Origin of the sequence: Bacteroides sp. MSK.20.12, assembly GCF_019052435.1 — a bacterium.
Classification (GTDB): Bacteria; Bacteroidota; Bacteroidia; order Bacteroidales; family Bacteroidaceae; genus Bacteroides; species Bacteroides xylanisolvens.
Window position 1 is genome coordinate 1 of sequence record NZ_JAHQVH010000013.1, and the last position, 57,671, is coordinate 57,671.

General features: G+C 42.6%; 47 protein-coding genes (1 of these 47 running past the window's edge). 31 read left to right on the forward strand and 16 right to left on the reverse strand.

All coding sequences use genetic code 11. The annotated features are described in order from the left end of the window. Window positions 1-636: 636 nt before the first annotated feature. Both KTR06_RS08840 and KTR06_RS08845 read left to right on the forward strand, forming a co-directional pair. On the forward strand, window positions 637-1,953 hold the full coding sequence (locus tag KTR06_RS08840) for an MFS transporter (RefSeq protein WP_004316634.1): 1,317 nt from the start codon (window positions 637-639) through the stop codon (window positions 1,951-1,953). A gap of 3 nt (window positions 1,954-1,956) precedes the next feature. Then, the gene (locus KTR06_RS08845) at window positions 1,957-2,856 is read left to right on the forward strand and encodes a DMT family transporter (RefSeq protein WP_217290230.1); all 900 of its coding nucleotides are present in this window, start codon (window positions 1,957-1,959) and stop codon (window positions 2,854-2,856) included. 136 nt (window positions 2,857-2,992) lie between these two features. Here the strand turns inward: KTR06_RS08845 and KTR06_RS08850 are convergent, their stop codons facing one another. From KTR06_RS08850 to KTR06_RS08860, 3 genes are all read right to left on the reverse strand, one after another. Beyond that, window positions 2,993-3,385: an HIT family protein gene (locus KTR06_RS08850; RefSeq protein ID WP_008026146.1), complete on the reverse strand. Its 393-nt coding sequence runs from the start codon at window positions 3,383-3,385 to the stop codon at window positions 2,993-2,995. Between the two features lie 51 nt (window positions 3,386-3,436). Continuing rightward, window positions 3,437-3,901, reverse strand: coding sequence for a transcription elongation factor GreA (gene greA / locus KTR06_RS08855; protein WP_032811363.1), 465 nt, complete (start codon window positions 3,899-3,901; stop codon window positions 3,437-3,439). A 181-nt stretch (window positions 3,902-4,082) separates the two neighbouring features. Beyond that, the gene (locus tag KTR06_RS08860; RefSeq protein WP_004316642.1) at window positions 4,083-5,234 is read right to left on the reverse strand and encodes a TlpA disulfide reductase family protein; all 1,152 of its coding nucleotides are present in this window, start codon (window positions 5,232-5,234) and stop codon (window positions 4,083-4,085) included. 196 nt (window positions 5,235-5,430) lie between these two features. On the opposite strand from KTR06_RS08860, the gene pnp reads away from it, so the two are divergent. Continuing rightward, a complete protein-coding gene (pnp, locus tag KTR06_RS08865; RefSeq protein ID WP_117685059.1) occupies window positions 5,431-7,557 on the forward strand; it encodes a polyribonucleotide nucleotidyltransferase in 2,127 nt (708 codons plus the stop codon). Between the two features lie 698 nt (window positions 7,558-8,255). Here pnp and KTR06_RS08870 read toward each other — a convergent pair. Beyond that, complete coding sequence (locus KTR06_RS08870; RefSeq protein ID WP_009040167.1) at window positions 8,256-8,519, reverse strand: hypothetical protein; 264 nt, start codon at window positions 8,517-8,519, stop codon at window positions 8,256-8,258. A gap of 219 nt (window positions 8,520-8,738) precedes the next feature. On the opposite strand from KTR06_RS08870, the gene KTR06_RS08875 reads away from it, so the two are divergent. Both KTR06_RS08875 and KTR06_RS08880 read left to right on the forward strand, forming a co-directional pair. Beyond that, the gene (locus KTR06_RS08875) at window positions 8,739-9,212 is read left to right on the forward strand and encodes a helix-turn-helix domain-containing protein (protein WP_004316645.1); all 474 of its coding nucleotides are present in this window, start codon (window positions 8,739-8,741) and stop codon (window positions 9,210-9,212) included. A 29-nt stretch (window positions 9,213-9,241) separates the two neighbouring features. After that, window positions 9,242-10,999 carry an ATP-binding protein gene (locus KTR06_RS08880; RefSeq protein ID WP_120069103.1) on the forward strand — a complete coding sequence of 586 codons (1,758 nt, stop codon included), beginning with the start codon at window positions 9,242-9,244 and terminating at the stop codon, window positions 10,997-10,999. Between the two features lie 147 nt (window positions 11,000-11,146). Here KTR06_RS08880 and buk read toward each other — a convergent pair whose 3' ends face one another. Together buk and KTR06_RS08890 are read right to left on the reverse strand one after the other, a co-directional pair. After that, window positions 11,147-12,208 carry a butyrate kinase gene (gene buk, locus KTR06_RS08885; RefSeq protein ID WP_217290231.1) on the reverse strand — a complete coding sequence of 354 codons (1,062 nt, stop codon included), beginning with the start codon at window positions 12,206-12,208 and terminating at the stop codon, window positions 11,147-11,149. A gap of 25 nt (window positions 12,209-12,233) precedes the next feature. Next, window positions 12,234-13,193, reverse strand: coding sequence for a phosphate acyltransferase (locus KTR06_RS08890; protein ID WP_008026160.1), 960 nt, complete (start codon window positions 13,191-13,193; stop codon window positions 12,234-12,236). A gap of 217 nt (window positions 13,194-13,410) precedes the next feature. Here KTR06_RS08890 and KTR06_RS08895 point away from each other — a divergent pair, with 217 nt between their 5' ends. From KTR06_RS08895 to KTR06_RS08905, 3 genes are all read left to right on the forward strand, one after another. Next, entirely contained in the window at window positions 13,411-14,319 is a 909-nt protein-coding gene (locus KTR06_RS08895; protein WP_217290232.1) for an LD-carboxypeptidase, read from the forward strand. 70 nt (window positions 14,320-14,389) lie between these two features. After that, on the forward strand, window positions 14,390-15,385 hold the full coding sequence (locus KTR06_RS08900) for a M28 family peptidase (protein ID WP_004316652.1): 996 nt from the start codon (window positions 14,390-14,392) through the stop codon (window positions 15,383-15,385). A 22-nt stretch (window positions 15,386-15,407) separates the two neighbouring features. Continuing rightward, window positions 15,408-15,833 carry a SufE family protein gene (locus tag KTR06_RS08905; RefSeq protein WP_004316653.1) on the forward strand — a complete coding sequence of 142 codons (426 nt, stop codon included), beginning with the start codon at window positions 15,408-15,410 and terminating at the stop codon, window positions 15,831-15,833. A 15-nt stretch (window positions 15,834-15,848) separates the two neighbouring features. On the opposite strand, the gene KTR06_RS08910 is transcribed toward KTR06_RS08905, so the two are convergent. The 5 genes from KTR06_RS08910 to KTR06_RS08930 form a co-directional block, all read right to left on the reverse strand. Beyond that, on the reverse strand, window positions 15,849-16,628 hold the full coding sequence (locus tag KTR06_RS08910; RefSeq protein ID WP_074560091.1) for a CPBP family intramembrane glutamic endopeptidase: 780 nt from the start codon (window positions 16,626-16,628) through the stop codon (window positions 15,849-15,851). A 139-nt stretch (window positions 16,629-16,767) separates the two neighbouring features. Next, entirely contained in the window at window positions 16,768-17,748 is a 981-nt protein-coding gene (gene ribF / locus KTR06_RS08915) for a riboflavin biosynthesis protein RibF (protein WP_217290233.1), read from the reverse strand. Window positions 17,749-17,758: 10 nt separating this feature from the next. Further along, window positions 17,759-18,382 carry an HAD family phosphatase gene (locus tag KTR06_RS08920; RefSeq protein ID WP_049701204.1) on the reverse strand — a complete coding sequence of 208 codons (624 nt, stop codon included), beginning with the start codon at window positions 18,380-18,382 and terminating at the stop codon, window positions 17,759-17,761. Continuing rightward, window positions 18,372-21,077, reverse strand: coding sequence for a calcium-translocating P-type ATPase, PMCA-type (locus KTR06_RS08925; RefSeq protein WP_008644963.1), 2,706 nt, complete (start codon window positions 21,075-21,077; stop codon window positions 18,372-18,374). Before KTR06_RS08925 ends, KTR06_RS08920 begins: the two co-directional genes overlap by 11 nt. Before the next feature lie 90 nt (window positions 21,078-21,167). Continuing rightward, entirely contained in the window at window positions 21,168-22,343 is a 1,176-nt protein-coding gene (locus tag KTR06_RS08930; protein ID WP_117684708.1) for a HAMP domain-containing sensor histidine kinase, read from the reverse strand. A gap of 223 nt (window positions 22,344-22,566) precedes the next feature. Here KTR06_RS08930 and rd point away from each other — a divergent pair, with 223 nt between their 5' ends. Further along, entirely contained in the window at window positions 22,567-22,731 is a 165-nt protein-coding gene (gene rd, locus KTR06_RS08935; protein ID WP_004306971.1) for a rubredoxin, read from the forward strand. A 156-nt stretch (window positions 22,732-22,887) separates the two neighbouring features. Here the strand turns inward: rd and KTR06_RS08940 are convergent, their stop codons facing one another. After that, on the reverse strand, window positions 22,888-24,585 hold the full coding sequence (locus tag KTR06_RS08940) for a Na/Pi cotransporter family protein (protein ID WP_008644967.1): 1,698 nt from the start codon (window positions 24,583-24,585) through the stop codon (window positions 22,888-22,890). 82 nt (window positions 24,586-24,667) lie between these two features. Between KTR06_RS08940 and KTR06_RS08945 the strand changes: the two genes are divergently transcribed. Both KTR06_RS08945 and KTR06_RS08950 read left to right on the forward strand, forming a co-directional pair. Continuing rightward, window positions 24,668-26,341: a nucleoside kinase gene (locus KTR06_RS08945; RefSeq protein WP_008016291.1), complete on the forward strand. Its 1,674-nt coding sequence runs from the start codon at window positions 24,668-24,670 to the stop codon at window positions 26,339-26,341. Window positions 26,342-26,561: 220 nt separating this feature from the next. Beyond that, window positions 26,562-26,963 carry a hypothetical protein gene (locus KTR06_RS08950; protein ID WP_008026182.1) on the forward strand — a complete coding sequence of 134 codons (402 nt, stop codon included), beginning with the start codon at window positions 26,562-26,564 and terminating at the stop codon, window positions 26,961-26,963. A gap of 4 nt (window positions 26,964-26,967) precedes the next feature. Here the strand turns inward: KTR06_RS08950 and KTR06_RS08955 are convergent, their stop codons facing one another. After that, a complete protein-coding gene (locus tag KTR06_RS08955) occupies window positions 26,968-28,278 on the reverse strand; it encodes an acetylxylan esterase (RefSeq protein WP_217290234.1) in 1,311 nt (436 codons plus the stop codon). Between the two features lie 17 nt (window positions 28,279-28,295). Beyond that, window positions 28,296-29,669 carry an aminopeptidase P family protein gene (locus tag KTR06_RS08960; RefSeq protein WP_217290235.1) on the reverse strand — a complete coding sequence of 458 codons (1,374 nt, stop codon included), beginning with the start codon at window positions 29,667-29,669 and terminating at the stop codon, window positions 28,296-28,298. Window positions 29,670-29,807: 138 nt separating this feature from the next. Here KTR06_RS08960 and rpoN point away from each other — a divergent pair, with 138 nt between their 5' ends. From rpoN to KTR06_RS09000, 8 genes are all read left to right on the forward strand, one after another. After that, window positions 29,808-31,292: an RNA polymerase factor sigma-54 gene (rpoN, locus tag KTR06_RS08965; protein ID WP_049701192.1), complete on the forward strand. Its 1,485-nt coding sequence runs from the start codon at window positions 29,808-29,810 to the stop codon at window positions 31,290-31,292. A 46-nt stretch (window positions 31,293-31,338) separates the two neighbouring features. Continuing rightward, the gene (locus KTR06_RS08970) at window positions 31,339-32,010 is read left to right on the forward strand and encodes a hypothetical protein (protein ID WP_004316578.1); all 672 of its coding nucleotides are present in this window, start codon (window positions 31,339-31,341) and stop codon (window positions 32,008-32,010) included. Between the two features lie 29 nt (window positions 32,011-32,039). Beyond that, complete coding sequence (gene gcvH / locus KTR06_RS08975) at window positions 32,040-32,420, forward strand: glycine cleavage system protein GcvH (protein ID WP_008026188.1); 381 nt, start codon at window positions 32,040-32,042, stop codon at window positions 32,418-32,420. Window positions 32,421-32,472: 52 nt separating this feature from the next. Beyond that, window positions 32,473-32,982 (forward strand): 5-(carboxyamino)imidazole ribonucleotide mutase, encoded by a 510-nt coding sequence (purE, locus tag KTR06_RS08980; protein ID WP_004296231.1) that lies wholly within the window; start codon window positions 32,473-32,475, stop codon window positions 32,980-32,982. 147 nt (window positions 32,983-33,129) lie between these two features. Further along, on the forward strand, window positions 33,130-34,974 hold the full coding sequence (locus tag KTR06_RS08985) for a 4-hydroxy-3-methylbut-2-en-1-yl diphosphate synthase (RefSeq protein ID WP_008026191.1): 1,845 nt from the start codon (window positions 33,130-33,132) through the stop codon (window positions 34,972-34,974). Between the two features lie 1,737 nt (window positions 34,975-36,711). After that, entirely contained in the window at window positions 36,712-37,347 is a 636-nt protein-coding gene (locus tag KTR06_RS08990; protein ID WP_004314984.1) for a porin family protein, read from the forward strand. 66 nt (window positions 37,348-37,413) lie between these two features. Beyond that, window positions 37,414-39,360, forward strand: coding sequence for a heavy metal translocating P-type ATPase (locus KTR06_RS08995; RefSeq protein WP_217290236.1), 1,947 nt, complete (start codon window positions 37,414-37,416; stop codon window positions 39,358-39,360). A gap of 7 nt (window positions 39,361-39,367) precedes the next feature. Continuing rightward, the gene (locus KTR06_RS09000) at window positions 39,368-39,808 is read left to right on the forward strand and encodes a Fur family transcriptional regulator (RefSeq protein ID WP_004314986.1); all 441 of its coding nucleotides are present in this window, start codon (window positions 39,368-39,370) and stop codon (window positions 39,806-39,808) included. Window positions 39,809-39,879: 71 nt separating this feature from the next. Here KTR06_RS09000 and KTR06_RS09005 read toward each other — a convergent pair whose 3' ends face one another. After that, window positions 39,880-40,881 (reverse strand): malate dehydrogenase, encoded by a 1,002-nt coding sequence (locus KTR06_RS09005; RefSeq protein ID WP_008026201.1) that lies wholly within the window; start codon window positions 40,879-40,881, stop codon window positions 39,880-39,882. Window positions 40,882-41,068: 187 nt separating this feature from the next. Here KTR06_RS09005 and KTR06_RS09010 point away from each other — a divergent pair, with 187 nt between their 5' ends. The 3 genes from KTR06_RS09010 (at window position 41,069) to KTR06_RS09020 (ending at window position 44,176) form a co-directional block, all read left to right on the forward strand. After that, entirely contained in the window at window positions 41,069-41,908 is an 840-nt protein-coding gene (locus KTR06_RS09010; RefSeq protein WP_004314988.1) for a S1 RNA-binding domain-containing protein, read from the forward strand. 115 nt (window positions 41,909-42,023) lie between these two features. Then, window positions 42,024-42,716 carry a DUF4476 domain-containing protein gene (locus KTR06_RS09015; protein ID WP_217290237.1) on the forward strand — a complete coding sequence of 231 codons (693 nt, stop codon included), beginning with the start codon at window positions 42,024-42,026 and terminating at the stop codon, window positions 42,714-42,716. 86 nt (window positions 42,717-42,802) lie between these two features. Further along, window positions 42,803-44,176, forward strand: a complete 1,374-nt coding sequence (locus tag KTR06_RS09020) for a hypothetical protein (protein ID WP_217290238.1) — start codon at window positions 42,803-42,805, stop codon at window positions 44,174-44,176. A gap of 27 nt (window positions 44,177-44,203) precedes the next feature. Here KTR06_RS09020 and KTR06_RS09025 read toward each other — a convergent pair whose 3' ends face one another. After that, window positions 44,204-46,156: a transglycosylase domain-containing protein gene (locus tag KTR06_RS09025; protein ID WP_217290239.1), complete on the reverse strand. Its 1,953-nt coding sequence runs from the start codon at window positions 46,154-46,156 to the stop codon at window positions 44,204-44,206. Between the two features lie 220 nt (window positions 46,157-46,376). Between KTR06_RS09025 and KTR06_RS09030 the strand changes: the two genes are divergently transcribed. The 9 genes from KTR06_RS09030 to KTR06_RS09070 form a co-directional block, all read left to right on the forward strand. Beyond that, the gene (locus KTR06_RS09030; protein WP_120069122.1) at window positions 46,377-47,792 is read left to right on the forward strand and encodes a leucine-rich repeat domain-containing protein; all 1,416 of its coding nucleotides are present in this window, start codon (window positions 46,377-46,379) and stop codon (window positions 47,790-47,792) included. A 20-nt stretch (window positions 47,793-47,812) separates the two neighbouring features. Next, window positions 47,813-49,189 (forward strand): C4-dicarboxylate transporter DcuC, encoded by a 1,377-nt coding sequence (gene dcuC, locus KTR06_RS09035; RefSeq protein ID WP_118219089.1) that lies wholly within the window; start codon window positions 47,813-47,815, stop codon window positions 49,187-49,189. A gap of 18 nt (window positions 49,190-49,207) precedes the next feature. Next, the gene (iadA, locus tag KTR06_RS09040) at window positions 49,208-50,353 is read left to right on the forward strand and encodes a beta-aspartyl-peptidase (protein WP_118219088.1); all 1,146 of its coding nucleotides are present in this window, start codon (window positions 49,208-49,210) and stop codon (window positions 50,351-50,353) included. An 18-nt stretch (window positions 50,354-50,371) separates the two neighbouring features. Further along, window positions 50,372-51,742 (forward strand): porin, encoded by a 1,371-nt coding sequence (locus KTR06_RS09045; RefSeq protein WP_217290240.1) that lies wholly within the window; start codon window positions 50,372-50,374, stop codon window positions 51,740-51,742. Window positions 51,743-51,749: 7 nt separating this feature from the next. Beyond that, a complete protein-coding gene (locus KTR06_RS09050) occupies window positions 51,750-53,273 on the forward strand; it encodes a M14 family metallocarboxypeptidase (protein ID WP_217290241.1) in 1,524 nt (507 codons plus the stop codon). A gap of 32 nt (window positions 53,274-53,305) precedes the next feature. After that, a complete protein-coding gene (locus KTR06_RS09055; RefSeq protein WP_015531668.1) occupies window positions 53,306-54,535 on the forward strand; it encodes a hypothetical protein in 1,230 nt (409 codons plus the stop codon). Between the two features lie 2 nt (window positions 54,536-54,537). Next, complete coding sequence (locus KTR06_RS09060; RefSeq protein WP_004314998.1) at window positions 54,538-55,431, forward strand: hypothetical protein; 894 nt, start codon at window positions 54,538-54,540, stop codon at window positions 55,429-55,431. 75 nt (window positions 55,432-55,506) lie between these two features. Next, window positions 55,507-56,967 carry a hypothetical protein gene (locus KTR06_RS09065; protein ID WP_217290242.1) on the forward strand — a complete coding sequence of 487 codons (1,461 nt, stop codon included), beginning with the start codon at window positions 55,507-55,509 and terminating at the stop codon, window positions 56,965-56,967. A 263-nt stretch (window positions 56,968-57,230) separates the two neighbouring features. Further along, window positions 57,231-57,671, forward strand: partial view of a DUF3836 domain-containing protein gene (locus KTR06_RS09070; RefSeq protein ID WP_009040190.1) — the 5' portion only. It continues 75 nt past the right edge of the window; only the first 441 of its 516 coding nucleotides appear in the window; it begins with the start codon at window positions 57,231-57,233; its stop codon lies off the right edge, out of view.

Sequence of the window (57,671 nt, forward strand, 5' to 3'; positions counted from 1 at the left end):
CTACGCTATATAATTAAGCCCTTTCAGGGCACCAATAAATATATAATTGTAAGGCTTTCAGCCTAACCGATAAATTCTCATTTAACCGATAAATTCCCATTTACCGGCGTAGCGCCGGAGCAAGGTTTCCATTCGGTATTCCCTGAAAGAGATACAGTTCCACCCTTTAGGGTATGTCTAAAACGATAACATGCCGAATGGAAACCTTGTTGGGGCGCTACGCCCCTAAATTCCCATTTAATTAAGAACTGCATAGAAACGAGTTAAACGTTGCGCTAATGAATGGGTCAAGGGTGAGGGGTGGTGAGGGTAGATTTATAACCTTTTATTTTATTATTTTCTATACTATCTCCTTTTTTTATCTATAAAAAAATACGAAAGTTATAAATCTACCCTCACCACCCCTCACCCTTGACCCATATCTTATAATAAAAAGATAACGGAGAATCTTAAAAACTCAATCATCTTTTTCAGATTTACCACAACGTTTCCAGAATACTCCATTATTTTATTCAAAACGGTACCGGCATGAACAAGATTCCCTTCTGTGGCCTCTGCGTCCTCTGTGGTGAATAAATGAACTTTATAAAGCGACTATTGTTTTCTTCAAACCTAAACTTTTAACGAATAAGCATTATGAAGATACAGACGGGACGAGGAACAATTCCTCTTATCACTTTAATTGCCATTTGGTCTATTTCGGCATTGACTTCATTGCCGGGACTCGCTGTTTCACCTATATTGGGTGACCTTACAAAGATATTTCCGAAAGCTACGGATCTGGACATACAGATGTTGACATCACTGCCATCATTGCTCATCATACCTTTTATATTGCTGGGTGGTAAACTGACGGAGAAAGTCGATTATGTCCGTGTATTGAAAGTCGGACTCTGGCTTTTTGCCGCAAGCGGTGTTCTGTATCTGATATCCAATCGAATGTGGCAGTTGATTGTGGTTAGTGCTCTGCTCGGCATCGGGTCCGGACTTATTATCCCTTTGTCTACCGGATTGGTTTCCAGATATTTTGTGGGAACTTATCGGGTGAAACAGTTCGGGTTGAGTTCGGCCATAACTAATTTTACGTTAGTGATAGCAACTGCCGTGACGGGCTATCTGGCAGAAGTCAGTTGGCACCTGCCTTTTCTTGTTTATCTTCTTCCGTTGGTTTCCATTCTGCTGGTGGGACATTTGAAAGAAGACCGGTCCGGAGAAGCCGCTTTAACGGCATCTTCTTCGTCTGATACTGCTACTACTACGGCGGCAAATGTAGCAACTGCGAATGCGGCGACGGTGACTGTGCCGGAGACGAGTTCAGCGGACGACAGCAAAGCTGCCCGACAGTCTGCCATAGACATTGGAGGCAGTAAATATGGTATTCACATCAAGCATCTGATAGAACTGATGCTTTTCTATGGGGTGATTACATATATCGTAATAGTAGTGATCTTCAATCTGCCTTTCTTAATGGAAAAGCATCATTTCTCCAGTGGTAATTCCGGACTGATGATTTCGCTTTTCTTCCTGGCTATCACGGCTCCGGGCTTCTGTCTGGATAAAATTGTAGGCTTGCTTAAAGAACGTACGAAGGCATATAGCCTGTTGTCGATGGCATTGGGACTATTATTAATCTGGATAGCTCCGATAGAGTGGCTGATTATTCCCGGGTGTATTCTGGTCGGTTTAGGGTATGGCATTATCCAGCCTATGCTTTATGACAAGACCACGCAGACCGCATTACCGCAAAAGACCACATTAGCTTTGGCATTTGTGATGATGATGAACTACCTGGCTATTTTGCTCTATCCCTTTATCGTCGATTTTTTCCAGTGGGTATTCCATACCCAATCGCAAGAGTTTCCGTTTATCTTTAATCTGCTGATTACTGTTGTTACTCTTTTCTGGGCATACCGGCGCCGTCATACCTTTTTGTTTAACGACCAATTGAAATAAAAAATGAAGAATAAGAAACTGGAAGCCAATCTTAGCATGGCCGTCTCGAAAGTTTTTAGCGGGTTAAATATGAATGCCCTGAAGTATCTTCTGCCTTTGTGGATGAGTCCGCTGACAGGAGCAACCCTTCGCTGCACGTTTGCGGCAGCAGCCTTTTGGGTAATCGGGTGGTTTATGCCTCCGGAGAAATCATCCGCCAAAGATAAATGGCTCCTTTTCCTGTTGGGGGCCTTGGGACTTTATGGCTTTATGTTTCTTTACCTGGCCGGATTGAGTAAAACAACTCCTGTTTCCAGTTCCATTTTTACCAGCCTCCAGCCTATTTGGGTTTTTCTCATGATGATATTCTTTTATAAGGAGAAGGCGACCACTAAAAAAATAATAGGAATTTCTATCGGCTTGATAGGAGCATTGGTTTGTATTTTAACCCAGCAAAGTGATGATTTGGCGTCCGATGCTTTCACGGGAAATATGCTTTGTCTTCTTAGCTCTGTGGTATATGCTGTCTATCTGATTCTTAGTCAGCGTATCTTGACTGCTATCGGAGCAATAACCATGTTGCGCTATACTTTTTCCGGTGCTGCTGTATCTGCTATAATAGTAATGTTCATTACGGGATTTGATGCTCCGGTATTCTCCATGCCGTTCCATTGGACACCTTTCCTTATCCTGATGTTCGTATTGATTTTCCCGACCACTATCAGTTATATGTTGTTGCCTGTCGGTTTGAAATATCTGAAGACAACGGTGGTTGCTATCTATGGTTATCTGATTCTGATTGTGGCAACTATTGCCTCCCTTGCTTTGGGACAAGACCGTTTTAGCTGGACGCAGACGTTTGCCATTATTTTTATCTGTATCGGAGTTTATTTGGTAGAAGTTGCCGAAAGTAAGGAGCGATAAAAGTTTCTCGGTGTGGAACAGGTTGTTCCTCGGTGAGGAACACTTCGTTTCACACCGGGGAACACTTTGTTTCAAGGCATGGAATAAAAAAAGAGCGTCCTTCACAGAACGCTCTTGCTTATTTCATCATCATGTTTTATAGAGAGGAGTTGATTGCTTGTGCTATGGACTTGAATTCTTCATCCGACAATTTCAGTTTCGGATTCGAGAACAACATATCCGATTCCTTTTGAATAGGAATTAAATGAATATGTGCATGAGGAACTTCCAGTCCGATAACCGCTTCGCCCACCTTTTTACAGGGGAAAGCTTTTTCAATGGCACGGGCCACTTTCTTTGCAAATACATGCATAGCAGCCAGGTCCTCATCGCTCAAATCGAAAATATAGTCTACTTCCTGTTTGGGCACCACCAATGTGTGTCCCTTTACCAACGGATTGATATCGAGAAACGCAAAAAACTTTTCGTTTTCCGCCACCTTGTAGCAGGGGATTTCGCCTGCGATGATTCTACTGAATATTGTTGCCATAACTTTTATTGATAAATGAAGGCAAGCCCCACAAGGAGACCTGCCTTTACGTTAAATTGATATGTTTACTACTTCCAATGCAATTTTACCTTGTGGAACAGTGATTTCGGCTACATCACCCACCTTCTTGCCAAGCAGACCTTGTGCAATCGGGGTGTTAACGGAAATCTTTCCTTCCTTCAGGTTAGCTTCACTTTCGGAAACGATGGTATAAGTCATCTTCATACCGTTCTTTACATTCTTCAGTTCCACTTTATTTAAAATCTGTACAGAATCTGTTTTCAGCTTAGATTCATCAATGATTTTTGCGTCTGCAATGGTAGCTTTCAATTTGTTGATGCGCATTTCAAGCATACCCTGCGCCTCTTTGGCGGCATCGTATTCTGCATTTTCCGACAAGTCTCCTTTATCTCTGGCTTCGGCTATTGCCGCAGAGATCTTCGGGCGTTCCACTGTTTCCAGTTCCTTCAGTTCCGCCATCAGTTTCTTGTAACCTTCTTCTGACATATAAGCCATGATGTTTTCCTCCTTTAATTGTTTTAAATGGTCATATAAACAAAAAAGAATTCCAACATGAGCCATGTTGGAACCCTCTTATCATTATTTCTTTGCAAAGATAGACTTTTAAGTGATACGTGTCAAGTGAAAAAAGATGCTATGTAACATATTTAAATGAAATATGCTAAATTATAACAACTTAGAGCAATGACTTGACAGCTGCTTCCAAATCCTTGATATCTTCGCCGCGAAGCTTTAATTCGTTGTTACGGTTAATCAAAAAGATAGATGGAACTTGACGAACATTATATACAGCCACGTTGGTAGAATACACTCCGTTTCCATCGCGTACACAAACCCAAGGAAGGTTGTCTGCCGCAGTTTTCCAGTAGTGTTCGTCCGCATCGAGAGATACCTGATATATTTCCAGTCCTTGTTTTGCGTATTCATTATATAGTTCGCGAAGCATCAGGTTGTGAGGAGAACCGGCAGGCGACTGGAATACAGAGAAATCGAGCAATACGACTTTTCCTTTCAGGTCGGTCAGTTTGCGCACATTTCCTTTCACGTCACGCAGGGCGATGTCGATAATGCCGGTTTCCACTATTTTCTCTTGAGGAATCTCCAATGCTTTTGCCTGTGGCTGGCGCGTGTTCTTCATCCCCTTAATTACAATATTATAAAGGTTCTTGGAACGTACGGCATGAGGGAACGCATTGTTGAGGCTCGTAGCAACAGCAGCGAAGCATTTCACATCATCTTTATTGTTCAACGGATCGAATATCAGATAATTATTGAGTTTCTGGAACAGGGCAAAGTAAGCGGCTGCCGTGTTGGGAGCAGCGAAAATATAGTTCACTTTGACATCTTCCTTATAATTGTTGAGCAACGTTGCCAGACTGTCTTCAAATACATCATGCCCCATTCTGTTACTGCGTAAAGCTGCCAGCAAGTCGTCCACCTCTTTTTGCAGGCGGATCTGCTTCAGCGTCAGCTCTTTTATCTTGTTGCTGTTTTCCGAACCTTCCACCGTGTAAGTAGTGGAGAAATCCACATACGGAGCTTTGATCTGAATCGTTTCGATAGAATCTACAGAAAAATTGATGATTTTGTCGTCAATCCGCAAACGATAAAATTCGGGTGATTCGGGACGAGGCTGCTTGAAACTGAATGTACCTTCCCCCTTCAGCTTCACTGAATCGAGCGGAACAATACCTTCCAGACCGGAAGCTTCGAGATAAAGCATTTTACCATCGGCTCCTGATACATCCCCGTTCACCTGGAATTTAGGACCGGAACTACAAGCAGTAATAGTAAGTGCGGCGAGCGCTGCAAAAGTAACCTTTTTCATATAGTGTGTGTTATTAACGAGATGCAAATATACTTCTTTTCGAGATTAGTCAAAGCATTTTGCCGGGTTCTTCATCCTAATTTTGAAAAAAAATCAGTTCACCACTAACTTTTTACCTCATTTCCACCTGATTACCACGATAAATGTATATCTTTGCAGGAATTTTGAAAGAAAAAGTATAGATAAAACAATTTTTATGATTAACCCAATTGTTAAGACAATCGAGTTACCTGATGGAAGAACCATCACACTCGAGACGGGAAAGTTGGCAAAACAGGCAGACGGTTCTGTAATGCTTCGCATGGGCAACACCATGTTGTTAGCTACTGTTTGTGCCGCTAAAGATGCAGTTCCCGGAACAGATTTTATGCCTTTACAGGTAGAGTACAAAGAAAAATTTGCGGCATTCGGCCGTTTCCCTGGTGGTTTCACCAAGCGAGAAGGTAGAGCTTCTGATTATGAGATTCTGACTTGCCGTCTTGTAGACCGTGCTCTCCGTCCTTTATTCCCCGATAATTATCACGCAGAGGTATATGTGAACATCATCCTCTTTTCTGCTGATGGTGTGGATATGCCGGATGCATTGGCAGGACTTGCCGCTTCTGCAGCACTTGCCGTTTCAGATATTCCTTTCAACGGACCGATCTCTGAAGTGCGTGTAGCGCGTATCGACGGTCAGTTCGTTATCAATCCTACTTTTGAACAACTGGAAAAAGCTGACATGGACTTGATGGTAGCCGCTACTTATGAGAACATCATGATGGTAGAAGGTGAAATGCATGAAGTATCTGAAGCTGAATTGCTGGAAGCAATGAAAGTGGCTCACGAAGCTATCAAGATTCATTGCAAAGCGCAGATGGAGTTGACTGAAGAGGTTGGAAAAACTGTAAAACGTGAATACAACCACGAAGTAAACGACGAAGACTTGCGCAAGGCTGTTCGCGAAGCATGTTACGACAAGGCTTACGCAGTTGCCGCTTCCGGAAACAATAACAAACACGAACGTTTTGCTGCTTTCGAAGCGATCCGCGAAGAATTCAAAGCTCAATTCTCTGAAGAAGAGTTGGACGAAAAGGCTGCATTGATCGACCGTTACTACCACGATGTAGAAAAAGAAGCCATGCGCCGTTCTATTTTGGACGAAGGTAAGCGTCTGGATGGTCGTAAGACTACCGAAATCCGCCCGATCTGGTGTGAAGTAGGTCCTCTGCCTGGCCCTCACGGATCTGCTATCTTTACTCGTGGTGAAACACAGTCATTGACTTCTGTTACTCTGGGTACAAAACTGGATGAGAAGATTATCGACGATGTTTTGGAACACGGAAAAGAACGTTTCTTGTTACATTATAACTTCCCTCCTTTCTCTACAGGCGAAGCAAAAGCACAACGTGGTGTAGGCCGTCGTGAAATCGGTCACGGTCACTTGGCTTGGCGTGCTTTGAAAGGACAGATTCCTGTTGACTATCCGTATGTAGTACGTGTGGTTTCAGATATCCTCGAATCTAACGGTTCTTCTTCTATGGCTACCGTATGTGCCGGCACATTGGCATTGATGGATGCAGGTGTGAAGATCAAGAAACCGGTATCGGGTATCGCTATGGGATTGATTAAGAATCCGGGCGAAGAAAAATATGCTGTATTGTCTGATATCCTGGGTGACGAAGACCACTTGGGAGATATGGACTTCAAGGTGACCGGAACAAAAGACGGTATCACTGCTACACAGATGGATATCAAGGTAGACGGTCTGTCTTATGACATTCTGGAACGTGCTTTGAACCAGGCTAAAGAAGGACGTATGCATATCCTTAATAAGATTACTGAAACAATTGCTGAACCACGTGCCGACCTGAAAGAACATGCTCCACGTATCGAAACGATGACAATTCCTAAAGAATTCATCGGTGCTGTGATCGGCCCTGGTGGAAAGATCATCCAAGGTATGCAGGAAGAAACTGGTGCTGTGATTACTATCGAAGAAATTGATGGTATGGGACGCATCGAAGTTTCCGGAACAAACAAGAAATGTATTGATGATGCAATGCGCATGATTAAAGCAATCGTTGCTGTTCCTGAAGTAGGCGAAGTTTATAAAGGTAAAGTTCGTTCTATTATGCCTTATGGTGCATTTATCGAATTCTTGCCGGGCAAGGATGGTTTGCTGCACATCTCCGAAATTGACTGGAAACGTCTGGAAACAGTAGAAGAAGCCGGAATCAAAGAAGGTGATGAAATCGAGGTAAAACTGATTGATATCGATCCGAAAACTGGCAAATTCAAACTTTCAAGAAAGGTTTTGTTGCCAAGACCGGAAAAGAAGTAAGAAAGCGATAGCTTCTATATATAATGAAGGCTGTTTCAAATTTAATTTTGAAACAGCCTTCTTTTTTTCTATCAGCATACTTCTTTTAGCCTTTTCACCACAGAGGACGCAGAGGCTATAATTATCTCTAAACTAGAACTCTGAAAACTCTATGTCCTCCGTGTCCTCTGTGGTGAAATAGTTCGTTTATGAAACAAGAATGAGGTTTCCGCCTAAAACTAGGTTTTACAGGAGATGATTTCTGTATATCTTAAAAAATAAGATTTCTTATTAGTATCCTCCGGAGTTGAACTGTTTTATATATAGAGTTAGTATATATTAGATTTATCCAGTTTATTAAAACCTTTAAAAAGATGAAAGACACCTTATTATATCCTCCCCAAAAAAGAATCGGAAAGTACCCCCATACTTCCCGATTCGAAACAGTCAAAAATCGACCTTAATCAATTTATTAACTTAACACGTCGCAAAGATATGAGAAAAATTTCTTTGAAAGAGCTTTTTTATTTAAAAAGTTTATGATACAGGCAAATATACCTGTTAATAAGGTCGTTTTTCTTGCTTTAAAACCAAAGCTTCACTCCTTTTAAAGGAACGCCCCCTTCCTTTAAAAGGAAGAGGCCGTTGGTTCTAAAGAAATCTGGTGGGGTGTTTATATAGAAATTTGGATTAATGATTTTTCAATTATATAAATCCGTTTACAAGTTTGTTTTATACTCCTCTTTTATTCGTATTATGTGTGCTAAGTTCTTTTCCAGTAATTCATTTAGCTCATTATCCGAAAAACATTCTCCTAAATAGATCGTGCTTTCTGTTTCAAAATCAAATGATTCGTCGTCTTCATTCACAACAATCTCAATTTTTCCTTGTGCATCTGTAGAGATCACTGCATTGTATTTAGTCATCAATTCTTTGAGCTCTTTTATGAACCTGTATTCTTTATTTGTCAATATTCTTTTCATGTTCGTAAGCTCTTTTGTTTTGTTGCCCTTTCGTGCGGTAAAGTTCGTGATAATTTAACACATTATACGCTGTTTGAAGTATTCATTTTATTCTATTTGTCAGGTTGTAATATTCATTTTATCCATATTATCACATCTATTCGTTTTTTTCGTATATTTGCTTCGAGCGAAACTTTTCATTTGTATATTTGTTGGATTTTAAAAAGAAAGAAAATAAAAATGGAAACAGAAGAATTGACAATTGGGAGAGTCCATCACGGACGCAATATACGTCGTACCCGTATTGAAAAGAATATGAACCAGGAGGGTTTGAGTGAATTAGTACATCTCTCACAACCTGCTGTTTCTAAATATGAGAAGATGAAGGTGATTGATGATGAGATGTTGCAACGCTTTGCACGTGCATTGAATGTCCCTTTCGATTATCTCAAGACTTTGGAGGAGGATGCACAGACGGTGGTGTTTGAAAATAATACGGTGAATAATTCAGAACAAAGTGCAGGTGGGGCAAACATCAGCATGGGTATAGTTAAGTCTGATACCGAAGATAGTATTAATGATAGTCGAGTTAACAACTTCAATCCTATCGACAAAATCACTGAACTCTACGAGCGTCTTTTAAAAGAAAAGGATGAAAAGTATGCAGCATTAGAACGCCGTTTGCAGAATATTGAAAAAAGTCTGCAGAAATAAGAGACAGATAAATTGAAAGGAATCGCAATATGATGAAACAAATACCTTACGGAATAACTGATTTTAGCCGAATTCAGAAAGAGAATTATTATTATGTAGATAAGACAATGTTCATTGAAAAAATAGAGATGCAACCGCCTTATCTGTTTCTGATACGTCCCCGTAGATTTGGGAAGAGTCTGACTTTGGCTATGTTAGAGGCCTATTATGACGTAAATCATGCTGAACAGTTTGACGAGTTGTTTGGTCAGCTATACATAGGTCGGCATCCGACGAAGCTCCACAATCAGTTTCTCATCATGCGATTTAATTTTTCGGAAGTGAGTTCCAATGTCAATGAAGTAGAGCTATCGTTTAAGCTGCATTGTTGTAGCAAACTTAAAGATTTTGTCTTTAAGTATGAAGATTTGTTAGGAAAAGAAATTTGGGATGTTCTTGATGAGAAAATACAAGAAGAACCCGGTGCTTTTCTGTCTGCGATTAATTCCTATGCTACCCGTAAGAAAAATATTCGTATTTATTTACTTATTGATGAATACGATAATTTCACCAATACCATTCTTTCAACTTACGGTACGGAGTTTTACAGAAAAGCAACGCATGGCGAAGGTTTTATTCGTGGCTTCTTTAACGTGATAAAATCTGCCACTACCGGAACCGGAGCTGCTCTTGAACGGTTGTTTATTACCGGAGTGAGTCCGGTGACGATGGATGATGTAACTAGTGGCTTTAACATCGGAACCAATATCACAAATGATTCATGGTTTAATGATTTGGTTGGATTCAGTGAGAAAGAATTGCGTGAGATGTTGACATATTATAAAGAGCAGGGAGTGCTTCAAGAATCTATAGATGAAATAGTTGCCATGATGAAACCCAATTATGACAATTATTGCTTTAGTGAAGATACATTGGAACAGTGTATGTTTAATTCTGACATGGCACTTTATTTTCTGAAATCTTTTGTACTTCATCATAAAAAGCCTAAAGAAATTGTAGACCCTAACATTCGCACTGACTTTAACAAGTTGGCATACTTGATAAAATTAGATCATGGATTGGGAGAGAATTTTTCTGTTATAAAGGAAATAGCCGAGCAAGGAGAGATTATTACTGACATTGTTACTCATTTTTCTGCATTGGAGATGACGGACCCCAGTAATTTCAAGTCTTTATTATTCTATTTCGGACTTCTTTCCATCAAAGGTGTAGATATGGTGGGAAGACCCATCCTGCATGTACCGAATTTAGTTGTAAGAGAGCAGCTTTTTAACTTCTTGATACAAGGCTACATCAAGCATGATATCTTTAAAATAGACATGAACAAGATGAGTGCTTTATTTGAGAATATGGCTTTCAGAGGAGATTGGAAACCTTTGTTCGATTTTATCGCCAACGCTGTTCGTGAGCAAAGCCGTATCCGTGAATATATTGAAGGTGAAGCGCACATTAAAGGCTTCTTGCTTGCTTATTTAGGAATGTATCGTTATTATCAACTTTATCCGGAATACGAATTGAATAAAGGCTTTGCAGATTTCTTCTTCAAACCTAGTCTGTCGGTTCCCGTACTTCCTCCTTTCACCTATCTGCTTGAGGTGAAATATGCAAAAGCCGGTGCTTCGGAAAAAGAAATACGTGCCCTTGCTGATGAGGCGCGCGAACAGTTACTTCGTTATAGTGAAGATGAGCTGGTGGCAGAAGCCAAGGCGAAAGGTGAACTGAAGTTAATTACTATTGTTTGGCGTAGCTGGGAGCTTGCCTTGTTGGAAGAAGTAACTCTTTCTTAAGAAATAAGTACCATAAATGTTACTACAAGGTTTGCGGTTCATCCATTTTACCTAATTCTTGAAATGCTGAGAAATAAGGAGATAGCAGGTAAAAGTATAGAGTAAAATAAGATGAAACCGATAGAATCGATAAATCAATAGTTTATGTTACTTGTAAACTTGTATCGGCAATTCTCCTTTCAATGCTCCTATGGCGTTAAAAGCTAACGACTTCATTTCATTCTCTCCCGGATAAACATAGATGGGAGCCAGGAAAGAGATTCTTTTTTTCAGCCTTGAAACCACATAGTCCGAATAAGCGATTCCTCCTGTCAGGAGGATAGCATCTACTTTCCCGCAAAGTACAGTAGCACTGGCGCCTATCGCTTTTGCAACATTATAAATCATGGCGTCCAGTATCAGTTCCGCCTTTTTATCTCCTTCTTCTATCGATTGGATGATGGCAGGCACATCGGTCGTACCTAAATGAGCAGTCAATCCGGCACGTCCGGAGATACGTTTCTTCAATTCGTCTTTGGTATGCTGACCGCTAAAACAAAGGTCGATCAGTTGACCGGCAGGAAGTGTGCCGGCGCGTTCCGGTGAGAAAGGGCCTTCACCATCCAACGCATTGTTGGCGTCGATGGCTCTTCCATGGTGATGGACTGCGACAGAAATGCCTCCTCCTAAATGGCAGATGATTAAATCCAACTCTTCGTATTGCGTCCCTTGCTCTTTGGCGAAACGCCGCGCGATTGCTTTTTGGTTCAAGGCGTGCCAGATGGTAATTTTCGGCATTAACGGAGAACCTGTAATGCGGGCTATATCTTCCAGTTCATCCACCACTCCCGGATCAGCGATGAAAGCCGGGCAATCGGGTAGGGTGGCGGCCAGTTCACTGGCAATCAGTCCTCCTAAGTTGCAGGCATGGGTACGCATGGCATGCACTGTATCACGTTTCATGGCATCGTTCACCTCATACACTCCGCCCGGTATCGGTTTCACCAAACCTCCGCGTCCAATGATTGCGTCAAAGGAAAAAGGGATCTTGTTATTCTCCAATTCTTGTAATACCAGATTTTTCCGGAATTCAAACTGATCTATTACCTCGGGAAAAGCGGACAGTTCTTCTACGGAATGTTTTATATTGCTGATAAACAACGGAGTTTCGTTTTCGTAAACCGCAATCTTTGTAGAAGTAGAGCCGGGGTTGATAACCAGTATTTTCATGAATGGTGAGTTTTAAATGGTGAATTTAGAATGATGAGTTGGTGACCTGACTGGCCTGTTTTCTGCACTCGCAATCTCCTGACACTTGTAAGCATGCCATCGCAATGCTATAATATTTGGACAAGCCGGAATCGCTACGCGACGGAAGTACTACAGGACAAATAGGCCCTTGCAGTAATCCTGCCATCTCTGCTTTTGCAAACAGGGAGACAGATTTGTAGAATGCATTGCCCGATTCGATGTTCGGGAATATCAGTACGTCTGCCTGTCCGTTGATAGGAGATACAATCCCTTTAATATCACCACTTGCCTGTTCGCACGCAGTACGTACATCCAGCGGGCCGTCAATAATCACATTTCCGAATTCTCCCGCTTCGGCAAGCTCTACGATATTCACATAATCTAATGAATGAGGGAACTTGGCACTCACTTTTTCCGTACAGTGAATCAATGCGACACGCGGCTGCTCGATGCCAAAGTGGCGGCAGGTACAGATAGCATACCAAATCATCTCTATGCGTTGTTGTAGCGTGGGACGCGGAATGACCGCAGCATCCGAAAAGAAAAGCAGTTTATGATAAGTAGGAATTTCCATCACTGCCAAATGCGTGAGGATTTTTCCTTTCGGCAACAACCCTTTTTCTTTGTCGAGTATGGCGTGCAGTAAGTTGTCTGTATTGATAATCCCTTTCATCAAAATATCGGCTCCCCCTTCGCGAACGATACGGACAGCCTCGCGTGCCGCTTCGTCCGGATTTTCGATATGGATAGTTTTTACATATTCGGGATATTGTTTGAGCGTGGGATATTTCTTCAGAATTGTAGAATCTCCAATCATAAGAAATTCTGCAATTCCCTCTTCCAGCGCACGAGAGATGGCATACTCTGTGTTAGGATCGTTGGCACAGACCACGGCAATTCGTTTTCTATGGTTTAGTTTTTTGAGATGGGCCGTTAGCTGGGCAAAATTTAGAATAGGTTCCATAACGTTAGATTTTTAGCAAATATCAGAAAAATGATTGAAAAAATAACGATTATAACCCGAAAAAATGCATCCGTTATGTAACATTTTGCTATATTTCATTTGTTTTGACTGTTGGATGTGCATGGAACCGTTTTTTCCTGTATTTTTGCAGATGAAAACAAATGCATCCGGGCAGTCTGGTATTTTATCAACGAAAGTCAATTAAATAAGAATATATATGGATATTCAATTTCCTTCCTTTTTGCAGAAAGGTGATAAAGTGGTTATTGTATCACCTTCGAGTAAGATAGACCAACAATTCCTGAAAGGAGCCAAGAAACGGATTGAATCATGGGGCTTGAAAGTGGCTATGGGAAAATATGCCGGAAGTTCATCCGGGAGATATGCCGGAACAATCAGGCAACGGCTGAAAGATTTGCAGGACGCGATGGACGACCCTAAGGTGAAAGCTATTCTGTGTAGTCGCGGAGGGTACGGGGCGGTACATTTGATTGATAAAATTGATTTTACGGCTTTTCATGAACATCCGAAATGGTTACTGGGTTTTAGCGATATAACGGCGTTGCACAATCTGTTTCAGAAGAATGGATATGTTTCCCTACATTCATTGATGGCCCGTCATCTTACGGTAGAACCGGAAGATGATCTTTGTACGAACTATCTGAAGGATATCTTATTTGGAAATATCCCTTCTTATACGTGCGAGAAGCACAAACTAAATAAGCAGGGGACTGCGCAAGGCGTTTTGCATGGTGGTAATATGGCGGTAGCATACGGTTTGCGGGGAACTCCATACGATATTCCGGCAGAAGGGACGATACTGTTTATTGAAGATGTCAGCGAACGTCCGCATGCCATCGAGCGTATGATGTATAATTTGAAATTGGGAGGCGTGCTTGAAAAACTGTCCGGACTGATTATCGGCCAATTTACGGAATATGAAGAAGACTGTTCGTTGGGTAAGGAATTGTATGCAGCTTTGGCGGATTTAGTAAAAGAGTATGATTATCCGGTCTGCTTTAATTTTCCGGTAGGACACGTGACTCATAATCTGCCGCTTATAAATGGCGCAAAAGTGGAACTTGTGGTCGGAAAGAAAAATGTGGAACTGAAGTTTATATGTTAATAAACCATTCCATCTGAACGATGCTGTGATGAAAATAACTAATTTTGAAGCCCTAATAGATGAAAGGACGATGAAAAAGAAAACTATGATAGTATTAATGAGTGCCTTTTTGTTATTATCAGCATTCTCTTGCGGAGGAGGTAATAAGGCAAATAGTACGAGTGAACAAAGCGAAGAGACAGCAGTGAATGTACCTCAATTTGATGCGGATAGTGCTTATTTGTATGTAAAGAATCAGGTGGATTTCGGGCCTCGTGTTCCTAATACAAAAGAACATGTTGCCTGTGGCAATTACCTTGCCGGTCAGTTGGAGGCTTTCGGTGCTCAAGTGACTAATCAATATGCCGATTTGATTGCTTATGACGGAACTCTGTTGAAAGCGAGAAACATTATCGGTTCTTATAAGCCGGAAAGCAAAAAACGAATCGCTCTGTTTGCGCACTGGGATACACGTCCATGGGCTGATAACGATCCTGACGAGAAGAATCATAATACTCCGATTTTGGGTGCCAATGATGGTGCCAGTGGTGTAGGGGCTTTATTGGAAATAGCTCGCTTGGTCAATCAGCAACAACCGGAGTTAGGTATCGATATTATTTTGCTGGATGCAGAGGATTATGGTGCGCCGCAGTTCTATACGGGGCAGCATAAAGAGGAATTCTGGTGTCTCGGATCACAGTATTGGGCACGCAATCCTCATGTGCAGGGATACAATGCACGTTTTGGCATCCTGCTCGATATGGTGGGCGGTGAAGGTAGCGTGTTTATGAAAGAGGGATATTCTGAAGAATTTGCTCCCGATATAAATAAGAAAGTCTGGAAAGCGGCGAAGAAGATTGGCAACGGGAAGACGTTCATGGATGGTAACGGAGGATTTGTTACCGATGACCATCTGTTCATTAATCGCTTGGCACGTATTAAAACAATCGATATTATTCCATATAATCAGGAGGGTGACTTTACTCCGACATGGCATACCGTCAATGACAATATGGAGCATATAGATAAGAATACGTTGAAAGCAGTAGGCCAGACGGTATTGGAAGTGATCTATAATGAGAAATAACAGGATTAAATAATTATTTATAATGTCAATTAATGAATTACAGGACGAAGTGATTGCAGAATTCAGTGACTTCGACGATTGGATGGACCGTTATCAACTACTTATTGACTTAGGAAATGAGCAGGAACCACTTGAAGAAAAATATAAGACGGAACAAAATCTGATTGAAGGATGCCAAAGTAGGGTGTGGCTTCAAGCGGATGATGTAGATGGTAAAATCGTTTTTAAAGCGGAAAGTGATGCTTTGATAGTCAAAGGAATTATTGCCTTATTGATTAAAGTCCTTTCAGGACATACTCCTGATGAAATCTTGAATACAGATCTTTATTTTATAGACAAGATTGGGCTGAAAGAGCATCTGTCGCCAACGCGTAGCAATGGTTTGCTGTCGATGGTGAAACAAATACGAATGTATGCACTAGCATTCAAAGCAAAAGAGGGGAAGTGAAAAACTTCCCTTTTTTTATGGTTGCTTTCTGGAAGTCAGATTGTTCATGGTCAGTATGGTGCAGATAAGTAGCAGGATTGAACCGACCAGAGTGACGAGATACGGGCTACCGTTAATCAGGTCATCCATATTCTCGGCTTCGGGATATTTGATGCTAAGATATACGGATAGCGAGTTGTTGAGCACGTGCATGAGTATACAAGGTATCAGGCTGCCTGTTTTGTAATAAGTCCATGCCAGCAGGATACCGATCAGAAATGCGGGAAGGATCTGGGCTGGATTTATATGAAAGACGCCGAACAGAAGCGCGGAAATCAGAATGGCTTTAGTCGGATTGTATTGTTGAAGTAAAGCGCGGGTGATTGCTCCGCGAAACAAGATTTCTTCAAGTACAGGACCGATGATAGCTATTGCAAGAATACCGCCCCAACCGGATTGGAGAATGTCGAAAGATTGCTCCATGATGTTGGGTATCCAGTCTAGCAGTCCCATAAGTGCAGATACCAGAAAGCCAGCGGTGAGAATAGCCAGCCCGCTACAAATTAGGAATGGCACTGATACAGGCGACCATGTCGCTTTCTTTTTATTGATATAGCCGGCTTTCCATAGATAAATACCCATCATAATCTGACCGGCTAACTGGGCCGGAATCATAATCATTTGCGTCAGGGCAACCTTATCCAAATCTCCTGTGGTGACTAACAAATAGATCGTACAGGGAATCATAATCAGGATAGGGGCGACAATCTGCGCAATGAGAAGGTCTATTAATATCAGTTTGATAGCCGTTTTCATTGGTCTTTAGTTAGTTGTAAAGAAACTATAGATAAACATAGCTAACATCGAAATAGCTATTACCACCAAAGAGATGCTCATAAATGACTTTTGCATAAGAATCTATTTTTAAATTATTATTGTTCGGTTATTGTATTATTTATTTTGTTTCTCTGCTGTTACTGTTTGCCTTGCTGGCAAGAAGAATAGCTTCCGTCTCTTCTGCATCTTTATGGAGTTGCACTATTAACTCGTCGATACTGGAGAATTTCAGTTCGGGACGCGTCCGTTTTACAAAAGTAAGCCGGATGAATTTATCGTATATGTCCGAATGGAAGTGAAGGATATTCACCTCAATGGTCCGGTTGGGCCCATTATCAATCGTCGGGCGGACACCTATGTTCAGCATCCCCATATATGTCTTTTTATCGAATGTCACCCATACGGCATATACACCGTCCGCGGGGATCAGTTTATCAGGATCATCCACGCTTAAATTGGCCGTTGGAAAACCTATTTTGCGGCCTACCTGATAGCCGCCTACTACTATTCCATCCAGGAAATATTCATATTTCAGGCAATCGGCAGCCAAGTCTACTTCTCCTTGATGAAGAAGTTTGCGGATCAGGGAAGAACTTACCGGAACATTGGGTACGTTCTCTATTTCTATATTGCTGGTATATGCTTTGGCGCGGATCACTTCTATGCCAATTTCTTTCCCATAGCGTACATAATCCTCGAAACCTTCGCTGCGGTTGTGCCCAAAACGATGGTCATAGCCGATAGCCAGGTATTTTACCTGGTAACGTTCTTTTAACAGCTGCGTCATGAACTCTCGGGCAGTAAGCCGGGAAATTTCTGGAGTGAAATCAAGCATCAGACAGTAATCTACCCCGATGTTTGCCAGCAGCCTTATTTTTTCTTCCGGGGTAGTCAGAAGTTCCGGACGATAATTCGTGTTCATCACTTTGCGGGGATGAACGGGGAAAGTAACCAATGCAGAGCGTAGACCTTTGGCGGCGGCTATCTCTTTCACTTGCTGAATCAGATAGCGATGTCCTGCATGTACTCCATCAAAAAAACCGATGGTAGCTACACTGGGTTCCGGGTTAATAGCCGATGTGTCACGTATAATCTGCATATCTCTAAAATTATTTGCTGTTGAAAAGATGGCTCCAGTCTTCGCCTGCTTTTGCTGTATAAGTGATAATTCCTAAATTTTGCGCTGCCTTACAGTTCATCTCGGAATCATCGATGAAGAGTGTTTCTTTCGGCTCGATACCGGCATCCTCTATGATTGCCTTGAAGATCTCCGGTTCGGGCTTGGCCATTTTCATTTCAAAAGAGAGATATGTTTTCTCAAAATAGTCTTCCACCCTAAATGTGCGGTAGGGAAACAGATGAATACATGTCCAGTCCCAGTGGATTTGGTTGGTATTGCTCAATAAATAGACGACATATTTCTCACGTAATTTTAATAATAAATCAAGTTTGTGTGTCGGTATGTCTACTAAAAAACTATTCCAGGCTGCATCTATTTGTGTGTCGCTCACTGCTTTGCCTATCATTTTACGAACCCCGTCACGGAATTCGGCGGGGGTAATCAATCCTTTTTCCTGTTGCATCAGGAGTCCGTTCGGATTATGGATATCCAGTAGGTCCTCCACGTTCCGGAGCCCTAATTTCTGAAAGTTCTCAATGCAACGTTGGCGGTCGAGATTGATAAGTACACCACCCAAATCAATAAGAAGGTTTTTTATTCCTTTACTTTTCATTTCTGTTTTTTTTGTGAATAATACGTTGAACAAGGCGAATAAGTTCTCCAACCCATAACACCGTGGACGAAACGCCTATAATAAGAAGCCAGGTTTGCCAGTTGAGCGGCTCCGTACGGAATACAGCTCCACCGAACTGTACGATCAGGAATTGTCCGGCAAGAATAGCCAATACAATAAGTTCCATACCATACGATTTGGAAAGTCCCTTGAATGCCGAATCGGTAGTGCCGAATACACGGGCATTGAACAGATTCCAGAATTGCAGCATGACAAAGAAGGTGAAGAAAATGGTCAGGTTGTGTATATCCATACCTTCCGTGCTGTGGTCGAAATAATAAATCATTCCGAGCAGTACGATGAGGAAGATGGAGCCCACACCTAATATATTAGACCGCATTGCCTTACTGATAATAAAATCAGTGCTTCGACGGGGTTTCTCAAGCATCACGGTTTCGCTGGGCGGAATGGAAGCAAGTGCCAAAGCGGCAAAAGTGTCCATAATCAGGTTCACCCATAACATTTGTGTTACAGTCAGCGGAAGTTCCGTACCGATCACAGAACCTAACAAGACAATGAGCAGTGCTACGAAGTTGATCGTCAGCTGGAAAACAATGAAACGCTGGATATTCTTATACAGGGAGCGTCCCCACATAACGGCAGTTCCGATACTGTTGAAGGAGTCGTCGAGCAGGGTAATATCGCTGGCCTCTTTGGCAACAGAAGTACCTGTACCCATTGACAAACCTACTTGGGCATGATTCAAAGCCGGGGCGTCGTTGGTTCCGTCTCCGGTTACGGCTACGACTGCTCCTTTTTGCTGAAGCAGCTGTACCAGACGTTGCTTGTCAGTCGGGCGGGCGCGGGACATGATTTTTAAATCCATCACTCTATCCAATGCTTCTTCATCGCTCAATTCAGCAAATGCAACACCGGTGATTCGATTTCGTTCAGTATCTGTTTCGGGGTTCCAAAGACCTATCTGACGTGCGATTTCCGTTGCAGTTCCCGGAGTATCACCGGTCACGATCTTGATGCCGATACCTGCGGACTGGCATTTAGCAACCGCAGCAGGTACGTCCGGACGAATCGGGTCGGAGATGGCAACTACTCCCAAGAAATTCAGGTCGTTGGCTGAAACCAGTTCCGTACAATCGTTTGGCTCATTTTCTCCGACAATCTTGAATGCAAATCCAAGTGTGCGCATAGCCATATTCTGATAGCCCAACAGTTGTGCTTCTACTGTGGAACGATATTCTACGGCGTCCACTCGTCGTCCGTCCAAGACAACTTCTTTACACTTGCCCAAAACAATTTCCGGGGCTCCTTTTATATAGAGTATTTTTTTCCCGATCAGTGGCGACTCAACAAGGGTTGCCATGAATTTCCGTTCGGTAGAGAAAGTGAGTTGGTCGAGGATATGTGCTTTCTCGCGAAGTTCCAGATAATTTTTTCCCTGCTTGTTAAGCCAGAGTAATAAAGCTACTTCGGTGGGATTTCCTACTCCTTTCGGCTTCTCACCGGTCGTTGACTCTTCGAGGAAAGCGGTTGAGTTAGCGCTGATTCCTTCCGCAATGAGTGTGCTGATATCATCGTCGGACAAAACACTGCCATTTTTGATGCCGTAAAAATTAGGCTCGTGCACTTGCATCAGGTTTTGAGTCAGTGTACCGGTTTTATCCGTACAAATCACGGTGATGGCTCCCATTGTTTCGCAAGCATGCATTTTCCGCACCAGATTGTTGGTGGAAAGCATACGACGCATATTCAATGCCAGACTAAGCGTAACGCTCATTGGCAATCCTTCGGGCACAGCTACCACAATCAGCGTAACTGCCATCATAAAATATTTCAGTGTCCGTTCGAAAACAGGAAGCCACTCGTGCCATCCGTTCAGTGAACCGAAATCAAAGAATAACAATACGTCTTTGACAAAGAAAATAAGGAAAGCGAGACCGGCAACGGTAAAACCAATCTTTCCGATGAGGTTTGCGAGTTTGGTCAATTGTATGTTCAGCGGAGTAGGTTCGAGATTGTCTTCCGTGCTCTGTCGGGCTACTTTCCCGATTTCAGTAGCATCTCCCACATGCAGCACGCGCATGGTGCCGTGACCGTCTACCACTGTCGTTCCACGCATCACCAGATTGGAAGCATAAGTTGCTTCTTCATCAAAGTCAGCTTCTACAGTTGTTTTATTAATAACGGGTTCGCCTGTCAGATTAGATTCGTTTACTTGCAAAGAGATGGCTTCCAGTAATTCTCCATCGGCAGGAATTTCTTCACCCGTTTCCAGAATTACAATATCACCTACCACTATGTCTTTGCGGGGAATTTCCTGTACACGTCCGTTTCGGATCACTTTTACCAATGTTTCTTCATTGACTGCATTCAGCAGATCAAACTTTTTGCTGGCATCATACTCGAAAAAGAAACCGATTCCGGTGGCCAGTAAGATAGCTGCTATAATTCCGATTGTTTCAGCGTATTCGTTCTCGATGATGGAAATGATTAGCGAGAATACGGCTGCTACTAACAGTACGCGTACAACCGGGTCTTCAAATTTTTCCAGATAAAGTTTCCAGAGGGAAGGACGCTTGGGAGGTGTTAACAGGTTAATACCATTTTTCTCCCTGCTTTGTAGGACTTCGTCATCCGTAAGTCCTAAATGATAATAGTCATTTTTATTTGTACTCATGCAGATACATGCGTTTAGTTTGAACCGCAAAAATACAACATAAAATTGTGATAAATTGTTTAATTAAAACTTTTTATGAAGTCGAATTTGTTATCGTGGTTTACCACATGTGCGATAAGGAATTGTAAACCAGAATGTAGAACCTTCACCTTCTACGGAATCTGCACCGATCTGACCGCCTAGTTTGGCGACAATGGTTTGAGAAATAGAAAGTCCCAGGCCGGCTCCTTTCTTATCTTTGTTCAGTTTCACAAAGCGCTCGAAGACATCCGGTAGTTTTTCTGCCGGAATTCCGGCTCCGGTATCTTTTACATAAAAGTAAAGTTCAGTATCTCTTGCCTCATATCCGATGCGGATACTACCTTCATGGGTGAATTTAATGGCATTACCGGCAAAGTTGGAAAGCACCTGTGCCACCCGGTTGCGATCCGTTTGGATCATGCATGATGAACGAGACGGTTCTGCTATAATTTGTATATTTTCTCCGGCTTCATTGACTCTCATCTGGAAAAGTTGTTGTAAATCTGAAAGCAATAGATTGACGTCCACCGTTGTCTGTACAAATTCCAAGGTTCCGGCTTCGATTTTAGACATATCCAGAATGTCGTTGACCAACTGCATCAGAAGATCAGCATTCATTTTTATGATTTCCTGGTATTGAGCCTTCTCCTCTTCGGTACTTGCGCTGCCTAACACTTCTGCAAATCCGGTAATAGCGTTGAGAGGAGTACGGATCTCATGGCTCATATTAGCTAAAAAGGCAGATTTTGAAATATCCGCTTTTTCAGCTTTTTCTTTGGCTAGTCTCAATTCATTTTCGGCCTGTTTCCGTCGGGTGACGTCATGTACGGTGATAACCATATTCTCTTCTTCATTGAGAAGGAAGTAGGAGCCGGATATTACTGCGTCACATTCCACAGTCGTATTATCCGATGTGACTACGGATAAAGTTGCTTCGAGATCCGTGAAGTTCCGTCTCTGTTCGAAGGCCTGACGTATGGCAGTACGTATCGGACAGGAACCGCAGAAGCTATGTGTGCCGCAGCCTCCTTCGGCAGCCAATGCGTTACGGCATTGCAGCAGGTCGCCCACTCTTTTTTCTTCTGTTCCTTTTCTGGTTCCGGTTTTTTGGTAATAGTTGGTCTTCAGTACTTTAAAATCGTTATCTATTAGCAGAATAAAAGCATGTACATTCTTTAAAACGGCACCGGCGATATGGCTGGTACGTTCCAACTTTCTGGATTCACGGAACAATCGTTGTTGCATCCGTAGGCATTTCCTGCGTTCCCATAAAAAACTGATTAGTAGGACTGCGCATAAAACTATTAAAGTTGACAATAGTGCTATAAGCATAGTATAATATTGTTGTTTTAGCTTGATAATATGACTACAAAGATAGCTTTTTTCTTTAGTTTGGAAAATAGTGTTGAACAAATATCCAGCTATTTGTGTTATATTATTCAGAAAACCATTTAAAAATACGAACGTTATGAAAAAGTACATTTGCACGGTCTGTGAATATATTTACGACCCCGAACAAGGAGATCCGGAAAGCGGAATTGAACCAGGAACAGCCTTTGAAGACATTCCAGATGATTGGACTTGTCCGTTATGCGGAGTCGGCAAAGAAGATTTTGAACCGTACGAAGGATAAAACCAAGAGAGAGAATTATTTAAGAGGAGAATGGCCGGGTGTATAGATATATGCCCGGTCTTTTTTGTTTTTCTGGAGGATGATTTAAATTAAAAAGGAGAATCAGTAATGCTATGATAGACTGATTCTCCTTTTTTATCATTCAATTAAGCTCTATCAAGAAGCTTTTTTCTCTTTTACATCACTACTGGCTTCTACTACATTCACCACATAGTCACCTAGTTTTTCACATTCGGCGATAATATCCATGTAATAAACTCCCATCTGATAATCGTATTCTTTGTTGTTTACGTCCAGAATGTTCTGATTCTTCAGTTGGTTACGGTAGTTATTAATTTCATTCTCGATGTTGAAGGACTTATTGATGTCAATGTTCTGATGTTCCGGTTTTTCTACAACCACAATCATTTGAGCAAGTGCGTCGTTGGTCAGCTTCATCATGAGGTGGATATGTTCATATTGTTTCTCGGTAAAGTCCTGGTTGGTTTGGCGTTTCCGGTTGATGGTACGTGCCAGGTTATAACAGCTGTCACCGATACTTTCAATTTCCGTCACTTCACGCAACATGGCACGTATCTGTAGTTTACTTTCAGAACTTAACCGACCTTCAGATACTTGATTCAGGTAGTTGGCTATTTCAAGTTCCATGTTGTCGCTGATATTCTCATACTTCTCGATCCGGCTGAACAGCTTGTTGAAATCGTCATCCTTTTCTGTGTGTAGCAAATCCTGCACCATGCCGAACATCCGGTGTGTACGTTCTGCAAAAAGATGGATTTCTTTGCGTGCCTGAAGGATAGAAAGTTCAGCGGTAGAAAGCATACCACCGGTGATAAACCGCAAACGGGGCTCTTCGTCTTCTTCTTTGGGGTGGATAAGAGCACATACGGTACGTTCAATCAGTTTAACCGCCCATATCAGAATACATACATTACAGATATTGAAGATTGAGTGGAAAGCAGATAACTTGTAGGAGATGGCAACTTCCGGATTGTTACTTTGGAAAAAGGTATCTACTACCCAGTTTACCAGTTCCATGAAAGGATGGAAGACAATCAAGACCCAGATAACGCCGAACACGTTAAAAACAAAATGGGCCAATGCTGCCCGCTTAGCCTGTGTATTGGCTGTAAGTGCGGCAAGATTGGCCGTGATAGTGGTTCCGATGTTTTCTCCCAAAACAAGTGCTGCTCCCAGTTCCAGACTGATCCATCCGTTGGCGCACATAATCAATGTAATTGCCATGGTGGCGGCGGAGGCCTGTACAATCATCGTCAATATAGTACCGATGAGTAAGAACAGAATGATGGAGAAGAATCCCATGTCCGTGTAGTTCTGTACGAAGGCAAGCATTTCCGGGTTGGCGTTCAGGTCGGGCGCGTTTGCTTTCAGGTAAGAAAGCCCCATGAAAAGGAAAGAAAAACCGAAAATGAATTCACCGATGGACTTGCGGTTGCTTTTGCCGGAGAAGATGAGCGGGAGGGCGATGGCTAAGAGCGGAAGAGCGAAAGCAGCCATATCAACCTTAAATCCGAAAATTGAAATGATCCAGGCAGTCACGGTAGTACCGATATTAGCACCCATAATGACGCTGATGGATTCGGCAAGTGTGAGCAATCCGGCGTTTACGAAACTTACGACCATCACTGTCGTTGCTGAAGAAGACTGGATAAGAGCTGTTATCAACACTCCTGTTAAAACTCCCGTTACCCGATTGGTAGTCATTGCCGTTAGAATACTTCGCAATCTGTCACCCGCGACCTTTTGTAAACCCTCGCTCATAATCTTCATTCCGTAAAGGAAGAGTCCTAATGAGCCTATGAGCTTTAAAAAATCATAAAAAGAATATTCCATCTATAATATTTTTAATGGTTATTTGTTCTCTATCTGATTATAAGTATATTAGTCCCAAATTATTCACCTTTTAACGAACTCGATGAAACAGATGTTACAAATATGTTGCAAAAATAACAATATTTCCAAAGAATTCCCTATCGGAAGCTCACTTTTGGATATTTATTACGGTTTTAATCTTAATTTTCCTTATCAAGTAGTAAGTGCCAAGGTCAATAATCGTTCCGAGGGACTGAATTTCAGAGTTTATAATAATAAAGATGTAGAGTTTCTGGATGTGAGAGATCAGTCCGGTATGCGTACGTATGTCCGTTCGCTTTGTTTTGTCTTGTTTAAGGCTGTCACGGAACTGTTTCCCGACGGAAAATTGTTTGTAGAACATCCTGTTTCAAAAGGCTATTTCTGCAATTTGCGGATTGGCCGTCCCATCGAACTGGAAGATGTGACACGCATCAAGCAACGGATGCAGGAGATTATCGCGGAGAATATTTCCTATCATCGCATCGAATGTCATACGGCTGAAGCTGTGCGTGTTTTCAGCGAACGGGGAATGAATGATAAAGTGAGATTGCTGGAAACTTCCGGCTCGCTCTATACCTATTATTATACATTGGGTGATACCATTGATTATTATTATGGAAACCTGCTGCCCAGTACCGGATATCTTAAATTATTCGATATCGTGAAATATTACGATGGATTGCTTCTCCGGATTCCGAGCCGGGAAAACCCGAATGTGCTTGAAGATGTGGTGAAGCAGGAAAAAATGCTGGATGTCTTTAAAGAATATCTGAACTGGAGTTATATCATGGGGCTTAACAATGCCGGAGATTTTAACCTGGCCTGTGAAGAGGGGCATGCAACCGATCTGATAAATGTTGCAGAAGCACTGCAGGAGAAGAAAATAGCCCAGATAGCCGATACCATATTCCATCGTGGTGAAAACGGTAACCGGGTAAAACTGGTATTGATTGCCGGACCGTCTTCTTCGGGAAAGACAACTTTCAGTAAACGGCTTTCTATCCAGCTAATGACCAATGGACTGAAACCATTCCCGATCTCTTTAGATAATTACTTTGTGGATCGTGAAGAGACTCCTCTGGATGAAAACGGAAATTATGATTATGAATCACTGTATGCACTTGATTTGGAATTGTTCAACCAACAGTTGCAGGCACTCTTGCGCGGTGAAGAGGTCGAACTGCCTCGTTTTAATTTCTCTCTTGGCAAGAAGGAGTATAAAGGCGATAAACTGAAAATAGAAGATAATACAATTCTGATTCTGGAAGGTATTCATGCCCTGAACCCGGAACTGACACCACATATACCGGCTGAACGGAAATTCAAGATTTATGTTTCAGCATTAACCACCATCTCTTTGGATGACCATAACTGGATTCCAACAACTGATAACCGTCTGTTGCGTCGTATTATCCGTGACTTCAATTATCGGGGATATTCGGCACGTGAAACGATATCACGCTGGCCGAGTGTACGTGCTGGTGAAGATAAATGGATTTTTCCCTATCAGGAGAATGCTGACGTAATGTTTAATTCAGCGTTGCTTTTTGAGTTTGCAGTACTCCGTTTGCATGCCGAACCTATTCTGATGGGTGTCCCGCGCAACTGTCCTGAATATTGCGAAGCATACCGATTACTTAAGTTTATCAAATATTTTGTTCCAGTACAGGATAAGGAGATTCCGCCTACGTCCTTACTGCGCGAATTTTTGGGAGGTAGTAGCTTTAAATATTAAGTAGAAAAATTAGGATATATTCGTTATTTGTACTTCCTTTGCAAAAAATATGAATTACCTTTTGTTGTAGTAAAGTAAGAGAACGCAAGATAGACAATATTTGAATAGGATTCTTTAGGGGAGAATACTGTATAATGACTGTTATACTAAACTATAATATTGAACCTTTGGTTACTTTTGCTGTTATAAAAGGACTACATGCAACAAAAAAAATGTGAATATGATTTTTTATAATAGTCTTTTAGCAAAGTGGTTCTTGGGAAAAGGAAAGAAACACTATTTTATGTTAGGCTGGTTTTTCTTTACCCGGTATAAATATCTGGAAGTTTGGGAAGATATGGAGTTACGGATACATGCAAAGCAATATTGGGAATGCTTTTCTCTGACTCTGATACCAGCGTTGATTTTGTCATTACTGTTTTCATGGTGGTGTATGATACTACCATTTATAACTTATGACCTCCTTTATTGGTTTGAAAAGATCATCTACCACCATTCAATATTTAATTGGGAGGCGATAAAGCATAGCGGCGATACGCTTTATCTCCGAAAGAGAAAAGCGTATGCCTGGAAGAAAGGTTACGGGAAAAAAGAGTTGCCCGTATCCAGATGGAATGATTGATTCTTTATTTCAAATGCTTCTTTATCCAAAGCAGATGTCCATATTCTGTATCGTTGGAGGTCCAATGCTCATTAATAGGAGTAATCAGGGCTTCTTTCGGACAGTTTAGTACATTGTATACTATATAGCTGGTAGTCGGAGGACATATATCGTCATTGAATCCCCATGTTATATAGGTGTCTGCTTTTATCAATTTAGCAAAGTTCACTACATCATAATAGGCCATTGTCTTTATTTTTTCGGGGGTATCCATATCTACCGAATTTCTAAAGAAATGAGGATAGCCACCAGCACGTCCGGCTTTATAGCCTGCCATATCGCTTAATGCAGGATGATTGGCGACACAAGCTGTCACCCGTTCATCCAGTCCGGCAGCGATTAATGCCAGGGCGCCTCCCTGACTACCTCCTTGTGCGATTACATTTTTGCCATCCCATTCCGGCAGGGAAGTTAGAAAGTCGATACCGCGTACACAGGCCAGATATACCCGTTTCATATAATAATTATCACGACTGTCGAGCCCGTTGGTCAGATAGCCGTTTTCTCTGCCATTGAAAGCGTTGCTGATTTCTTTAAATTCTTCATCAGTCATTTCCGGATTCAGGCCGTGTATCTCGAATTCAAAACGGATGCATCCTTGCTCCGCATAATATTTATGGCGTAGAGGTTCTTTGATGGTTTTGATACCTGCTCCCGGAGGGCACAGGACAACCGGAAACTTTCCTTCTTTTTTCGGATAGAATAAATATCCGTAGACGCATTGCCCACGTTTGTTCAGTTGCAATTTTACGAGATAACAGTCTATTTTATCAGTGGAATATTTTTCGACATGTTCTTTGGTATACGTTAGGGGAAATTCCTTTTGTTCCGCTTTAGCCTTTTCCCAAAATTCCTTGAAATCGGAAGGCATGGTTGTATACGGACGAAGTTTTTCCGGTGAAAATCCTACTTTGATATGATGTGAATAGGTCTTTCCATCTACGGTTGCTTTCAGGCGGCAGTCGCGGAATCCCGGCTCTTTCATGGTGCCCACAGGAATCACAGCTCTGCCATTCTTTAAAGTTACACTTCCTTTTGTGTCGGCAACAGGCATCATATCACCACCTATTTCATAAGTGACGGTTACGTTATCCTTGGGGATACCGTATTTATAGAATTGTACTTCCACAGTTGCTTTTTCTCCCGTTTTATAAAGCCAGTCGGCGTGGTTGGGCACGGTGACCCAAAGCACATCGCTTTTATAAGGATAGTTTTCAGCTACGGCGGACAGCAAGGTAAGTGACAATAGCCATACAGATAAAAGTAGTCTTTTCATGGTGTTATTCATTGTTTTTATCTTAACGCTTCCACCTCTTCCGGTGTCAAAGGAATCTTTTTACCTAATCGGCGGGCGCCGGTTTCTGTAATCAGATAATCTTCCTCATTGCGGATACCACCGAAGTCCTTATAAGTTTCCACTACATCATAATTGATGAAATCGGTAAATTTCTTTTCTCCTTTCCACATGTCAATCAGTTCCGGAATAAAATAAATACCTGGTTCTACCGTGTGTACAAATCCCGGTTCCAACGGAATGGCGAGACGTTGCGATTTGCGACCGAACTGTGTGCTCTTCGGCTGGCCGTTATATCCTACCCATATCTCTCCTAGATTTTCCATATCGTGTACATCTAATCCCATCATGTGACCTAATCCGTGAGGATAAAATAACGCATGAGCACCTTCGCGGACCGCATCTTCCGTATTTCCTTTCATCAATCCGAGTGCCTTCATACCGTCTACCATGACACGGGCAGACAGTTCGTATACGTCCATATAAGGAATACCCGGACGGAGGGCTTTTACAGATTCCAGATGCATCGCATTCTGAATCTCGTATACTTCGCGCTGGCGGGCTGTAAGCTTTTTGTCGGCAGGAATAGTAGACGACATATCGCCTGCATAACCTGATTCTACTTCTGCGCCTGCATCGATTAGGAATAAATCACCCGGTTTTACTTTATTTCCATGATAGTGGTTGTGTAAAGTCTGTCCGTTGATAGTGGCAATGGTAGCAAACGAAAGCTGGCAGTTGTTAGATTCGGCCACCCGGTTCATTTCCGCTACCACTTCGTATTCATACATGCCCGGACGGAGCACTTTCATGGCGGTGATGTGCATATCGGCAGTTACATCGCAAGCCTTCTCTATTTCTACAATTTCTTCGGCAGATTTGTAATTACGTTGGGCGATAACGGCACGGATGAATGGAACAGAACCTTCCTGACGTGTAGGGGGAATACCCAACCAATCCATCAGTTTCAATTTATGCTCGGGACGGTAAGGCGGCAGATAATGAACCGCTTTCCCTTTCTGGACGCACTTGTGGAGATAGCTTGTAATTTCTGCGGACGGCATCAGATTTTTTACGCCCACACGTTCACATTTTTCGTGTAATGTAGGTTGTGATCCCATCCATACGATTGCGTCGATAGACAGTTCATCTCCAAAAATGATTTCTTTGTCTTCATCAATATCGATAATAGCCGAAAGGCCGGCGCATGAAAGTCCGAAATAATAAAGGAAAGTAGAATCCTGACGATAACGGAAGGTGTTATCCTCGTAGTTCAGTCCGCACTCGTCATTTCCGAGAAATAACAATACCCCGGAGCCTAAATTCTTTTTTAGCAGGGCTCTTCGCTGCATATACGTTTCTTTGGCAAACATATTGTCCTAATTTTTAAGTTCGTGCAACAAAGATAACGAATTTTGTGTTATAGGATTAAAAATTATCTCCCTAATCTGTGTAATCTCTCGTTAAAAAGTTACTTTTGTAGCGAGAAATAGTAGAAAGCAAAAACGAATATGGCACAAGGTTCCCGTCAAATACAATCTCAGGCGCAACAGCAGGTACAAACGCTCTCGCCCCAGCAGATTCTGGTCGTGAAACTGTTGGAGCTTCCCGCAGTAGAGCTGGAAGACCGTATCCATGCTGAACTGCTTGAAAATCCGGCACTTGAAGAAGGTAAAGAAGAAAACACTGCGGATGAGTATGCTGATTCCGACACTACGGAAGATGGCATGGATAGTGATGCCAACGATTATGATTCTTTGAGTGATTATCTGACTGAAGACGATATTCCCGATTATAAATTACAAGAAAACAACCGTTCGAAAGATGAACAGGCGGAGGATATTCCGTTCTCCGATTCCACTTCTTTTTATGAAATCCTGAAAGAACAGCTGCGTGAACGCAACCTGACTGAACATCAGTGTGACCTGGTGGAATATCTGATCGGTTCATTGGACGATGACGGACTGCTCCGTAAGTCATTGGAGAGCATCTGTGATGAACTGGCGATTTATGCCGGCATCGAATCGACAGAAGAAGAATTGGAGGAAGCACTCTGTATCTTGCAGGACTTTGATCCCGCTGGTATCGGTGCCCGTAGCCTTCAAGAATGTCTGTTGATACAGATTTGCCGGAAGAAGGATGAAGAGAAGAAGCCCAACCCGATACTGGAGCTGGAAGAACGTATCATCAGAGAGTGTTATGAAGAATTCACCCGTAAACACTGGGAGAAGATTATAAAGAAACTGGACATTGATGAAGAGACTTTCCAGGAAGCTCTTAATGAGATAACCAAGCTGAATCCCCGTCCGGGTGCTTCTTTGGGAGAAGCGATCGGCAGGAATCTCCAACAGATAGTTCCCGACTTTATCGTGGAAACGTATGATGACGGAACCATCAATATAAGCCTCAATAATCGTAATGTCCCCGAACTCCGTATGAGTCGCGACTTTACGGAAATGGTGGAAGAGCATACCAAAAACAGGGCTAATCAATCAAAAGAATCCAAAGAAGCGATGATGTTCCTGAAGCAGAAAATGGATGCGGCACAAGGATTTATCGATGCTGTGCGGCAGCGTCAGAATACCCTGATGACTACCATGCAGGCTATCATTGACTTACAACGTCCTTTCTTCTTGGAAGGAGACGAATCTCTGTTGAAACCGATGATTTTAAAAGATGTGGCCGAACGTACCGGACTGGACATTTCAACGATCTCCCGCGTGAGCAACAGTAAATATGTGCAGACAAATTACGGCATTTATCCGCTCAAGTTCTTTTTCAGTGATGGGTATACCACGGAGGACGGTGAAGAAATGTCTGTCCGTGAGATACGCAAGATTCTGAAAGAGTGTATTGATGGGGAGGACAAGAAGAAACCGCTGACAGATGATGAATTGGCGGACATCTTGAAAGAGAAAGGTTATCCCATTGCTCGTAGAACGGTAGCCAAATACCGTCAGCAGTTGAATATTCCGGTTGCGCGACTTCGAAAATGAGAACGAATATAAAGTATTAAGTATAAAGTATTAAGTATTAGTGCTGATGGACAGAGAGAGAGAACATATCATAGCGGATAAGACAATGTTGCAGGTGGCGAGAGCTACTTCGATGGTCTTTACTCCATTTTCTATTCCGTTTTTATCGTTTCTGGTGTTATTCCTGTTTTCTTATCTTCGTATCATGCCGATACAATATAAGTTGATCGTGTTGGGAATTGTTTACTGCTTTACCATACTGACACCTACCATTACCATTTTCCTGTTTCGTAAAATCAATGGCTTTGCCCGTCAGGAGTTGAGTGAGCGCAAGAAACGTTATGTACCGATTCTGCTGACTATCATCTCGTATGTGTTCTGCCTGTTGATGATGCGCCGGCTGAATATACCTTGGTATATGACAGGTATCATCCTCGTTTCTTTGGTAGTATCTATTATCTGCATTGCAGTGAATTTGAAATGGAAATTGAGTGAACACATGGCAGGAATAGGCGGAGTGATCGGCGGACTGGTTTCTTTCAGTGCTTTGTTCGGTTACAATCCGGTCGGATGGTTATGCCTGTTTATATTGATTGCCGGTATATTAGGTTCTGCACGAATTGTATTGGGACATCACACGTTGGGTGAGGTGCTTTCCGGTTTTGCGGTTGGTTTGATATGTGCCCTTTTGGTACTTCATCCGGTGAGCAACATCTTATTTCGAGTATTTTTATTTTAAAACAGTATAAATCCTAAAAACTAATTATTATGAACTTTCCACAGAATTTGAAGTACACGAACGAACACGAATGGATTCGCGTTGAAGGAGACATTGCATACGTAGGTATCACTGATTATGCTCAAGAACAATTGGGTGATATCGTGTTCGTAGACATACCGACTGTTGGTGAAACGTTGGAAGCTGGTGAGACATTCGGAACCATCGAAGTAGTGAAAACAATTTCCGATCTTTTCCTGCCTGTAGCAGGTGAAGTGATGGAACAAAATGAAGCATTGGAAGAAAATCCGGAACTGGTTAATAAAGATCCGTATGGCGAAGGTTGGTTGATTAAAGTGAAACCGACAGACCTGAAAGCCGTTGAGGACCTGCTGGATGCCGAAGCATACAAAGCTGTGGTAAACGGATAATTCTTACCTCACTTTAAATTGTAAATAGTAAATCGTAAAATAGTAAATCAAAATGACTCCAATTGTAAGTATTATCATGGGTAGCACGTCCGACCTTCCTGTTATGGAGAAGGCTGCGCAACTGCTGAATGATATGCATGTACCGTTCGAAATGAACGCGCTTTCTGCTCACCGCACGCCTGAAGCTGTGGAAGAGTTTGCAAAGAATGCCCGCAACCGTGGCATTAAAGTTATTATCGCCGCTGCCGGAATGGCTGCCGCCCTTCCCGGTGTAATTGCAGCCAACACTACACTGCCGGTGATCGGGGTACCCGTAAAAGGCTCCGTGCTCGATGGTGTAGACGCGCTTTATTCTATCATCCAGATGCCTCCGGGCATTCCTGTGGCAACGGTTGCTATAAACGGAGCGATGAATGCCGCTATCCTTGCCATTCAGATGTTGGCATTGAGTGACGAGAAATTGGCAGAAGCTTTTGCTGCTTACAAAGAAGGACTGAAAAAGAAAATCGTAAAAGCAAACGAAGAACTGAAAGAAGTTAAGTTTGAATATAAAACAAACTAATGTGATTTACGATTTGACAATTTACGATTGGCGATTGAAATATCTTCGTAAATCGTATGTTGTCTTTGCACGTTGTCTTTGCATATTGCGCAGAAAGTGTTTTCAGTCATCAAATCATATATCGTAAATCATAAATCATAAATCAAAATGGTTGATCTATTCAATTATTTTCGAAGAGAAACCACAGAAGTAAATATTGGGGCTGTGCCGTTGGGCGGCCCCAATTCTATTCGTGTCCAGTCGATGACAAACACGTCTACGCAGGACACACAGGCTTGTGTGGAACAGGCGAAACGTATTGTTGATGCAGGTGGCGAGTATGTCCGCCTCACAACGCAGGGTATCAAGGAAGCGGAGAATCTGATGAATATCAATATCGGACTACGCAGTCAGGGATATATGGTTCCATTGGTTGCCGATGTGCATTTCAATCCGAAAGTGGCGGATGTAGCTGCTCAATATGCGGAAAAGGTGCGCATCAATCCGGGAAACTATGTAGATGCTGCGCGTACTTTTAAGAAACTGGAATATACAGACGAGGAGTATGCGCAGGAAATACAGAAAATCCATGACCGGTTTGTCCCGTTCCTGAATATCTGTAAGGAGAATCACACTGCGATCCGGATCGGTGTGAATCATGGCTCTTTGTCCGATCGCATCATGTCACGCTATGGTGATACTCCCGAAGGAATGGTGGAATCCTGTATGGAATTCCTTCGTATCTGTGTAGCGGAGAACTTCACAGATGTGGTGATTTCTATCAAAGCCTCCAATACCGTGGTAATGGTGAAAACCGTTCGTCTGTTGGTGGACGTCATGGAAAAAGAGGGGATGGCTTTCCCATTACACCTCGGAGTGACAGAAGCCGGAGACGGAGAGGACGGGCGTATCAAGTCGGCTCTCGGCATCGGAGCATTGTTGAGCGACGGGTTGGGCGATACCATCCGCGTATCTTTGAGTGAAGCACCCGAAGCTGAAATTCCGGTGGCCCGTAAATTGGTGGATTATGTTCTATTGAGGCAGGAGCATCCTTATATTCCGGGATTGGAGGCGCCTGAATTTAACTATCTGTCTCCTGAACGCCGGAAGACAAAAGCGGTCCGTAATATCGGAGGCGAACATGTGCCCGTAGTCATTGCCGACCGCATGGACGGAAAGACAGAAGTAAATCCGCAATTCACTCCGGACTATATTTATGCCGGAAGAGCCTTGCCCGAACAACGGGAAGAAGGCGTGGAATATATTCTTGATGCGGACGTATGGCAAGGAGAGGCCGGAACCTGGCCTGCTTTCAATCATGCGCAACTACCATTGATGGGGGAATGTGATGCAGCGCTTAAATTCCTGTTTATACCCTATATGGCCCAAACAGATGAAGTGATAGCCTGTTTGAAGTACCACCCGGAAGTGGTAATCATCTCTCAAAGCAACCATCCGAACCGTTTGGGTGAGCACCGTGCATTGGTGCATCAGCTAATGACGGAAGGTTTGCAGAATCCGGTTGTCTTCTTCCAGCATTATGCGGAAGATGATGCGGAGAATTTGCAGATAAAATCCGCAGCCGATATGGGAGCCTTGATCTTTGACGGTCTTTGCGATGGTATCTTCCTGTTCAATCAGGGCAGTTTGAGCCATGCCGTTGTCGACGCTACTGCTTTCGGAATCTTGCAGGCCGGACGTACCCGTACCTCTAAGACAGAATACATATCCTGTCCCGGTTGCGGCCGTACGCTTTACGACTTGGAGAAAACAATCGCCCGTATCAAGGCAGCCACTTCACATTTGAAAGGCTTGAAGATTGGCATTATGGGCTGTATCGTGAATGGTCCCGGTGAGATGGCGGATGCTGACTACGGTTATGTAGGAGCAGGACGGGGCAAAATCAGTCTTTATAAAGGCAAGGTGTGTGTAGAAAAGAATATTCCTGAAGAAGAGGCGGTAGAACGACTCCTGGAGTTTATCCGGACAGATCGGGAAGAAAACCAACAATGATAATTGGGCACGGAATACAGGTGATGGGGACTGATCTCATAGAAAACCTGTCATCCGTGCCTAACTTTCATGATGAGGATTCTACGGCGACCGGTAACGAGTGCCATTCTTGAACTTTCCTCAAATGCCAATTGCTGAATTCGTTTTAGCTCTTTTAGTTCTTCTTCTCTATTATAGAACCTCATAGTCAGTGAATTATATTAGTAACTGTGGTTACTGTAACCACGGTTACAAAGATGTTTATTCTGAAGGGAACAGCAAACTTTTTCTTTCTTTTATAAATTCTTTACCCTTTCCAATTAAAAATTTTATGATCGTTTCTATTGATTTGTACCAGTCTTATTGTCAAACTGTCAGGATGATATTTAAGTATTTGAATAGCAGTATTATATCACCTGACAATAGATGCTGACAATAGGCTGACAATAAAATATATCTACTTTTACTGTCAGCCTTATTTTTATCTCTTATGATCCTTTTATGACTTGATAAATAATAGTCTTAGAAGCATGTTCTGAAGTAATGTTGCATTTTAATAACAGCCTCCCAAAGTGATATCTACCTATATAGTTCCATTAACGTGCCTATGTAGTTGCCCTAGAGTGTCAGTATAGTTCTACTGAAGTACCGCTATCTTTACTTTGTCACGGCCGTGGTGACTTCTTCCCACAGCCGTGACGAGTTCCTACCACGGCCGTGGAAAGATCTCGTCACGGCCGTGGAGAGTTAACAATACTGATGCTTTAATGTAACAATACCTACTTGTTAAGTGAAAGATACCAGCTATATATCATTCATTTAATAGGGGGATTCATTTTAAAAAGCTGCTTTCTATGTGGATGGTATGGTTACTGCAGGCGATGATGTCCTTCGGGTGCATCCTGCCCCAAAGCAATCAAATAACAGGCTGACAATAAAAGTTCTAATTTTTTATTGTCAGCCTATTGTCATGGCTTATTGTCAGCATGTAAACCGATGATAATCATTATACTATTGGGGAAAAACTTTGGTTGACAATAAGAATCATCAAATTTATATGTAGGCCTAATGTCTGTCTTTCCAATAGTACACATCTTTACAAAAATAGAGGGGAACTCTTGGATGAATCCATTTGTTCCCCTCGAGGGTATTGCTAGCCTTTACCTCTTATATTTTCAAAGGCAAGTAGCAACATCTAAATGTTACGTTTTCGACTTTGCAGTCGTTCGGGTGTCGCTCCATCCGAATTGACTTGCCTTTGTGGTTATTATTAACTTGTTGTTTTACACCTACCGTAAATTTATAGGCACAAAAAAAGCGGAGAGCATTTGCCTATCCGCCAGAGAGGGAGTCCAAGCCCTAAACACACAAACAGGAAACACTCCCCGCATATTGCAAGGAGCATTTATCTGCTTCTCTGTGTGTTTGGAATTTTTGGACTTTTCACTGGCACAGAAATCAGCTAAACGCTTTTTTTTCTTAAAACAAACAATACAGTCGCGCTACGACTGATTGTGCAAAGATAACAATTAATTAAGTTATACAGTCTTTCATCCTATGTTTTTTCTCTGTGCAGAGTGTTTTTGTTCTATGTTCCATAAAATCGTTTGAAATAGTCTGGTTCCCTTGCTATGACTATATCTCATAAGATTCATATCGTTTATTTTTTATATTTTTACTAAACATCTCGGAGTTATACGAATTATTGTTATTTTTGCCTCACATAATTTCTAAACAATAATTAAATTATTTATTCGTATGAAAAAGGCCTTGTTATTGTTCGCTCTAGTAGCGATAAGCGTAGTGAGTATCAATGCTCAAGACAACCTGAAATGGGGTGTGATGGCAGGTATGAATGTTAGTAAATACACCATTACAGGTTTTGACAGCAGGATAGGTTTTCACGCAGGAGTTAAAGCAGAAGTGGGATTGTCGCAGGATGCGAATGGTAGTGGTGCCTATATGGATTTCGCTGCATTGTTGACATTGAAAGGTGCTAAAGTTGATGGCGGATCACTTGCAAGCATAACATTTAATCCATACTATCTGGAAGTACCAGTACGTGTAGGATATAAATATGCAGTGAATGATGATTTCTCATTATTTGGTAGTGTAGGTCCTTATATTGCTGTCGGACTGTTTGGAAAAGCAAAAGCGAAAGTGGACGGTGATTATTTTGATTTTGATGAAATAGGAGGCAATTCTGCATCCGAAGATATATTTGGCGACGATGGTCTGAAACGATTCGACCTCGGTCTTGGACTGAAAGCCGGAGTTGAGTTCAGTAAGAAATATCAGGTTGCCATAAGCTATGATTTCGGACTTGTTGAGGTAATCAAAGAAGTAGGAATGAAGAACAGAAACCTGATGATCTCATTGGGATATATGTTCTAAAACCGATTTTGCAACTTTGTTGCATAAATCATTTGCTACCTTTGCATCAACTAAATGATGAATGTTATGGGACATTGTAGTTGTGGCGCTCACTCATGCGCAGCAGAAAAAAAGGTTGATGCAAAGGTTTCGGTATTCCATGAATATGGGAAAGTGATATTCTCTCTCCTGCTGCTGGCAGGTGGAATAATCATGAATGCTCTTGATTTAGCATTCTTCCGTGAAGGATATGTTTCTTTGATATGGTATATCGTAGCCTATCTTCCGGTAGGAATTCCGGTGATGAAAGAAGCCTGGGAAAGCATCAGGGGAAAAGACTATTTCAGTGAGTTCACCCTAATGGTTATTGCTACTTTGGGAGCTTTCTATATTGGCGAATATCCGGAAGGCGTAGCCGTGATGCTATTTTATACAGTAGGAGAACTGTTTCAGGGTAAAGCGGTAGATAAAGCCAAACGTAATATCGGAGCCTTATTGGACGTAAGACCCGAAAAAGCACTGGTACTTAGAGAGGGTAATCTTGTTACTGAAAGTCCTAAAAAGATAAAAGTCGGTGAAATCATAGAAATAAAGGCAGGTGAGCGAGTGCCATTGGATGGAATCATGCAGAATGAAGTTGCCGCCTTTAATACAGCCGCATTAACGGGCGAAAGCGTGCCTCGTAATATTCGGAAAGGGGAGGAAGTGCTTGCCGGAATGATTGTAACAGACAAGGTAATCCGACTTGAAGTGACGAGACCTTTTGACAAGAGCGCACTCGCCCGAATATTGGAACTAGTTCAGAATGCCGCCGAACGCAAAGCTCCGGCAGAATTGTTTATTCGCAAGTTTGCCCGTGTTTACACACCGATTGTTATCATACTGGCCGTATTAATTGTATTGTCTCCATTTGTCTATTCACTTATCAATCCTGCATTTGTATTCACATTTAATGATTGGTTATACAGAGCTTTGGTCTTTTTGGTGATTTCATGTCCATGCGCATTGGTGGTTAGTATTCCATTAGGCTATTTTGGTGGTATCGGAGCGGCATCCCGATTGGGTATTTTATTCAAGGGCGGTAATTATCTGGACGCTATCATTAAGATCAATACGGTGGTATTCGATAAAACAGGAACCCTGACAAAAGGAACCTTTGACGTGCAGGCTTGTAAAAGTGCAGGCGATATTTCGGAAGAAGAATTAGTGAAACTGATTGCTTCGGTAGAAAGTGATAGCACACATCCGATTGCCAAGGCTGTTGTGAATTATGCGAAAGAACGAAATATTGAACGCGTAACCGTTACCGATACGAAAGAATATGCCGGCTTCGGATTGGAAGCAACGGTAGACGGAATACCGGTTCTGGTTGGTAATTGCCGGTTACTGTCCAAGTTTGATATATCCTTTCCGCAAGAATTGTTGAAGATGACAGATACCATTGTAGTCTGTGCTGTTGGAAACCGTTATGCCGGTTATCTGTTGTTGGCTGATGCCTTGAAAGAAGACGCAAAGGTAGCTATTGACCGCTTAAAAGCTTTAAATATTGAAAACATACAGATATTATCCGGTGATAAACAGAGTATTGTTACTAACTTTGCGGAGAAGCTCGGCATATCGAAAGCCTATGGCGACTTGCTTCCGGAAGGGAAAGTGAAACACTTGGAAGAATTGCGGCAGGATGAGGCAAACCGGATTGCATTTGTCGGCGATGGAATGAATGATGCACCGGTGCTCGCTTTAAGTCACGTTGGTATTGCTATGGGCGGATTGGGCAGTGATGCAGCCATTGAAACAGCCGATGTCGTGATACAGACAGATCAGCTGTCGAAAGTAGCCGAAGCTATCAAAGTTGGAAGGTTGACACGAAGAATCATTTGGCAGAATGTATCACTGGCATTTGGAGTGAAATTGCTTGTATTGATTTTGGGAGCCGGTGGAATCGCTACTCTTTGGGAAGCTGTTTTCGCAGATGTAGGCGTTGCGTTGCTTGCCATAATGAACGCCGTCAGAATACAGAAAATGATAAAGTAGGAGAAAGATGGAAGAAGATATTTATTTGGATAAGCTGGTCAGAAGAGACATTAAGCCAACTGCAATAAGGCTCTTGGTGATAAAAGAGATGATGCAGGCAGAGCGTGCAGTGTCATTGCTTGACCTCGAAACATTGCTCGACACAGTTGATAAATCGACCATATCCCGTACCATCGCTCTCTTCTTGTCTCATCACCTCATACATAGCATAGACGATGGAAGCGGTTCGTTGAAGTATGCCGTTTGTGACAACTCTTGCAATTGTGTGGTACAGGATTTACATTCGCATTTTTATTGTGAGAAATGTCATCGGACATTCTGCCTGGAAGGTACCCATATCCCGGTGATTGATTTGCCTGAAGGATTTACTTTGCATAGCATTAATTATGTCCTTAAAGGGATTTGTCAGGAATGTTCTTCTGTGGGAATGACATTGGCAATGAAATAAAAAAGACCGAAACCCGGAACGATAAAAAGATCGTCAGGTTTCGGCCTTCTGCTTTCGCTAATATTGTTTGATTAGTCAATATTGGGATTCAAAGCATGCCAGTCCTTAATGGCTGGGATGATTCCCATTTCAATCACTTCGTCACGAAGTTTACATAAGTGTTCGTAGCTCTTTTCTAATTCTTCCTGTTCGGCAGGAGTTCCAGCTATTTCTTTATAAGTAACGCCGTCTTTAGTAATTGAAGTTTCCATCGCCATCATGATATGGTCGAATTTGCCATTGGAAACATACGTTCCGGCAGGCCAGCGGAATGGCTGTCCGCCCATAGCAGCAGCAATCATTTCGATAGACAGATAAGCCGGGCTTTGGAAAGAAGAACGGCCGCGCAGGTCGATGATATGTTTTCCACCCTGGATGACACGTACTTTCAGTGCTTCCCATTCCGTCAACGGAAGGCGGGTAGTACCGATGAAATCGGTCAGGGGTTCTCCTTTTATTTTGGTGGTAGATGCAAATACAGCCATTTGTTCTCCATGACCGCCATACGTACGGCAATTCTGAATGTCGGAAGCGGGGATATGGAAGTATTTCACCAGTTCGTTTTGCAGGCGGGTGCTATCCAACGCAGCCAATGTAGAAACTTGTGAAGGTTTCAAACCTGCATACAATAAAGTAATCAGACCGGTGATGTCTGCAGGATTAAAGATGACAACGATATGTTTTACGTTCGGGCAATATTGACGAACGTCTTTTCCGAATTGAGCGGCAATCTCTGCATTTCCTTTCAACAGATCTTCGCGGGTCATACCTGCCTTACGGGCTGCTCCACCGGAAGAAACAATATAAGAAGCTCCGGTCAGCGCTTCCTTGATATCGGAAGTATAGGTAAGGTTGACACCTTCAAAACCGCAATGATACAGTTCTTCAGCTACTCCTTCCAAAGCTGGTGCGAATGGATCATAGAGACAAATATTCGGAGTGAGTTTCATCATCATGGCTGTTTGTGCCATGTTGGAGCCGATCATTCCGGCAGCTCCCACAATCGTAAGTTTCTCGTTGGTTAGAAATTCCATAATTTTATATGTTTAAAAAGGTGAATAATTTACTCTTTCTTTTTGTCGCTACAAAGTTAACATATTAGAACGCAGATTGTTCATTGCAAATAGTTTTTCTCGATAACGAAAAGTTATAGCTGACTGATTGAGGGATCTATTCAAAATAGATTATCTTTGCTGCTTATATAATATAATAGATAAGAATATGAGCATCGAATTAGGAAAGTTCAACCAGCTTGAAGTCGTGAAGGAAGTCGATTTCGGCGTATATCTCGATGGTGGAGAAGAAGGTGAGATTTTGTTGCCTACCCGCTATGTGCCCGAGGATTGTAAGATAGGAGATTTTTTGAATGTGTTTCTTTACCTGGATATGGATGAGAGGCTGATTGCTACGACACTGACCCCGTTAGTGCAGGTCGGACAGTTTGCTTGTCTGGAAGTCTCCTGGGTAAATCAATACGGAGCTTTCCTGAACTGGGGATTGATGAAAGACCTGTTTGTGCCGTTCCGTGAGCAGAAGATGAAAATGCAGGTTGGACGGAAATACGTGGTTCATGCACATGTGGATGAAGAGAGTTACCGTATTGTGGCTTCAGCAAAAGTGGAACGTTATCTGTCGAAAGAAAAGCCGGAATATGCTCCGGGAGCAGAGGTGAATATTCTTATCTGGCAGAAGACGGACTTAGGCTTTAAGGCAATTATAGATGATATGTATAGCGGTTTATTGTATGAAAATGAAATATTCTGTCCGTTGGAGACAGGGATGGAAATGAAAGCTTTTGTGAAACAGGTGCGTGAAGATGGTAAGGTCGATTTGATTCTTCAGAAACCCGGTTTTGAAAAGATTGACGATTTTTCGAAAACGCTGCTAGACTATATCAAAGAGCACGGGGGACGAATTAACTTGAATGATAAAAGTCCAGCGGAAGATATCTACGACACGTTTGGTGTCAGCAAGAAAACCTTTAAGAAAGGAGTGGGCGACTTGTATAAGAAACGTCTGATTACCTTGCACGAGGATGGCATTGTTTTGGCGGATTCCTAAACAGAATAGGGATTTCCCTACATACGAATAGAGAGAATCATTGGGGTGGGGAGTTTCCTCACCCTATTTTTGTGGTATCAGATTAAAGATATAAATAATAAAAACGAGATAAGTTATGCGTAAGATTATAATAAGTTTCTGCATCCTGTTCGCTGCCCTTTCCTTACAAGCGCAGTCTGTTAACGGAATCCGTATCGACGGCGGAAATACTCCGATACTTGTTTACTTGGGAGGAAACCAAATCAGTTTGCCTACTACTACCTGCTTTATAGCCAATTTGAATCCCGGACATTATACTGTTGAAGTATATGCCACCCGCTTTACCCGTCCGGGAGAGCGAGTATGGAAAGGAGAAAAATTGTATAAAGACTATGTTTATTTCGATGGTAGGGGAGTGAAAGAGATATGGGTAGACGGACGTGATAACATGCATCCGGAAAGACCCGACCGCCCCGGACAGGGGGGACATCGTCCGGGACAAGGAGAACACCGCCCGGGATATGGTTACAACAGGGTCATGAACGATCAGCTCTTTCAAACGTTTTATAATGAGATGAAGAAGGAGCCTTTTAAAGATGATCGTATAAAGTTGCTTAATGCTGCATTGGCCGGTTCTGATTTTACATCTGCCCAATGTCTCCAACTGACCAAACTTTATACATTTGACGATGACCGGATGGAAATTATGAAGATAATGTATCCCCGCATTGTAGATAAAGAAGCTTTCTTTACAGTGATTAATACCCTGACATTTACTTCCAGCAAGGACAAGATGAATGATTTTGTGATAGGGTATGGTCAGCGTTGATACTATTAACTGTACGGTTATAGAGATATGTTACGCATGTTTATTGAGGAATATTATCGGAATAATAAATGATAGGAGATTGAATTATGAAACGAATACTTTTTTTACTCTTTGCGGTCGGTCTGACTGCCAATATGACCGTAATGGCTGGAATGAGCACCAGCAAGGTACGTAAGGAGACACGTTTTCTTACCGATAAGATGGCGTATGAATTGAGTTTGAGTACACAGCAATATAATGATGCGTATGAGATTAATTACGACTTTATTTATTCTGTCCGTAATATAATGGATTACGTAGCACGTGGTTACGAATGGGCATTGGATGATTATTATGAAGCTTTGGATATCCGTAACGACGATCTTCGCTGGGTATTGAGTGATGCGCAGTATCGCCGGTTTCTCGGTGCCGAGTATTTCTATCGGCCGATTTATGTAACCGGAGGGAAATGGAGTTTCAGGGTGTACATCAATTACCCGAACCGTAGCTTGTTCTATTTTGGTGTGCCTTATCATTACCGTACTTATTGTGGAGCGCATTATCGTCCGCACTTTCACCATACAAGCTACTATCGGGGAAGATATACTAATTTCAACCATTACTCTGCACCGCACCGAGTGAGAGATCAGAGAGTATATCACTCTTATCGTCGTTCGGACTTCGGTTCTGTACGGTTCCGTCCGAATACTTCCACTCGTCCGCATAATGCACCGACACGTCCGGGTAATTCTTCCCGTCCGGGTTCATCAACAACACGTCCCGGAACGTCTCGTCCAAGCACATCTACTCGTCCTGATACGTCTCGTCCCGGAACGACAACGCGACCTGGTACGTCTACTCGCCCTCGTCCGGAATCAGGAGATAGACCTTCAACTTCTGTCAGACCGTCTACACCGGCCGGAAATGGGAGACCGAATAAAGAGGTTGTTCCTGATAGAAACGGGAATACAAACAGAGTAGAAGGAGATCGTAATTCCGGTCGCCGTCCGGAAACAAGTTCCGGTTCTTCAAGCTCTAATCGCAGACCGACAAGCGGAAGTTCGACAAGTAGCGGTTCCAACCGTGAAAGTGGAAAAACAAGTAGTAGTTCAAGGGAAAGTTCAAGTAGGCGAAACGATAGTAGTGGTTCCTATAATAGAAATAACAGTTCTGATAGAAACAATAGTTCTTCCAGTCGTGGTAGCTCCGGTCGTGGCAGTTCTAGTTCCAATCGTGGCAGTTCTAGCTCCAGTCGTAGTAATTCCAGTCGCAGTAGTGAAAATACTACCAGCCGTAGCAGTAGTACTACCTCTAGCCGTAGTAGCGGTAGTTCGAGTTCTACTCGAAGCAGCGGTAGCTCTACCCGGAGCAATGTTTCCAGCGGACAAACAGAAAGACGCTCTTCTTCCGGAAGCACGAGAGGTAATAGCACTCAAAACTCTTCCCGTTCCTCTGAAAGAAACAGCAGTTCAAGAAGATAACCTATTCCTTTATTATTTATATCGATCTCATTGCTCCTCAGCGGTAGGAGAACTAGACTCCGGTTTTTCACCGGCTAGACTATTCCGGGCGTCGCCCGTAACTTGGATGTCGGGGCGGATACTATCCGCCTCGATTTCACTTATTACTCCTTGCTGTGCAAGACGTTTTGCAATCAGTTTGTAGTAACCTTCCATATTCTCCTTTAATTGTCCGCCTTCTGCAAAAGAACTGCGGAAATGCTTGGGTTTCGGGATAATGGAAGCCAGGAAAATACTTTCTTCCGTGGTCAGTTGCGAAGGGCGTTTCTTGAAATAATAAGCAGACGCTTCCTGAATACCATAAACGAGCGGTCCCCATTCTACAATATTCAGATATACTTCGTACATACGTTCTTTGGAAGTTAGTCTTTTATTCTCTATCAGCCACACAATCAATGCTTCTTCCAGTTTACGCGCAAAGTTCTTGTTACGGTTCAGGAATACATTCTTTACCAGTTGCATGGTGATCGTACTTCCTCCGCGTGCAAAGCGTTTCACTTGCAGGTCGTAAATCAGTGCTTCCCGTAAGGCATCGGGCAGAAAACCGCGATGATAAAAGAATGCTCCATCTTCGCTTTGCATGACAGACATTCTTAGAATGGGGGAAATGCTGTCCAAGGGTGTAAAGTGTTTGCATGAAGGACCGATAGGGAAGGTTCGTACCGGCACTCCATTCTCATAAGCTGTGTAAATGAACTCGTCGGACATTTTGGAGAGTGAAGTAGCTCCATAGCTTATGATATGGAAATCTTTTTCTTTCAATTCAGATTCCAGTTTGAGACTATCCAGTTGCGCAAAATCAATGTCTAACAGAAAATGATAAGCCAGCTCGCCACTTGTCTTGATGCCTTCCAGATTACTGAATAATCCTTTCGGCAGAGAACTGAACAGATCGTCTGCCGGAAACCAGGATTTGTTGACTGCTGCAGTGAAATGCCAGTTTCCCTTCTCCTTCTCGACCCGTAAATAAGGATGAAACTGGAGTTTGTTGAAGTCAACAATGGTGGTACTGTCCAATTCAAATGAGTGTCCGTTTATGTTCATCTCGTAACAGAGTTGTCCGCGATCGAGATGAATGATTTCAGGAGAGAGGGCTTTATGAAATACGTCCAGTCCGTTCACTTTTGCTTTTCCTTTGAGGAGCAGTTGGGCGGTCGCACGTTTATCTTTAGTCATGCTATAAGATAATGTATCGAAAGTGACTTCTGCTCCAAAACGGCGGGTAATATAAGGTAGTGAGATTTTCTTTTTCTCTGGAGCAAAGAGAGCTGCTTTTAATGTATAGTCTTTTCTGTTCAGTTCACCCGATGCTTGCCATTGTTGTTGAGGCAGTGTATCTTCTTTTATCTGAATGGTTGATTGAAAATGATTATCCTTAATAACAAAGGAGGGGATGTTGACTGCAACGAAGTTACTATCTTTGCGTTCGGTAATTTTTATTTGGTTGAGTAGGCCGTTTTCGGGCAGAAAGCCGTAAATGAGGTTCAATACCCGGTCGATGCGGTTGGCATAGTTGCTCTCTATGGCGGGCTTTGACTCTGTCTCTTGTTGTCGTTTAAGGAACAGGAAGTCATAGTTGGCTAGGGAATCATATTTGATAAAGTTTATTGCCAGCCCATCCATAAGAACATTGCGTACTTCGACTTCTCCTTTTAGTAACTTCCAAAAACTTAGTTTTACGTTGACAGATTGCAATGTCAGCAGGGTATCCCGTTGGTTGGGAATAATAGAAAGTCCTTGTAAAACCACTTTATTGCAGCCTTCCATTTGTAACTTCTGATAATGAATCTGCAGTCCGTATGCCTGTTCGATACGTGTAGTCCGTTTGTCAACGATATGGCATAAAATAATATTGCGGGATATAAAGAGACAAATGAGCCCGGTAAGCAAGATACCGGTAGCGGATAGAATAATAATTCTTTTTTTGCTGGACGTTTCCATCTTCTTTTTCTTGATATGATAATCGCTGCAAAGGTAGATAATAATTTGGGCAACAAGCGGAGTATTTTCCCATTTTTAGAGTTATATTCATCAGTAGAGAGAAGAAAATACAAAAAAAGGCGCTTTATTTGCAATATTAATCTTTTGTTAAGGTCTGTATTAATCTTTTCGTTTACTCGTTAATGTTACTTTTACGCTCAAAACCAATACTTTTGAAATTATGATGCGAATGAACAAACCGATGACTACTGCAATGTTTTGCATGGCATTATTGCTTGGAGGACTCTCATCTTGTACCACTAATGATGTGGAAGATATACAGGGAGGTGGTGAGCAAGACCTTTATGAAATTAAAGATCGTGCGTTGGGAGAATACCTTGTTTATAACTGTAGCCGTACAGACGAAAACAAGCTTCCTTATGAAATGGCTGTTGCGGAAAATGGCAAATTCTACCTGAACACCCAAAAGGCTGCTACCGTAGAAAATCTCTATCTGGTAAAAAACGATGCGCAGATAGCTAAACTGGAGAATGCGGGATTGGCTACAGCTGCAGTGAAGATTGTAGATATGGACGGTTTGCAGTTCTTTACCGCTCTAAAGACATTGAAGATTACTTCCAATTCGGTGGAGCGTATGGATCTGACTGCATTGACCGAGCTGGAAACGGTTGAGATGAATAATAACTCTGTTGCAGCACTGGACTTGTCGCAGAATACAAAACTTATTCGCTTTCGCTATGGTGGAAATTCGGCCGGTGATACATCTACCAAACTTTCTACAATTAGCTTTGCAAATAATAATGTGATAGAACATATTTATTTAAAGAACCAAAATCTTCAGGAGAATGGCTTTATTCTTCCTTCAAACTATGCAGCATTGAAAGAACTTGATTTGAGCAATAACCCGGCTGCTCCTTTTGCTATTCCGGAGGATTTAATGACCCAGTTGACTACTGCTGTCGGAGTGGTGGCTGATTCCGAAGGTGGAGGAGGTGAAGACGGTGAATTGTTCACAATCCCGGATAAGGCTTTTGGAGAGTATCTTTATTATCTTTCAACAGATGCTGGTAAATTGCCACAAGGGCTGGTTGTGAAAGAGGGCAATGAATATCAGTTGGATAAGACGATTGCGGCTACTGTTACGGCGGTAAATGTAGCGAAAACATCAGCCGCTACCAGTGAGTTGGTTACAGCCGGTCTTGAAACGGCAGAGACCCCTATAGCTTCTGTAGATGGCTTGCAGTTCTTTACAGGACTGGTTGAATTTACTGCCACCTCAAATAAGTTTACCGAGGCACTTCCGCTTACTGGACTTAGTAATTTAGAGGTCCTACAAGTGAATACGGCAGGAGTCGGTTCATTGGATTTGAGTGGTAACCCTAAATTGCGTATTTTGAATTGTAATGGTAGTACGAAAAGTGGATATGGTACGCTTTCGACCATTAATCTCTCATATACTCCCAATCTGGAAACTCTTAATCTGAAAAATAATAAATTGACAGAAATCAATGTTTCGAATCTGGTTAAATTGACAGAACTCGACTTAAGTGGCAATCCTGGTGCAAACTTCAAGATTCCGAGCGCAATATTTAATAATTTGACTACTACTAAAAACAAAGGTGTAGAAGCAGAATAATTCAAATAAAGAATACTATGATGATATATATAGGTGCATTTATAGCCTTACAGGTAATTGTATTGGTAGCTTATTGGCTAATGAAAAAGAATAACCCGCAAGGAGTATTGATGGTAGCCGGGATTTTGATGTTAGCACTTAGCATGTTGCTTGGTATGCATTCGCTAAGTCTGACCGAAACAACGGGGACGCCGGTTTTCGACCTCTTTCGGATTATAAAAGAAACTTTTTCATCGAACATGCTTCGTGTTGGTTTGATGATTATGACTATTGGAGGTTATGTAGCTTACATGAAAAAGATCAAGGCTAGTGATGCATTGGTATATGTGTCTATGCAACCACTGGCTATTTTCAAGAAGTTTCCCTATATCGCTGCTTCCATTGTAATCCCTATCGGACAGATGCTTTTCATTTGCACACCGAGCGCAACAGGACTTGGTTTGTTGCTGGTTGCTTCTATCTTTCCTATTTTGGTAGGCTTGGGAGTGAGTCGTCTGACGGCAGTATCGGTTATCTCTGCCTGCACTATTTTTGATATGGGGCCCGGTTCGGCCAATACCGCCCGGGCGGCGGAACTTGTCGGTCAAAATAATATGCTGTACTTTGTTGAACACCAGCTTCCGCTGGCCATTCCGCTTACTATTTTGCTAATGATTGTTTATTATCTCACCAATCGTTATTTTGACCGCAAGGATCGCCAATCAGGACGTACGCAACCAGAAATGATGGATACAAAAGATTTCAAGGTGGATATTCCATTGATTTATGCGATTCTGCCGGTGTTGCCGTTGTTCTTATTAATCATCTTTTCGAAGTATGTACACCTGTTCGATCCTCCGATAGAATTGGATACCACTACGGCTATGTTTGTTTCTCTGGCAGTTTCCATGTTGTTTGAGTTGATACGTCTTCGTTCTTTTAAAGCTGTTTTTATGACTATGAAATCATTCTGGGAAGGGATGGGTAAGGTATTTACCAATGTGGTGACACTGATTGTTGCGGCAGAAATCTTCTCTAAGGGGTTAATTAGCCTTGGCTTTATTGATGCGTTGGTTGAAGGATGTACCAGTCTGGGATTCTCTGGCATTTTGGTTTCGATTGTCATTATCCTGATTCTTTTCCTGGCTGCTATCCTGATGGGAAGTGGAAATGCTTCGTTCTTCTCGTTTGGTCCGCTGGTTCCGTCAATTGCTACCAAAGTCGGTATGACTCCCGTAGATATGATATTACCTATGCAATTAGCATCGAGCATGGGACGGGCGGCATCACCTATTGCCGGTGTGATTATCGCCATTTCGGAGATTGCCGGTGTGTCGGCTACCGATTTGGCCAAACGCAATATCATTCCGTTGTCAATCACATTGATTGCTATGATAGTTATTCACTTTTTTATCTAACAAGTAATACTGATTATGATGTTCAAACTGATTCAAAATATACATCTTTATGCTCCTGAAGACAGGGGGATAAACGACCTGCTTATTTGTGGTGAAAAGATTGCTTGTATCGCACCCCATATCGATATTCGGGGATTAGAGGTGGAAGTGATCGATGGGGCAGGCATGAATGCTGCTCCCGGCTGTATAGACCAGCACGTACATATCATTGGCGGAGGCGGACAAACCGGCTACTTTTCTTTGGCCCCTGAAGTACCGTTAAGCCGTTTACTGGCTTGTGGAACGACTACGGTAGTCGGACTGTTGGGAACCGATGGTTTCGTGAAACAATTACCGGCACTGTATGCCAAAACGAAAGCACTGTGCATGGACGGTATATCCGCTTATATGCTTACCGGTTACTATGGACTGCCCACTCCCACATTGACAGATAGCATTGCCAACGATTTGATTTTCATTGATAAAGTGATTGGCTGTAAGATAGCAATCAGTGACGACCGTAGTTCCTATCCTACTAAAACCGAATTGATGCGTATCATTCAGCAAGTACGCTTGGGAGGTTTTACTTCTGCCAAAGGCGGAGTGATGCATGTGCATTTGGGAGCTTTGCCCGGAGGAATTGAGCTATTGTTAGAGATAGCACGGGAGTATCCTTCATTAATCAGCTATATTTCTCCTACTCACATGGGACGTACACACGATTTATTCTTGCAAGGAATTGAATTTGCCCGTATGGGGGGAATGATTGATATTTCCACAGGAGGAACAAAATATTGTGAACCTTATGAAAGTGTACTGGAGGGATTGAATGCCGGAGTATCTATTGACCGTATGACTTTCTCATCGGATGGTAATGCCGGCGTACGTCGTAAGGATCCGATAACCGGTGAGGATAGTTATACTGTGGCGCCGTTACATCGAAACCTGGAGCAAGTGATCCGGCTGATTGTGGACGGAGGCATTGCTCCTTCGGATGCTTTCCGCCTGATAACTTCCAACCCTGCCCGTACAATGAAGCTGAAAGGAAAAGGAGAACTTCGGGAAGGATGGGATGCGGATATAACGCTGTTTGATGACAATTGGAAACTGCAAGGTGTCTATGCCCGTGGTGCGGAAATGATGCACGAAGGTGTCGTGATGCGTAAGGGAAATTTTGAAATGTAATACTAAAACAACATGGATATGAAAAAATATCTATTATTCCTGATAGGGCTATTCTTGCTCCTTCCGGTAATGGCACAGACAGACGAAGGTAGTGATGACGCCGAAATAGTGGAAGCCAGCGATGAAAGTTTATCAGATATCGACAATAAAGTAGTCCTCCATCGCTATAAAATGGGGGATGGCTTAAGATTCACAACACAAGGCGGCAATAAACTGACGGTCAGCGGGATGGTACAAACATCGGTAGAAAGCCGTCGCTTTGAAGATGTGGATCAGATGTACAACCGTTTTCGTGTGCGTCGTGCCCGTGTACGTTTTGATGGAAGTGTCTATCACGATAAATTGCGTTTCCGGTTGGGACTCGACTTGGTGAAAGGTAGTGAGACGGATGATGACTCCGGGTCGTTATTGATGGATGCCTATGCTGCCTATCGCCCTTGGGGCTCTAAACTTGTCATTTCGTTTGGGCAGCGTTCCACTCCTACGGATAACTATGAATTGCAGATGAGTTCTCACACGTTACAGTTTGGTGAACGTAGTAAAATAACTTCTGCATTTAGCACGATTCGTGAATTGGGTGTTTTTGCCGAAAGTTCTTTCCGGCTAGGCAGCAAAGGACTTTTACGTCCTTCCATTGCTATCACCGATGGTTCCGGTCCGATCTCGGAAGGAAAGCGTTATGGTGGATTGAAGTATGGCGGCCGGTTGAATTACCTTCCTTTTGGAGCTTTCCGTTCGATGGGAGGAAGCAGAGAAGGGGATATGGCTTACGAACTGACTCCGAAGTTGAGTGTCGGTGTTGCATATAGCTATGCGGACGGTACATCCGACCGTCGTGGCGGGCGCAGTAACGGAGATATTCTTTATATGAATGACCGTGATGAAATAGATCTTCCCGATTATGCTAAACTGGTGGCGGACTTTGCTTTTAAGTATCGCGGATTTTCGATGTTGGGCGAATATGCAAAGACATGGGGATATGTTCCTTCTTCTATAACGAAACGGGTACGAAACGACGGTTCCACCGCTACCTCCTTTGACGTGAACGGAGAACAGAATGTAGAAGCTTACATCAAAAACCGAATGATGTTGGGACAAGGATTTAATATCCAGGCAGGATATATGCTCCGTAGTCTTTGGAGTTTTGATTTGCGCTATACATACCTTAAGCCTGATGAATATTCGTATATGAATAATAATCTGTATTTCAACAGGCATAACTTTTATGATTTCAGTGTCTCCAAGTATCTGACACGCAATTATGCTGCCAAGATACAATTGACTGTCGGACTGGCTCGTAGCAATGGTGAAAACCGTACTCCTGATAGTACATACACCTATAATGGCAATGAGTGGATAGGTAACCTATTGTTCCAATTTAAATTCTGATGAAGCTATGAAACGAATATTATTAATACTTTGTCTTTTATTGTCCGGTCTTCCATTCTATGCCCAACAGACCGGAAAGGTGACGGCGAAGTTTTTCCCGGATCCGCAGGTCGATATTGATACCCCGGCATTTGCCAAGAAACACGGCTTCACCACATATCGTGAGATGATGACGTTCTTACATGACCTGGCTACTACGTATCCGGAACGAGTGAAACTTCAAATTGTTGGTCGCACCCAGCGTGGACGTGAAATACCCATGATAAAAGTGAGCAAGGGAGGAAATGATAAATTGCGTGTCCTCTATACAGGGTGTGTGCATGGAAATGAGCCTGCTGGCACCGAAGGTCTTCTGTATTTTATGAAACAACTGACTTGTGACTCTCAACTGTCTGTTCTGCTTGATAAAATGGACTTCTATATTATGCCTTCGGTAAATATTGACGGAAGCGAACAGGGAGAACGGGTCACTGCCAATGGTATAGACCTGAACCGTGATCAGACGCTTTTGTCAACTCCGGAAGCACGTACCTTACAACGGGTTGCTCTGACAGTCAAACCTCATTTGTTTATTGACTTCCATGAGTATAAACCACTCCGCGCTTCTTATGAAGAAGTGACCGACGGACTGCTGGTTACCAACCCTAACGACTTTATGTTTTTGTGGAGCAGCAACCCGAATGTGTCTCCGGCATTGCGTACTGTTGTAGACGAATTTTATGTGCCTGAAGCCATTCGCATGGCCGATGCGGAAGGGCTGACACATCACACCTATTTCACTACCAAAAGTAATCGTGGAGAAATTATATTCAATATCGGCGGTTCCTCACCCCGTTCTTCCACTAATATCATGGCCTTGCGTGGAGCTATCTCCATGCTGATGGAAGTACGTGGTGTCGGTCTGGGGCGTACCTCCTATAAGCGTAGGGTATATACTGTTTACAAATTGACAGAGTCATTTGCCCGTACTACTTTTGAACATGAAGGCCAAATACGAAAAGCAGTGGACGAATCCGCTCATTATAATGGTGATGTTGCTGTGACATTCCGTTCAAAGGCCGCTTCCGGTTATCCATTGACCTTTATCGACATGCTTGCCTGTAAAGAGGTGACTGTGCCTGTTGAGGCACGTATTGCTCCCGAATCGGAAGTCGTATTGACCCGCCAACGTCCTGTTGCCTATTATCTGGATGCGAATCAAAATCGTGCAGTCGAAATATTGCAGCAATATGGAGTTGAACTGGAACGGCTGGCATCTCCGGAAACGATTGAACTGGAGTGCTATACCGTTACCAAGGCGGTAGAAAGTCATGATTTAGTGGCTGGTATCTTGCCGTTGAACGTGGTAACAAATACCAGTAACCGTACGATTACTCTTCCGGCCGGTAGCTATCGTATTTCCATGTCCCAACCTTTGGCTACCCTTGTGACAGTATTGCTGGAACCGGAATCGGCCAATGGTTTCGTCAACTACCGCGTGATTGATGCTGCAGTAAATAATACGCTGGGCGTCTATCGTAAAATGAAATAGATTAATTAATGACGATAAATAGAATACAAGATATGAAAAAGATAATAATAGGAGTTTTCTCCTTGATTTTGGCTACTGGTCTGTATGCGCAGACAATTGGAAACGAGGCATTTCCGCAACTGAAAGATGGTTTGCTTGACTTGAACTTGAGAGCACCCGGTCAGAAACTGCGTTTTGGCGGTTATCTCCAGGGTTCCGGTTACTATACAGATATAAAGAACGCAGAGTCGGAATATGGATTTGATATCGATCATGCTTATTTGAGCCTGGAAGGTTCGTTCCTGAATGAGAAACTGGGCTTCTTCTTGCAAGCTGATTTTGCCGATTCTTATCCTTTATTGGATGCATGGGTTTCGTATGCTCCCTGGAAACAATTGAAAATCAGTGCCGGACAGAAACAGACCTTTACTAATACCCGGCAAATGATGATGCTCGATCAGGGACTTGCTTTCGGTGAACATTCGTTGATGGATCGTACATTCTCCCGCACAGGGCGTGAATTGGGATTATTTGTTGAAAGCCGCTTGTCACTTGGCAAGTTAGGATTCGATTTAGGCGCTGCTGTAACTTCCGGTGACGGACGCAATTCATTTGGCTCCTCAAGTACTGATCCGGATTTGGGCGGATTGAAATATGGCGGACGTGTCACGGTTTATCCGTTGGGTTTCTTTACGAGCGGTAATGAGTTGGTCTTTAATGACTTTATTCGTGAGAAATCTCCTAAACTGGCTATCGGTGCGGCATATAGTTATAATGTCGGTGCCAGCAATATGGTAGGTGAAGGGCATAATGATTTTCAGATGTATGATAAAGAAGGTGCTGCGGATTATCCCGACTATCGTAAGCTGTCGGCCGATTTACTATTCAAGTGGAATGGCTTCTCGTTGTTGGCAGAGTATGTCAATGCAACGGCGAATGGCTTGAACGGACTTTATGTAGAAAAGGATGAGGGTGCAAAATTGAAACCGCGTCAGATAGCCAATTACTTGGCTTTGGGAAATGGACTCAATGTACAGGCCGGATATCTTTTCCGTAAATTATGGGCACTGGATGTCGCTTATAGTAAAGTGAACCCCGAATGGAAAGAGACGGGGCAGAGTGTCTTGCGTGAGGCAGATAACATTACTTTCGGCGCATCTAAATATTTCAATAATAATACGTTCAAGTTGCAGCTGGCCGGTTCATATACCTCATACAATCAGTTAGTGGGTGCAGGTTCCAAGGAATTTCAGGTTAAGTTGAATCTTCATATTCTCTTTTGATAATGATGCGTGTAGCAAACTTATTGATTTTACTTATTGCCGTATTGATGACGAGTTGTTTTAAAGACGACGAGTCAGAATCTTTGGGAGAAACCTCCAAGTTTCTCCCGGGAGACGGTATCGTGACATATTCCGGATATGCGCCTTTGGCTGACCGTCCTGTCCGCATACATTTTCATATCCCTGCCAACGGGGATATGAAAAAGATGCCGGTGTTGTTTGTATTTCCCGGACTGGAAAGGAATGCTGCTGATTATCTGAATGCATGGCGTACAGAAGCGTCCAATAGGAATGTGATGGTATTTGTGTTTGAGTTTCCTACGGAGACTTACTCTACTGCACAGTATATCGAAGGCGGTATGTTTCAGGGAAATACACTGCTCGACCGTTCGGAATGGACATTCTCGCTTATCGAGTCTGTTTTTGATACTGTCCGGAAAGATACCGGTGCTTCGCGGACTAAATATGATATGTGGGGACATTCTGCCGGAGCGCAGTTTGTGCACCGGTATGTGACGTTTATGCCCGATACTCGTGTCGACAGGGCAGTGAGTGCCAACGCGGGCTGGTATACACTACCTGATGTGGATGTTGCTTATCCTTATGGCCTGAAAAATACGGATGTCGCGACTTCTTCCCAAGTTGCATCGTTGCTTGCCCGTAAACTGATTGTTCATTTGGGTACGGCAGATACGGATCGTAACGGACTGAACACTTCAACCGGTGCCGAAGCACAAGGCGCAAACAGATATCAGCGTGGTAAGTATTATTTTTCGGAGGCAAAGCGTATCAGTGTCAAAGGCGGTTATTCGTTGAACTGGGATAAGTATGAGGTGACAGGTGTTGCGCACGAGTATGCTAAAATGGCGGCAGCCGGAGCAAAAATACTCTATTAAGTAAGACCAAAATTTTGAGCCATCAGTTAAATAGCTTATTTTTGTTGACCTATTCATCAGACACAGGTATTTAAAATGTTTCTATCGGCATCGTATATACAAGGATTCTATTCTTCAGGGCAAAAGATTATATTATTGATATTCTGCCTCCTTTTCACTGTATCCCTGCGTGCTGTGCGTTCAGCAGAAGAGATTAAGAGTGTCAAGGCAGATCAGATACTTGATACCAAGCAGTTTAATTACTTGGATAAGGGGAGTGTCATCACATTGCAAGTCATGCTTCCCGGACAGGATAAAGTGGTGTTTGAGTCGCTGATGCGCATTGAAAGTACAGATAAAGAGTTATATAATCTGATTCTTTCCCGTTCTCCTCAAGCCGGTACCGAATTATTATGGGTGTGCAATTCGGAGGTGGAGAAAGTGCAGGTCAGTTCTCTGGAAGATTCAATCTCAACCGATACCATGTCGGTTGGCTTTTCGGTTTATTTTCCGGCAGACTCCGTTTATATATCCGCAAACGGACATTCTTATGCCTTTTCGTCGCATGGTATCCGTTCGGACCGGGGATATCGGTTCCATATTCTTGGCGATAAACGTTCTCATTTGAAGTTACTTGAGGGGCACGCTGAATTGTTGTCGGTTGGAAAGGAAGAACAACATCTGTCCGCCTGGTATTGGATTCTGTTGATTATTGTGGTGGATATGATCGTATTTCTGGGGATGCATTGGCGGCGTAGGCGTCAGAAGAGGTTGAAGGCAAGCAACCGGATTGAAATACTCACTTCATTTGGCGATGAAGGAGAAAAGGTCAAGTTGCCCCGCTATAATGCCGTTTATCTGTTTGGTGGATTACAGGTTTTTGACCGTAATGGCGAAGAAGTCTCGCAACGTTTCTCTCCGCTTTTGCGTGAGTTGTTTGTTTTGCTGATTTTGCGGTCGGCGGAGAATGGAATATCGTCGGAAGAACTCACTACCATGTTGTGGTTTGATAAAGATGATGTAAGTGCTAAAAACAATCGGGCGGTCAATCTTTCCAAATTGCGGGTGCTGGTAGAATCTGTTGGCGGGTGTACGATTTCCAAGATCTCGGGTAACTGGCGGGTGCAATTTGAGAAGAACGCTTTTGTGGATTACTATGAATGTCTTCCGGAGCGGATTCGTCCCGATAGCCTGACAACTGAACGAATCAAAATCATTGCAGCACTGACTGCTAAGGGGGGCTTGCTGAATGAATGTGACTATCTGTGGCTTGACGCTTTTAAAAGCCGGATAGCAGACAATCTTATTGAGTCTTTATTAAAGTACGCCACTTTACTGGATGAGCATGAAGCTTTTGATACCAAACTATTAATATCCGATATTATCTTCCGGTTCGACTCCGTGAACGAAGCGGCACTTAGACTCAAATGTGCCACATACGTATTCATGCGTAAGCAATATATGGCTAAGACTACCTATGAACACTTCTGCAGGGAATATAAATCACTGTATGACGAACCTTTCGAACATTCTTTCAATAGCATTATTAGTCAGTAATTTATTTATTTGTTCGTTTTTTAATTGGTTGTTCGATTCTAAGCGTACAACTGTTCATTTTCGTACACCATTCTGTTTTGCAATCTTTCTGATTATTAGCTTATTATCTTTTTGGCACGCTCGTTGCATATCTATAGTCGCAAGCGGACAACGAAGAAACATGAAAAAAGTTCAGAATGTTGCAACCGTTTGAGACACTTGATCCGTCTAATAAACAGAAGAATAAAAAAACAGAATGTTGAACAAATAAAAAATATACAATTATGAAAACTACAGTATTATTCAGAATGATCGTTTTAGTTGCTATGGTATTTGCAGGTATCTCTAATGCAACAGTGAAGGCACAAAACAATAACTTCATTACTAATGAAGAAACAGTAGGTGATCTTGTAGTATCGAAGGTGATTTACAGATTAGATGGCTCTCTTTATCGCCACATGAAATATGATTTTACCTATGACGATCAAAAGAGAATGGCTACCAAAGAGGCTTTCAAATGGGATGCTTCCACTGACAAATGGCTGCCGTACTTCAAGATTGATTATACTTATTCTTCTAATGAAATCACTTTGGTATACGCACGTTGGAATGATTCTCACAGAGCTTACGATGCGGCTGTTGAAAAGAGCGTGTACGAATTGAACGACGCTAATATGCCGGTAGCTTATATGAACTATAAATGGAATGATAAATGGATTGAAGAA

Bases quoted from the DNA above. Each gene is read 5' to 3' on its own strand.
- KTR06_RS08840 (WP_004316634.1), top strand. From the start codon at position 637: ATGAAGATACAGACGGGACGAGGAACAATTCCTCTTATCACTTTAATT.
- KTR06_RS08845 (WP_217290230.1), top strand. From the start codon at position 1,957: ATGAAGAATAAGAAACTGGAAGCCAATCTTAGCATGGCCGTCTCGAAA.
- KTR06_RS08850 (WP_008026146.1), bottom strand. From the start codon at position 3,385: ATGGCAACAATATTCAGTAGAATCATCGCAGGCGAAATCCCCTGCTAC.
- greA (WP_032811363.1), bottom strand. From the start codon at position 3,901: ATGGCTTATATGTCAGAAGAAGGTTACAAGAAACTGATGGCGGAACTG.
- KTR06_RS08860 (WP_004316642.1), bottom strand. From the start codon at position 5,234: ATGAAAAAGGTTACTTTTGCAGCGCTCGCCGCACTTACTATTACTGCT.
- pnp (WP_117685059.1), top strand. From the start codon at position 5,431: ATGATTAACCCAATTGTTAAGACAATCGAGTTACCTGATGGAAGAACC.
- KTR06_RS08870 (WP_009040167.1), bottom strand. From the start codon at position 8,519: ATGAAAAGAATATTGACAAATAAAGAATACAGGTTCATAAAAGAGCTC.
- KTR06_RS08875 (WP_004316645.1), top strand. From the start codon at position 8,739: ATGGAAACAGAAGAATTGACAATTGGGAGAGTCCATCACGGACGCAAT.
- KTR06_RS08880 (WP_120069103.1), top strand. From the start codon at position 9,242: ATGATGAAACAAATACCTTACGGAATAACTGATTTTAGCCGAATTCAG.
- buk (WP_217290231.1), bottom strand. From the start codon at position 12,208: ATGAAAATACTGGTTATCAACCCCGGCTCTACTTCTACAAAGATTGCG.
- KTR06_RS08890 (WP_008026160.1), bottom strand. From the start codon at position 13,193: ATGGAACCTATTCTAAATTTTGCCCAGCTAACGGCCCATCTCAAAAAA.
- KTR06_RS08895 (WP_217290232.1), top strand. From the start codon at position 13,411: ATGGATATTCAATTTCCTTCCTTTTTGCAGAAAGGTGATAAAGTGGTT.
- KTR06_RS08900 (WP_004316652.1), top strand. From the start codon at position 14,390: ATGAAAAAGAAAACTATGATAGTATTAATGAGTGCCTTTTTGTTATTA.
- KTR06_RS08905 (WP_004316653.1), top strand. From the start codon at position 15,408: ATGTCAATTAATGAATTACAGGACGAAGTGATTGCAGAATTCAGTGAC.
- KTR06_RS08910 (WP_074560091.1), bottom strand. From the start codon at position 16,628: ATGAAAACGGCTATCAAACTGATATTAATAGACCTTCTCATTGCGCAG.
- ribF (WP_217290233.1), bottom strand. From the start codon at position 17,748: ATGCAGATTATACGTGACACATCGGCTATTAACCCGGAACCCAGTGTA.
- KTR06_RS08920 (WP_049701204.1), bottom strand. From the start codon at position 18,382: ATGAAAAGTAAAGGAATAAAAAACCTTCTTATTGATTTGGGTGGTGTA.
- KTR06_RS08925 (WP_008644963.1), bottom strand. From the start codon at position 21,077: ATGAGTACAAATAAAAATGACTATTATCATTTAGGACTTACGGATGAC.
- KTR06_RS08930 (WP_117684708.1), bottom strand. From the start codon at position 22,343: ATGCAACAACGATTGTTCCGTGAATCCAGAAAGTTGGAACGTACCAGC.
- rd (WP_004306971.1), top strand. From the start codon at position 22,567: ATGAAAAAGTACATTTGCACGGTCTGTGAATATATTTACGACCCCGAA.
- KTR06_RS08940 (WP_008644967.1), bottom strand. From the start codon at position 24,585: ATGGAATATTCTTTTTATGATTTTTTAAAGCTCATAGGCTCATTAGGA.
- KTR06_RS08945 (WP_008016291.1), top strand. From the start codon at position 24,668: ATGAAACAGATGTTACAAATATGTTGCAAAAATAACAATATTTCCAAA.
- KTR06_RS08950 (WP_008026182.1), top strand. From the start codon at position 26,562: ATGATTTTTTATAATAGTCTTTTAGCAAAGTGGTTCTTGGGAAAAGGA.
- KTR06_RS08955 (WP_217290234.1), bottom strand. From the start codon at position 28,278: ATGAAAAGACTACTTTTATCTGTATGGCTATTGTCACTTACCTTGCTG.
- KTR06_RS08960 (WP_217290235.1), bottom strand. From the start codon at position 29,669: ATGTTTGCCAAAGAAACGTATATGCAGCGAAGAGCCCTGCTAAAAAAG.
- rpoN (WP_049701192.1), top strand. From the start codon at position 29,808: ATGGCACAAGGTTCCCGTCAAATACAATCTCAGGCGCAACAGCAGGTA.
- KTR06_RS08970 (WP_004316578.1), top strand. From the start codon at position 31,339: ATGGACAGAGAGAGAGAACATATCATAGCGGATAAGACAATGTTGCAG.
- gcvH (WP_008026188.1), top strand. From the start codon at position 32,040: ATGAACTTTCCACAGAATTTGAAGTACACGAACGAACACGAATGGATT.
- purE (WP_004296231.1), top strand. From the start codon at position 32,473: ATGACTCCAATTGTAAGTATTATCATGGGTAGCACGTCCGACCTTCCT.
- KTR06_RS08985 (WP_008026191.1), top strand. From the start codon at position 33,130: ATGGTTGATCTATTCAATTATTTTCGAAGAGAAACCACAGAAGTAAAT.
- KTR06_RS08990 (WP_004314984.1), top strand. From the start codon at position 36,712: ATGAAAAAGGCCTTGTTATTGTTCGCTCTAGTAGCGATAAGCGTAGTG.
- KTR06_RS08995 (WP_217290236.1), top strand. From the start codon at position 37,414: ATGGGACATTGTAGTTGTGGCGCTCACTCATGCGCAGCAGAAAAAAAG.
- KTR06_RS09000 (WP_004314986.1), top strand. From the start codon at position 39,368: ATGGAAGAAGATATTTATTTGGATAAGCTGGTCAGAAGAGACATTAAG.
- KTR06_RS09005 (WP_008026201.1), bottom strand. From the start codon at position 40,881: ATGGAATTTCTAACCAACGAGAAACTTACGATTGTGGGAGCTGCCGGA.
- KTR06_RS09010 (WP_004314988.1), top strand. From the start codon at position 41,069: ATGAGCATCGAATTAGGAAAGTTCAACCAGCTTGAAGTCGTGAAGGAA.
- KTR06_RS09015 (WP_217290237.1), top strand. From the start codon at position 42,024: ATGCGTAAGATTATAATAAGTTTCTGCATCCTGTTCGCTGCCCTTTCC.
- KTR06_RS09020 (WP_217290238.1), top strand. From the start codon at position 42,803: ATGAAACGAATACTTTTTTTACTCTTTGCGGTCGGTCTGACTGCCAAT.
- KTR06_RS09025 (WP_217290239.1), bottom strand. From the start codon at position 46,156: ATGGAAACGTCCAGCAAAAAAAGAATTATTATTCTATCCGCTACCGGT.
- KTR06_RS09030 (WP_120069122.1), top strand. From the start codon at position 46,377: ATGATGCGAATGAACAAACCGATGACTACTGCAATGTTTTGCATGGCA.
- dcuC (WP_118219089.1), top strand. From the start codon at position 47,813: ATGATATATATAGGTGCATTTATAGCCTTACAGGTAATTGTATTGGTA.
- iadA (WP_118219088.1), top strand. From the start codon at position 49,208: ATGTTCAAACTGATTCAAAATATACATCTTTATGCTCCTGAAGACAGG.
- KTR06_RS09045 (WP_217290240.1), top strand. From the start codon at position 50,372: ATGAAAAAATATCTATTATTCCTGATAGGGCTATTCTTGCTCCTTCCG.
- KTR06_RS09050 (WP_217290241.1), top strand. From the start codon at position 51,750: ATGAAACGAATATTATTAATACTTTGTCTTTTATTGTCCGGTCTTCCA.
- KTR06_RS09055 (WP_015531668.1), top strand. From the start codon at position 53,306: ATGAAAAAGATAATAATAGGAGTTTTCTCCTTGATTTTGGCTACTGGT.
- KTR06_RS09060 (WP_004314998.1), top strand. From the start codon at position 54,538: ATGATGCGTGTAGCAAACTTATTGATTTTACTTATTGCCGTATTGATG.
- KTR06_RS09065 (WP_217290242.1), top strand. From the start codon at position 55,507: ATGTTTCTATCGGCATCGTATATACAAGGATTCTATTCTTCAGGGCAA.